The following is a 56,775-nucleotide window of genomic DNA, read 5'->3' as shown; positions in this document are numbered from 1 at the left end:
TCGCCGCCGCCCGCGCCGCCGGGCTGCGCAGCCTCCCGCACGCCGGCGAGATGACCGGGCCGGAGACGATCTGGGAGGCCGTCGACGGGCTCGGCGCCGAGCGCATCGGGCACGGCACCAGCTGCCTGGACGACCCGCGCCTGGTCGCGCGCCTGCGCGAGACGCAGCTGCCCCTCGAAGTGTGCCCGACGTCCAACGTGTGCACCGGCCAGGTCGCCGACCTGGCCTCCCACCCCCTGCCGCGGATGCTGGAGGCGGGCCTGTTCGTCACGCTGAACAGCGACGACCCGCCGATGTTCGACACGACGCTGACCGGCGAGTACCGGGTGGCCGCCGAGGTGTTCGGGCTGGGCCGCGAGGAGCTGGCGGCACTGGCCCGCAACGCCGTGACCGCCTCGTCCCTGGACGAGCCGGGCCGCACGGCGATCATCGCCGACATCGACGCCCTGCTGTGACCGCCGGGCGCTAGCCCCAGGCCATCCGCCGCCACGGGCTGTCCGGGTCCTCGGCGAGGATGCGGTGGGCGGCGAGGGAGCGCTCGTACCACTCACCGAACGCGCCCTCGTCGAACCGCAGCATCCGGCCGAGGACGTACCCGGCGGAGAACGCGCCCCACGACGTGTACACCCGGCCGGCGCGGTACCCGGCCGTGAGCACGCACTTCTCGGCCTCCTCGGCGTCGCAGTACCCGGCCCCGAGGCCCCAGCGGGCCATGTTCACCGCGCGGCCGAAGTCGTAGCCGTAGACGCTCTCGATCCGCCCGTCGGGCGGGAGCAGGCCGTCCGCCCGGAACCGCGCCTCGTACCGCAGGATCGTCCCCGGCAGCTCGGCGACCTCGCGGACGGCGTCCTCCGCGATGTCGCGCTCGCGGCACCAGGCGCCGACCGCGGCGCGCCACTCCCGCTCCCCGGCGCCCCGCTCGCGCCGGTCGAGCACCATCTGGATCGCCGGGTCGCTGTTGCGCGCGTCGAGCAGCGCGTCCGCCTGCTCCCGCCATCCCGCCGCGTCGGTGACGCCCCAGTCCCGCTCCAGCAGCTCCCTGTCGCCGGAACCGCCGGCGAGGGCGTTCCAGGCGACCCCGTTCCCGACGGCCAGCGGGGCGCCGACCGCGAGCGCCGCCGCGAGCCGCCCCCACGCGGCGCTGCCCGGGTCGGTGACGAGGACGTTGTGGTCGCGGTCCGGCCGCCGCTCCGCACCGGCCAGCAGCTTCGCGACCTGCCGGTGGTCGTCGCCGCCCGGCGGCATCTGCGCCAGCAGTTCGCGCAGCGGGCGCAGCGCCTTCCGCGCCCCCGCGTCCTTCAGGATCAGCCGCGCCGCGTGCACACCGGCGGCGCCCGACCGCTCGGGGTCGTGCAGCGCCCCGAAGGCGGACATGGCGGCCCAGGCGCGCCGCGCCGCCTCGCCGGTCCGCCCGGCCGCGGCCAGAACGTGCGCCGCCTGCGCGTCCAGCCCGGCCCGCACCTCGGCCGGCAGCGACGCGGCGCCCCGGTCGAGCGTGTCGAGGACCCGCTGCGCCTCGCCCACCTCCCCGGCGGCCGCGAGGGCCCGCGCGTACCGGGCCCGCACCGCGACCGCGCCCGTCCAGTCCCCGCGCGCCTCCAAGGCCCGGCCTGCCCCGGCGAACGCGGCCGCCGCCTCCGCGGCCCGCCCCTGCCGCTCGTACCTGCGCGCCCGCTCCAGCAGAGCGTCGGCGTCCCCCTGAACCGTCATCAACCCCTCCGCCGCAAACCGTACCGGTCCCGGTGATCTCGGTGAGACCGGTCGGTGACGGGCTCGACAGAAGACTGTCGGCGGCCGTGACTAAGGTTGCGGGGGGCAGTTCAGCCGAGACGAGTGGGGGAGGTCCGATGGCGGACGAGGACGCGATGGAGATCGAGTTCCGCAGCGACGTGGTGGTAGAGCTGATCAAGGCCGCGGCGTCCGACGCCGACGTGCTCTGGGCGGCGCGCGTTTCCACCAAGGGGGAGAACTCGCTGGCCGAAGTGGAGGCCGATCCCGAGCGATCGAAGGGCCTCATCAACTACCTGATGCGGGACCGGCACGGCACCCCCTTCGAGCATTCGTCGATGACCTTCTACGTGCGGGCGCCGATCTTCGTGTTCCGGGAGCAGATGCGGCACCGGACGTTCTCCTTCAACGAGGAGAGCGGCCGCTACCGCAGGCTGGAACCCGTCTTCTACGTGCCCGGACCGGACCGGAAGCTGGTCCAGGAGGGCAAGCCGGGCAAGTACGTGTTCGTCGACGGCACCCCGGAACAGCACAAGATCGTCACAGAGGTCACGAAGGAGAGCTACCGGCAGGCGTACCGCGCCTACACGGAGATGCTGGACGCGGGCATCGCGCGCGAGGTGGCGAGGAGCGTCCTACCGGTCGGGCTCTACTCTTCGATGTACGTGACCTGCAACGCGCGCGCCCTGATGAACTTCCTGTCCCTGCGCATCAAGCGTGAGGACGCTATGTTCCCGTCGTTCCCGCAGCGCGAGATCGAGATGGTCGCCGAGTTGATGGAGGAGGAGTGGGCGAAGCTGATGCCGCTGACCCACGCCGCCTTCGAGGCCAACGGCCGCGTCTGCCCATAGCGCCACTGCGACGCACAGCGCGCCCGCCCACGTCCCGAGCGTCGGCGGGCGCGTTCTGTCAGTGCCCCGTGATTGATTGTCACCACAGCGGCACTGACGGTCACGGGGGTGGCGATGGCGGACGGCTATGACGACCGGACGGACGTGTTGACGGCGAGCGGCTGGAAGCCGTGGCCGCTGGTGGACGGGGCCGAGACGTTCGCGACCGTCGATCCGTTCTCTGGTGCGCTGCGATACCAGGCGGCGACCGGCATCTTTCACCGCGAGTTCTGCGGTCCGACGTACAGGGTGAGATCGGAACAGATCGACCTGCTGGTCGGTGTGGACCAGGACCTGTGGATTCAACGGGTCGATACACGTGCGGCACGGCGGGGAGAGCAGCCGTTCACGTTCGAGGCGCCGGGCGCCCTCCTGCACAAGCGTGTCCGCTACGAGTGCGCGTGATGTGGGTTCCAGGAATATTCGGGCGGAGTCCACTCGGTAGCCGTACCGGGCGGGTTGCTCGTGGTGCGGCGGAACGGCAAGGCCGTCATTTCGAGGGCGGCCCGGGTTGCGAGTTGCCGAAGCAATGAGCGAGATCACACGTAGACGCTGAGTTCGATGAGGTTGTGGTCGGGGTCGCGGATGTAGACGCTTCGGATGGGGCCGGTGGCGCCGGTGCGGGACACCGGGCCCTCCTCGATGGGGACGCCGTGGTGCCTCCAGGTCGGCGATGATCTCGTCGAGCGGGTTCGCGGTGATCAGGCAGAGGTCGGCGCTGCCCGGGACCGGGCGCGCCGCCTTCGGCTCGAACTCCCGCCCGGCCTCGTGCAGGTTGATCTTGCTGGTGCCGAAGGCCAGGGCGCGGCGGCCCGCGCCGAAGGTCACCGCCTCCATGCCGAGGACGCGCGTGTAGAAGCCGATCGCCGCGTCGATGTCGGCGACGGTGAGGACGAGGTGGTCGAGGCGGTCGATGCGCATGCGGTCACGGTAGACCCGCCCGCGCCGGGGGCTAGGCGCGCGGTGGGTGGCTGGGCGATTATTGGACGCTATGTCCGACATAACGATTCCCGCGGGTGCGCGGGAGCTGCCGGGGTACCTCGCCGTTCCGGAGGGGGAGGGGCCCTGGCCGGGCGTCGTCGTCCTCTTCGAGGCGTTCGGTTCCAACGCCGACATGCGCGCCCAGGCCGACCGGTTCGCCGCCCAGGGGTACCTCGCCGTCCTGCCGGACCTCTACGGCGGGGCGCCGTGGGTGCGGTGCGTCACCAAGGCGATGCGCGACATGCGCGCCCGGCGCGGGCCCACCTACGACCACATCGAGGCCGCGCGCGCGTGGCTCGCGGGGCGGGACGACTGCACCGGCGACGTGGGCGTGTGCGGGTTCTGCATGGGCGGCGGGTTCGCGCTGGTCGCGGCGGCGAAGTACGACTTCAAGGCCGCCGCCGCGAACTACGGGATCCTGCCCCGGCGGCCGGAGGAGTCGCTGCGCGGCGCGTGCCCGATCGTCGCCAGCTACGGGGCCGCCGACCCGACGCTGCGGGGCGCGGCGGGGAGGCTGGAGCGCGCTCTCACGATCGCCGATGTCACGCACGATGTGAGGGAGTACCCGGGGACCGGGCACGGCTTCCTCACGGGCTTCACCCCGCCGGCGCCGCTGGGCCCGGTCGCGAAGATCGTCTTCGGGCTGGGCCGGGGACGGGAGAACGCCGCCGGCGGCTGGGAGCGGATCTTCGCCTTCTTCGGCGAGCACCTCGCTAAAAAATCTACAACGTAAAGGCGCCGGGCCGGGCGTCACGCGCGCAGGACGGCCTGGGTCTGGGTCACCTGGGCCACGCGGCGGCCGGTGTCGCCGTAGAGGTCGGTCTGGACGACGATCGACGTGCGGCCGGTGTGGAGCGGGCGGGCGACTCCCGTGACGCAGCCCTCCCTGACCCCCCGGAAGAAGTTCGTCTTGGACTCCAGCGTCGTCGTGGACGTGTCCGGCGGAAGGTTGAGGAACGCGCAGGCGGCGCCGAGGGTGTCGGCGAGCGCCATGAGGGCGCCGCCGTGCATGACCCCGCCGGCGGTGCAGCGGTCCGGGGCCCAGTCCAGCCGGCCGGTGACCTCGTCCGGCCCGGCGGTGTCGATGCGCACGCCGAGCGCTCGGGCGAACGGCATCGCGTCGGTCAGCTGGTCGGGGGTGAGCCCGGCGGTCATGGAGCCTCCTCGGTGGACGTCCCGGCCCACTCTGGCGGCCGGGCCCTCGCGGCGTCCATTACCTCCGACGTCATCGCAGGCGTGACCGGCGGGCCGGTAGCGTCCGGAGGGTGACGACGGCGTTGAGCGATGTGCGGCCCATCGGGGAGCAGCTGCGGGCCTGGCGGCAGCTGCGCAGGCTGAGCCAGCTGGAGCTGGCGTCGGAGGCGGACGTGTCGACCCGGCACCTCAGCTTCGTGGAGACGGGGCGGTCCGCGCCGAGCCGGGAGATGGTGCTGCGGCTCGCCGAGCACCTGGACGTGCCGCTGCGCGACCGCAACCTGCTGCTGGTGGCGGCCGGGTACGCGCCGGTGTTCGACGAGACGCCGATCGAGGAGCCGAGGATGGACGCGGTCCGCGCGGCGCTGAAGCAGGTGCTGGCCGGCCACGAGCCGTATCCGGCCGTGGTGGTGGACCGGTTCTGGAACCTCGTCGACGCCAACGGCGCCGCGGCGCTCTTCCTGGAGGGCGCGCCGCCGGAGCTGCTGGAGCCGCCGCTCAACGTGCTGCGGCTGAGCATGCACCCCGACGGGATGGCGAGGAACATCCTGAACCTGGCCGAGTGGCGGGCCCACATGATCGACCGGGTGCGCCGGCACGTGGCGCTGACCGCGGACGCCTCGCTCACCCAGCTCTACCGGGAGCTGCGCGGCTTCCCGGGGGACGTGGGGGAGGCGATCGCGCCGCCCGCGGGCCACGACGTCTTCGTCCCGCTGCGGATGCGGGTGGACGGCCGGGAGCTGTCGTTCTTCAGCACGATCGCGACGTTCGGCACGCCGGTCGACATCACGGTCGCGGAACTGGCGATCGAGTCGTTCTACCCGGCGGACGAGGCGACGACGCGGTTCCTCCGGGAGCGCGCGGGCTGGTGACCGGGTCGTCGGCCGCGAGCAGGTCGTGGTGGATGCGCTGCAGCGGCACGCCGAGCCGCTGCAGCGCGGTGACGGTGCCCCGGACCAGCGGGGCGGGCCCGGCGACGCAGGCGGTGAGGTCGCGGACGTCGTCCAGCAGGCCGGGCAGGACGTCCGGCACGCGGCCGCTGAGCGCGCCGCCGCCCGGCGACCGCGACAGGACGGGGACGACCCGGAGCCGGGGGCAGGCCGACTCCAGCAGCCGCAGGCCGGGCAGGTCGTAGAGGCCGTCCGCGGTGCGCGCCGCGACCACGAGGCGGATGCCGCGGCCGGAGCCGGCGGCCGCCTCGGCCAGGGCCTTCATGGGGGACAGGCCGGTGCCGCCGCCGATCAGCAGCAGGTCGCGGCGGGAGTCGGGGGCGAGCGTCATCGCGCCCTCCGCCGGCCCGAGCAGCACGGTGTCGCCGGGGGCGGTGCCGCGGACGAGCGCGCCGCTCACCCAGCCGCCGGGGCGGGCCCGGACGTGCAGGCTCAGCGTCCCGTCCGGCCGGGGCGCGTTCGCGATCGAGTAGGGCCGCCACATCCGCGGCCAGCGGGCGCTCTGCACGGTCACGTGCTGCCCGGCGGAGTACGGGAGCGGCCGCTCGGGCCGGAGCGTGAGCACGGCGAGGTCGGCGGCGCGGCGGTCGTGCCCGGTGACCTCGGCGGCCCACCACGCCGGGGCGTGCTCGGCGTCCCGCTCGGCGGCGGCGATCATGGTGTCGGCGGCGTGCCGGTAGGCGGCCGTCCAGGCGTCCTCGGCGGCGGGGCCCCACAGGTCGGCGGCGTAGACGCGCAGCGTGGCGGTCAGCGCGGCGCCGACGGCGGCGTAGTGCTCGCGCAGCACCCCGTACTTGCGGTGGCCGCGGCCGAGCCGGCCGAGGTGCCCGGCGAGTTCGCCCGGGTTGTCCTGGCTCCACGCGATCCGCAGGAGCGCGTGGAAGAAGCGGTCGTGCTGGTGCCCCATCGCGGGCGGGAACAGGGCGCGCAGCTGCGGCTCGGCCGCGAAGAGGCGCCCGTAGAAGTAGCGCATCGCCCCCGCCGGGTCGGCCTCCAGCCGGGCGAAGCACTCCTTGATCGTGCGGGGTTCCGGTGCCATGTGCCGGCTCACTCCCTGGACCTGGTGGGCCTGGCACCGGCGGTCGCGGCAGGTCGGGTGCCCGGCTTTGTGAGATTCTCGCGCCCGATCGGCGGCGGCTCAAGCGGGACGGCGCGGACGGTCGCCCGTCGCTGCGGTGCGTGACCGGATGTTGCTTCGGAGTCACCGTTGAGGGGCCGGAAAGAGCACGGATACTGATCAGTATCGAAGGCGGGTGCCGGGCCGGGCGCGGGAGAAACGGACCCGGACGTGGAGGAGGAAACCACTCCCGAGTGGAAGATTTTCGGATTCTTCGCCCGGTTCCGGGACGGGACGTGCTGCCCGGCGGGGGTGCGCCCGCCCGCGCGGGCCCGATCCTGCCGCTTCGGACTGCGAAGATCCGTCACGTACGGCAAGCTGGCCGGGAGAACGGCCGGGGGCGGGACGGCGCAGGGGGGCGGGTGAGGCACGATGAGGTGCGGCCGAAACCGGCAGATCACCCATGTCGCGCGCGGTCCCGTGGCCAATGCTCAGCATGAGGGGGAGACACGCACATGTCAGAGTCCGTCCGCGGGGCTCCGGGCCCCGCCGCCGGGGCCGGCGCGCCGCCGCTCATCGGCATCACCACCTACCAGGAGCCGGCCCGCTGGGGGGTCTGGGTGCGCGAGGCCGCGCTCCTGCCGGCGCCGTACGCGCGCTCGGTCGAGCGCGCCGGGGGCGTCCCGGTGCTGCTGCCCCCGGCCGCGACCCTGCGCGGGGTGGACGCGCTGGTCGAGCGGCTGGACGGCATCGTCCTCGCCGGCGGCGGCGACCTCGACCCCGACCTGTACGGCGCCGCCCGGCACCACGAGACCGGCCCGCCGCAGCCGCAGCGCGACCGGTTCGAGCTGGCGCTCGTCCGCGCGATCGTCGCGGCGGACCTGCCGTTCCTCGCGATCTGCCGGGGCATGCAGGCGCTGAACGTCGCGCGCGGCGGCGCCCTCATCCAGCACCTGCCGGAGGCCGTCGGCCACAAGGGGCACGCGCCCGAGACCGGGATCGTCGGCTCGCACCCGGTGCGGATCAGCCCGACCAGCCTGGTCGGCAAGATCCTCGGCGAGCGCGCCGACGTCCCGACCTACCACCACCAGGCGGTCGCGCGGCTCGGCAAGGGCCTGTCGGCCGTGGCCTGGGCCGAGGACCAGGTGGTGGAGGCCGTCGAGCTGCAGGGCCACCGGTTCGGCCTCGCCGTGCAGTGGCATCCGGAGGAGGGCGGCGACATGCGCCTGTTCCAGGCACTGGTCGCCGCGGCCGCCGGCCGCTGACCGGGGATTGGCCGGCCGGTCGCGGGGAAGCGATCCGGTAGTGACCGTCGCCCGCCCCGGAGGCCGCCGCATGCCCGTCCACCCGCAGACCGTGAGCTTCCTGGAGCTGCTCGCCTCCTGGACGGCCCCGCCGCCGGACGCCGGGGCGGCCGAGCCCACGATCGCGCAGATGCGGGAGCGGATCGGCGCGGCGTTCCCGGTCGTGCGGCGGGAGCTCCCGCACGTCCGCGACCTGGTGGTGCGCGGCCCGGACGCCCCGGTGCCGGTGCGGCTGTACCGTCCGGAGCCGCCCGGCCGGGGGCCGCTGCCCGCGGTCGTCTACCTGCACGGTGGCGGCTGGGTGCTCGGCGGTGTCGACAACGTGGACGCCGCGTGCCGCGACCTCGCCGCGGCCGCGGGATGCGCCGTCCTGAACGTCGGGTACCGGCTGGCGCCCGAGCACCCGTTCCCCGCCGCCGTGGACGACGCCTGGGCCGTCCTGGCGTCCGCGGTGCGGGAGCCGGACCGCTACGGCATCGTCCCCGGCGCCGTGGCGGTGGCCGGGGACAGCGCCGGCGGGAACCTCGCCGCCGCCGTCGCGCTGCTGGCCCGCGACCGGGGGCTGCCGCTCGCCCACCAGCTGCTGGTCTACCCGGTGACCGACACGGCGATGGACACCCCGAGCTGGCGCGAGTACGGGACCGGCTACGCGCTGGACGCGCGGACGCTCGCCCGGTTCATGGACCTGTACCGGGGCGGCGCGGACCCGGCCGACGCCCGGCTGGCCCCGCTGCGCGCCCCCGACCTCTCCGGCGCCGCGCCCGCGACCGTCATCACCGCCGAGTGCGACATCCTGCGCGACGAGGCCGAGGCCTACGCGCACCGGCTCGCGGCGGCCGGGGTGCCGGTCGAGCTGCGCCGCTACGACGGCGTCGTGCACTCGTTCTTCCTGCTGCCCGAGATCTTCGACGCCGGGGCCGCGGCGATGGAGTTCGCCGCGCGGCGGCTGCGCGCGGCCCTCGGCGGTCAGCCGAACCGCTTCGCCAGGGCGCCGAGGCCGGTCGCGTAGATGCCCTGCGCGAGGGTCTTGGTCATCGCCTCCTCGTCGCCGGCGTCCGCGGAGAACTCGCCCCACCACTCGACGAACGCCTGCCCGGTCGCGGTGACCGGCAGGACGCGCAGGTGCCCGCGGGCGGCGCGGACCGGCAGCGGGCACTCCAGGATCTCGTACCAGTAGCCGCGGCCGGCGTCGTCCAGCCCGGCGAGGCGCTCGCGGAACACCGAGTCGCCGGGGCCGATCAGCCGCCGGACGCAGCCGACGCGGTCGCCGGGGCCGCCGTCCTCGATGACGCCCGTCTCCACGCCCGGCATCCACTCGGCGAGGTTCCCGAAGTCCCGCACGTAGGACCACACGTCGTCGGCGGCGGCGTTGAGGACGATGCTGGCGTACGAGCGGGGCATGGACGCTCCTGGGGGTGGGGGGAACCCTCATGCTGGCCTGGGCAGTGTGATCCGGGCAACAGGTTGACCGTCCCGAATCCGATTCGGAATGATCGGCGCATGCTGCTCGGTGACCTCGCCCACCGCGGCGCCGCGCTCTGGCCGGACCGCACGGCCTTCGCCTGGGACGGGCGGCGCCGGAGCCACGGGGAGCTGCACGGGCGCGTCCGGCGCTGGGCCGGCCTCCTGGCCGCCGGGGGAGTGCGGCCCGGCGGCCGCGTCGCGGTGCTGACCGTCACCGTGCCCGAGGCGGTCGAGGCCGCGTTCGGCGCGTCGCTGATCGGTGCCGTGGTCGTCCCGCTGAACGTGCGGCTGAGCCCGGCCGAGATCCGCCACCAGGTCGCGGACGCGGCGGCGCGGCACGCGGTCGTCCACCCGGCGCTGGACGCCCTGGCCCGCGAGTCCGGGCTGCTCGACCTCGCGCACTGGACGACGGGCCCGGGCCTCGACGCCGCGCTGGACGGCGCGCCGCCGCACGGCCTGCCCCGCCCCGATCCGGGCGCGCCGGTCATGCAGCTCTACACCTCGGGCACCACCGGCCGCCCGAAGGGCTGCCTGCTGACGAACCGCGGCTGGGTCGCCGCCGCGGCCAACGCCGTGCAGGCGTTCGGCCTCACCGCCGCCGACCGGCTGCTCGGCGCGCTGCCCCTGTTCCACGTGGCCGGCTACGGCGCCGTGCTGGGGCAGCTGGCCGCCGGCGGGACGGTCGTGCTGCCGTCCGGCGCGTCCCCCGGGACGCTGTGGCCGCTGATCGCCGAGGAGGGCGTCACCGTCGCGGTCTTCCCGACGGGGACCGGGCGCGCGCTGCGCCATCCCGCCGCCGCCCCGGAGACGCTCCGGCTGGTCTTCGGCATGGCCGCCACCGAGCGTCCCGCGACCCTGGAGCGGCTGCGCGAGCTGGGCATCGGCTACCGCGGGGTCTACGGGTCGACCGAGGCGGGCAACTTCGTGACCGTGTCCACGCTGGAGGACGAGCTGGCCCACCCGGGCACGGTCGGCCGCCCGCTGCCGTCCTTCGACCCGGCCCTGGACGGTGCCGGCGGCCTCGGCGAGGTGGGGGAGCTGCTGCTGCGCGGCGCCAGCCTGATGGCCGGGTACGCCGGGCACCCGGACCCGCTGAGCGACGGGCGGCTGCGCACCGGCGACCTCATGCGGTTCGACGCGGACGGGCGGCTCTTCTTCGTCGACCGCGCCAAGGACATGGTCAAGACCGGCGGCGAGAACGTCTACTGCGCCGAGGTCGAGCGCGTCCTCGCCGAGCACCCGGCGGTCCGGGACGCCGCGGTGTTCGGCGTCCCGGACCGGCGCTGGGGCGAGGCGGTCAAGGCCCTCGTCGCGGCCCGCGCCGGCACCCCGCCCGGCGGGCTGCCCGCCGAACTGGACGCGCACTGCCGCGCCCGGCTCGGCGCGTTCAAGCGCCCCCGCTGGTACGAGGTGGTCGAGGCGATCCCGCGCAACCACTCGGGCAAGGTGCCCAAGCGCGAGCTGCGCGCCGCGCACGACCCGGCCACGGCCGTCCGGCTCCCCGAGACCGGGGACCGGGGCTAGCCGGGCCGGGGGCCAGTACGGCTCCGCGGCCAGTGCGACTCCGGGCCAGTGCGACTCCGGGCCAGTACGGCTCCGCGGCTAGTAGGACTTGGGCAGGCCCAGCTCGTGCTGCGCGATGTGCGCGAGGACGAGCTCCTCCGCGACCGGGATGTTCTTGGCGATGCGGGCGTCGCGGAACATCCGGGCGATCGGGTACTCCATGGAGTACGCCATGCCGCCGTAGGTCTGGAAGGCGCGGTCGGCCGCCTGCCAGGCCGCGTCCGCCGCGGTGAGCTTGGCGATGTTGGCCTCCGAGCCGCAGGGGCGGCCCCGGTCCCACAGCCAGGCGGCCTTGTAGGTCATCAGCCGGGCCAGCTCCAGCTGCGCCTTGGCCTTGGCGAGCGGGAACGCGACGGCCTGGTTCGACCCGATCGGCTTGCCGAACGGCGCCCGGTCTCCCGCGTACGCGCAGGCGAGCCTCAGCACGAGCCCGCCGGAGCCGACGCCGCCCGCCGCGGCCAGGATCCGCTCGGGGTTCAGGATGTCCCACAGCACGAGGAAACCCTGGTCGACCTCGCCGAGGACGCGGTCCGCCGGGACGCGCACGTCGTCCAGGAAGACCGTGCTGGACGCGACGGTGTTGGTGCCGAGCTTCGGGATCGGCTGGAACGTCAGCGTGCCCTCGGCGACGGCCTCCTTGACGTCCACCAGCAGCACGGTGAAGCCGGAGGTGCGGGGGCGCGCCTCGGCCGCCGGGACCGTCCGGGTGACCAGGACCATGTGGTCGGCGCGCTCGACGCCGGAGATCCAGATCTTCTGGCCGCTGACCAGGAAGTGGTCGCCGTCGCGGCGCGCGTGGGTGGAGATGTTGATGGCGTTGCTGCCGGCGTCCGGCTCGGTGATCGCGAAGCAGGTCTCGATCTCCCCGGAGGCGATCTTCGGCAGGAACGCGCGCTTCTGCGCCTCGGTCCCGTGCCGGCTGATCGTGAGGCCGCCGAACGCGGGCGTCAGCAGGTACATGAAGGACGCGGCGCCGCCCGCGCCGCCCTCGGCGAGGGCCTCCAGCGCGACCGCCAGCTCCAGCAGCCCCTGGCCGCCGCCGCCGTACTCCTCCGGGATCGCGAGGGCGTGCCACCCGCCCTGGACCAGCTCCCGCCAGACCTCCTCCGGCCAGCGCTTCTCGGCGTCGCACCGGCCCCAGTAGTCCTGGTCGTACTTCCCGGCGACCGCCAGCACGCCCTCGCGCACCGCCGCCGCACTCTCCGGCAGGTCGAAGTCCACCGCGCCTCCCTCGATTCGCGTGGCACCACGGTAGCCGATTCCAGTAAGTGGTCACTGACGCGGGGGTGCGGTCATTGAAGGCCGCCTTACCGGGTAGGCGATCGGACGGACGTTCGACACGGGAGGGGGAGGCCATGCGGCCCCGCGACAGGTGGATGCTGGCCGGCGGACGGTGGAGCCAGGGCACCGGGGAGGACGTGTTCTCGGTGGACGACCCGGCGACCGGCGAACCGCTGGGGGTGGTCGCGGTGTCCACGCCGGCGGACGTGGACACCGCGATGGGCGCGGCCTGCGACGCCGCGCCGGGCTGGGCGGCCACCCCCGCCGCCGAGCGGGGCGCGGCCCTGCGCGCCGCCGCGCGGGCGGTCGAGGAGCGCATGGACGAGCTGGCCGCGCTGGTCACCGCCGAGATGGGCAAGCCGTCCGGTGACGCGCTCGGCGGCGTGGAGGCCGGGATCGGGACGCTGCGGCAGTACGCCGAGCTCGGGCCCCTGCACGGCGGCCGGAGCCTGCTCGGCGGCTGGGACGCCGCCGACTTCATGGTCCGCGAGCCGCGCGGCGTCGTCGCCGTGATCACGCCGTGGAACGACCCGGTCGCCATCGCCTGCGGCCTCATCGGCGCCGCCGTCGCCACCGGCAACACCGTCGTGCACAAGCCGTCCGAGCGGACCCCGCACACCGGCGCGATGCTCGCCGAGCTGATCGCCGGAAGCCTGCCCGACGGCGTCCTGAACATGGTCGTCGGCGACGGCGAGGCGGGCGAGGCCCTCGCCGGCCACCCGGACGCGGACGTCGTCGCCCACGTCGGCTCGACCGCCGCCGGGTACCGCATCTCCGAACTGGCGCTCCGCACCGGCGCCAAGACCCTGCTGGAGAACGGCGGCTCGGACCCGCTGATCGTGGACGCCGGCGTCGACCCGTCCTGGGCCGCCGGGCAGGCCGCGATCGGGTGCTTCGCCAACGCCGGGCAGATCTGCACCTCCGTCGAGCGCGTCTACGTCCACGAGGACGTGTCCGAGGCGTTCCTCGGCGCGCTCGCCGAGCGCGCCCGGACCATGCGGATGGGGCCGGGCGCCGACGTGTCCACCGAACTCGGGCCGCTCGTCGACGAGCGCCACCGCACGCACGTCCACCAGCACGTCGAGAAGGCGATCGCGGACGGCGCGCGCCCCCTCGCCGGTGCGGAGATCCCGCCCGGACCCGGCGCGTTCTACCCGGCGACCGTCCTCGCCGGATGCACCGACCACATGCCGATCATGGCCGAGGAGGTCTTCGGGCCGGTCGCGCCCGTCCGCACCGTGGCCTCGTTCGACCAGGCGCTGGACGCCGCCCGCCGCTCCCGCTACGGCCTCGCCGCCACCGTCCTCACCCGCGACATGGCGCACGCGCAGGCCGCCTGGCGCACCCTGAACGCCGGCACGGTGAAGGTCAACGCGGTGTTCGGCGGCGCCCCCGGCGGCGCCGCCACCCCGCGCCGCGCCAGCGGCCACGGCTTCGGCTACGGTCCCGAGCTCCTGGACGAGATGACGGTCGTGAAGGCCGTCCACGTCCAGACCGTCATCCCTTGACCGTCAGCAGGGGCCGCAGCTCCGCGACGGGCGTCGCCACGCCCCCGCCCAGCAGGCTCGACACGACGGGCCCGATGTCCTTGTAGGCCCACGGCGCCTCCTGCTTCAGGTCCCGCCGCCACGCCGCCATCACGTCCGAACGCCGCGCCACGACCGGGTCGCGGTGGTCCAGCGGCGTCACCACCCGGAACTCGCGCAGGAACGCGTCGAGCTCGGCGTCCCCGCCCCGCGCGGACGCCCCGCGCGGGATCCGGCGGCCGGCGCCGTGGCAGGCGCTGCCCAGCGTGCGCGGGTTCCCGTGCCCGCGCAGCACGAAGCTGGACGCCCCCATCGAGCCGGGCACGATCACCGGTTCGCCCCACATCGCGTAGGGGCCGCCGGCCATCTCGGCGTGCCCGCCGGCCGGGGTGGCGCCCTTGCGGTGCACGACCCGGTCGCCGTCCCGCCAGAACAGGTTGTGCGGCGCGTCGTACAGCAGCCGCGCGCCCGGGTCGCCGCACTCGGCCGCGAGGCCCGCCCGCATCGCCAGCGACAGGAAGTACCGGTTGCCGGCCGCGAAGTTGGCGGCGTTGCCGAACGCGTCCAGGTAGCGGCGGCGGGCGGGCTCCGACCGCTCGTCCAGCAGGAACGGCAGGACGCCGTTGCGCGGGCGGGGGAGCCCGGCCGGCCAGGTCGCGCGGAGCCGGTCCAGGGCGGTCGCGTTCGCCTGGTGGCCCAGCGACAGCGAGCCGCTGTGCACCATCGTGACGACCGTGCCGGGTGCCAGGCCCCACGCGTGCGCGGCGGCCGGATCGTGCACGTCCGCCACGTACTGGAGTTCGGCGAAGTGGTTGCCCCCGCCGATCCCGCCGATGACGCTGTCATGGGTGGCGGCGCCGCGGTCGGCGCCGCCGGCGCTGCCGATCCAGTCGGCGAACGCGCCGCCCGTCGCCGCCGGGTATCCGGAGGCGTGCACGCGGTCCACGGAGTCGTCGGCGTCCTCGGCCGCGGCGCCCTGCCAGGACGCCGGGCCCGCGAGCAGCAGGCCGGGGAGGCCGTCCCGCAGCAGGGCCTCGCGCTGGACGGGGGTGAGCGCGATGCGGCGGCCGCCCTCGAAGAACAAGTGGCGCAGCCGCCGCTCCAGGGCGTCCAGCCGGTCCCGGACGCGGCCGGCGCGCAGTGCGGTCACCTCCAGCCGCATGCCGCAGTTGACGTCGCTGCCGACCGCCTGCGGCAGCAGCGCGTGCTCAGTCTCCAGGACGGTGCCGATCGGTATGCCGGCGCCCTTGTGGAAGTCGGGGGTGAGGGCGGCGCGGGTGATGCGCGGGGCGGGCCCGCCGTAGCCGGGCGTCGCCTCGGCGAGCCGTTCGAGCGTCTCGGCGGTCTCCAGGAGGGTGAGCGCCTCGGTGACGGCCGCGGGCTCCAGCGGCACGTCGCCGCCGGCGCAGATCTCGACGGGGACGCCCTGCGGGTTGGGGAGGGTGAGCCAGTGCTCGCCCGTGCGGGCGAGCCGGTGGTCTTGGCGTGCGGACACGGTGTGGAATCCTTCGGGGCTGCCGGAAGAGCGCGCATCGGAGCGCGCAGGGAGAAGAGCCGTCCGCGCGGAGGGCGCGACGGCGGGGGAGCGGGCAGGGGCCCGCTCGGTCCTCGGGTTCAGCAGCCGCGAGGTGTCCCGGAGGTTAGCGCCCGGTCAGGCGTGCGGGCGAGTGGTTTTCGCGGGGACGGACAGGTAGCGGGTCACCAGGCGCGCCACGAAGTGCGCGAACGTCTCCGGGGGGCCGGAGGGCAGCATGAGGTGGCTCATCGTCAGCCGCACCGCCGCGTCGGCGACCTCGGTGAGCGCGTCGCGGTCCAGGTGCGGCCACTGCCGCAGCGCGTGCTCGGCGATGCGGGCGCTGGCGGCGAACAGCACGGGCTCGGCCTGCGTGGTGAGCAGCGGCAGCATCTCGTCGCCGCCCGCGCCGGTCAGCACCGCCTTCTTCAGCTGGTCGTCCGCCGACGTCTCCAGCGTGTAGGTCACCGCGGCGACGACCGCCGCGTAGACGTCGTCGTGCTCGGACAGCACCGCGTCGATGCCGTCGAGGTAGCGCTCGTTGTCGCGGACCACGACCGCCTGCGCCAGGCCCCACTTGTCGCCGAACTCGTTGTAGACGGTCTGCCGGCTCACCCCGGCGGCCTCCGCGACGTCCCGCATGCGGACGGCCCGGTAGCCGCGCTCCACGAGCAGGTCCGCCGCGGCGTCCAGCAGGGACTCGCGCACGGGACGTCCGGCGGTGCCCATGTGTCGTCGTTCCTCCGGAAGCTCGTCGGGCCCCCATTATCGCCCCCCGGCGCGGCGGCGGGCCATCACGGGCCCGGGACGCCCCCGCTGTCGAGGAGGTGGGCGAGCGGGAGGGTGGCGGCGCCGACGGCGACCGCCTCCGGGCCGAGGTGGCACGGCTCGATCACGGTCTGCGCGAACGGCTGCCGCAGCGCGTACGCGGCGGTCGCCTCGACGACCCGGTCCAGCATCCGGCCGCCGATCAGCAGTCCCGCCCAGCCGCCGATGATGATCTTCTCGGGGCTGAACAGGTTGACCAGGTCGGCGATGCCCGCGCCGAGGTACTCGGCGATGTCGTCGCGCAGCTCCGCGGCGGTCGCGGACGGGTCGGCGAGCAGCGCGGCGAGGGCGCCCTCCTCGTCGGCCCCGGCCGGGCCGCCCGCGGCCCGGTAGCGCTCCAGCAGGGCGGTGGCGCCGACGTAGGACTCCAGGCAGCCGCGCGACCCGCACCGGCACCGCGCGCCGCCGACCCGCACCGTCGTGTGCCCCCACTCGCCCGCGCTGCCGGCCGCGCCCCGGTACGGGGAGCCGTCGATCATGACGGCGGCGCCGACGCCGGAGCCGATGAGGGCGACGACGGCGTTGCGGTGCCCGCGGCCCGCGCCGAACCACATCTCGGCCTGCCCCAGCGAGGTGGCGCCGTTGTCGATGAACAGCGGCAGGCCGGTGCCCGCGCGCAGCATCCGCTCCAGCGGCACGGCCTCCCAGCCGATGGTCTGGCAGTGCACGACCGCCTCCGGGCCGTGCTCGATCACGCTGTACTCGACGACGCCGGGAACGCCCACCCCGACGCCGATGATGGACGCCGGGTCGACCGAGGCGCCCTCGATGACGGCGGGCAGGCCGTCCAGGATGTGGCGGACGACGGCGCGCTCGTCGTGGCCGCCGTCCCCGAGCGGGAAGTCGGCCTTGGCGAGCTGGGTCAGCTCCAGGTCGAACAGCTCGACCATCACCCGCGTCTCGCCGACGTCGATGCCGACGAGGTGGCCGTAACCGGCCGCCGTCTTCAGCAGCACGCGCGGGCGGCCCCCGTCGGACTCGACGCTGCCGGCCTCGGCGACGAGGCCGGCCTCGATCAGCTCGGTGACGACGTTGCTGACCGAGGCGGGGCTGAGGCCGGTCTCCCTGGCCAGGTCCTGGCGGCTGAGCGGCCCGTCGAAGTACAGCCGCCGCAGCAGCACCGACCGGTTGGTGCGGCGCAGGTCGCGCACGGTCCTCCGGCGCCGTTCCGGCATCGGGCCCCCTTCTCCCGCGGCCGCCGCGCGGCCGCGTCCCCCGCGGTTCTCAGGTCTTGACCCGGCTATTATGTCACTGCTTAGATCACGTCGTGAAATAAGGTGTGATCTAACTCTCCCCGCGCATCCCACCCCCTCAGGATCGGAAGGCCGAGCCGATGCGTCATACCACGTTCGCAGGACGGGCCGCAGCCGTCCTCAGGGCAGGACTGCTGGCCGCCGCCACGGCGGCGTGCGGCGGCGGCACCGCCTCCGGCGGCGGGAACGGCGACCCGAAGACGCTGACCTACTGGGCCAGCAACCAGGGCACCGACATCGCCGCCGACCAGAAGGTGCTGAACCCCGAGCTGGCCAAGTTCGAGAAGCAGACCGGCATCAAGGTCGAGCTGGAGGTCGTCCCCTGGACCGACCTGCTCAACCGCATCCTCGCCGCCACCACCTCCGGCCAGGGCCCGGACGTCCTCAACATCGGCAACACGTGGTCGGCGTCGCTGCAGGCCACCGGCGGGCTGCTGCCGTTCGACGGCGCCGCCATGGCGAAGGTCGGCGGCGCCGACCGGTTCGTGCCCGCCGCGCTCGCCTCCGCCGGCGCGAAGGGCAAGCCCCCGGCGGCCGTGCCGCTGTACTCGCTCGCCTACGGGCTCTACTACAACAAGACGATGTTCGCGGACGCGAACCTGGAGTCGCCCGAGACCTGGCAGGAGATGGTCGACGCCGGCCGCAAGCTCACCAAGGACGGCAAGTACGGCATCGCCGTCGAGGGCGCCAGCATCCCCGAGAACGTCCACGCGGCCTTCAACATCGGCCAGATGTACGGGGCCGACTTCTTCACCGCCGACGGCAGGCCGCAGTTCGCCACCCCGCAGGCGGTGAAGGCGGTCAAGTCCTACGTCGACCTGATCGCCCGGGAGAAGATCGCCGCGCCGGGCAACGCCGAGTACTCGGCCAACCAGTCGCTGAACGACTTCGCCACCGGCAAGGCCGCCATGCTCATGTGGCAGGCCACCACCAGCGGGCTGACCAACCTCGGCATGAAGCCGGGCGACTGGGGGGTCGTCCCGCTGCCGAAGCCGTCGCCGGCCCCGCCCGGAGGGCGCGACGTCACCTCGATGGTCGCCGGGATCAACATCGCCGTGTTCAAGAACACCGACAACCGCGACGGCGCGCTGGACTTCGTGAAGTTCATGACGAGCGACGGCGAGCAGAAGATCCTCAACAAGGCGTACGGGTCGCTGCCCGCCGTCACCTCCGCGCAGAACGACCCCGCGTTCGACACCCCGGACCTGCGGGTCTTCAAGGACATCCTCGCCACGAGCGCGGCGCCGCTGCCGCAGGTCCCCGAGGAGAGCCAGTTCGAGACGGCGGTCGGCACGGCGATGAAGGACCTGTTCGCCGACGCCGCCGCCGGGAAGCCGGTCACCGAAGAACGGGTACGCCAGGTGCTCGCCGCCGCCCAGGAACAGATGGGCGAGTAGCCGGATGACGACTGCGGACGTCTCGACCGCCCGCACCGGCGGCACCGGGAGGCCCCGCCTTGGGCCTCCCGGTGCCCGGCCGGGGAGGCGGCGGCCGCGGCTGCCGCCGAAGGCGCTGCCCTACCTGCTGCTGGCGCCGGCGGTCATCGCGGAACTGATCGTGCACGTGGTCCCGATCGCGGTCGGGGTCTGGATGAGCTTCAGGGAGCTGACGCTCTTCTACGTCAGGGAATGGTCGAAGGCCCCCGGCAACGGGTTCGACAACTACCGGGTCGCGGTGGACGTCGACGGCGCGATCGGGGCCGGCCTGCTCCGCTCGTTCCTCGTCACCGTCGCCGTCACGGTGCTGGCGGTCGGGCTGTCGTGGCTGCTCGGCACCGCCGCCGCGGTCCTGATGCAGGAGCGGTTCCGGGGACGCGGGCCGCTGCGCGCGATCTTCCTCGTCCCGTACGCGCTGCCGGTCTACACGGCGGTGATGACGTGGGCGTTCATGTTCCAGCGCGACACCGGCATGGTCAACCACGTCCTCGCCGACCAGCTGCACCTCACCGGCGGCGGCCGGCCGTTCTGGCTGATCGGCGACAACAGCTTCTGGGCGCTGGTCACCGTCATCGTGTGGCGGTCGTGGCCGTTCGCGTTCCTGGTCCTGATGGCGGGGCTGCAGAACATCTCCCGCGACCTGTACGAGGCGTCCGCGCTGGACGGCGCCGGGACGTGGCGGCAGATCCGGCACATCACGCTGCCGACGCTGCGGCCCGTCAACCAGGTGCTGGTGCTCGTGCTGTTCCTGTGGACGTTCAACGACTTCAACACGCCGTTCGTCCTGTTCGGCAAGGCCGCGCCCGACGGCGGCGACCTGATCTCGGTGCACATCTACCACGCCTCGTTCGTCACCTGGAACTTCGGGACGGGCGCGGCGATGTCGGTGCTGCTCCTGCTGTTCCTGCTCCTGGTCACGGCGGCGTACCTGCTCGCCACGTCGAGGCGGAGGCCCGCGCATGGCTGACACCCGCACGTCCCGGCGCGGTGCCGCGCGCAGGAGGCCGACCGACCCGCCGATGTCGTTCGTGTGGACGCGGCGGATCGTGCTCACGCTGCTCGCCGTGTTCACCCTGCTGCCCGTCTACGCGATGGCCAGCTCGTCGCTGAAACCGCTGCAGGACGTCCAGGGCGCGTTCCGGTGGATCCCGTCGCGGCCGACGATCCGCCCCTACATCGACATGTGGTCGACCGTCCCGCTGGCCCGCTACTTCGCGAACAGCGTGATCGTGGCGGGCGGCGCGACGCTCGCGTCCGTCGCGATCGCGATCGGCGCGGCGTACGCGGTGAGCCGCTACCGGTTCGCCGGGCGCCGCGTCTTCACGGTGACCGTGCTGTCCACGCAGATGTTCCCGGGGATCCTGTTCCTGCTCCCGCTGTTCCTGATCTTCGTGAACGCGGGCAACGCGACCGGCCTCGCCCTGTACGGCAGCCGCGGCGCCCTGATCCTGACGTACCTGACGTTCTCGCTCCCGTTCTCGATCTGGATGCTCGCCGGCTACTTCGAGTCGATCCCGCGCGAGCTGGACGAGGCGGCCCGCGTGGACGGCTGCGGCCCGGTCGGCGCGCTGCTGCGGGTGATCGTCCCGGCGTCCCTGCCCGGCATCGTCGCGGTGACCGTCTACGCGTTCATGACCGCGTGGGGCGAGGTGCTGTTCGCCTCCGTCATGACCAACGAGCAGACCCGGACCCTGGCCATCGGGCTGCAGGGCTACTCCACCCAGCACGAGGTCTACTGGAACCAGGTGATGGCCGCCTCCCTCGTGGTGAGCGTCCCCGTCGTCGCCGGGTTCCTGCTGCTCCAGCGCTTCCTGGTGGCCGGCCTGACCGCCGGCTCCGTCAAATGAGCCCTGTCAAACGAGCTCCGTCACATGACCCGTCTCGACGACCCAGAGGGAGACCCGTGCCCATCGACGACGACCTGACCGCGTTCGGACCCGGTTTCGCCTGGGGGGCGGCGACGTCCGCCTACCAGGTCGAGGGCGCGGCCGCGGAGGACGGCCGCGCGCCCTCCATCTGGGACGCGTTCTGCCGCGTCCCGGGCGCGGTCGCCGGGGGCGACACCGGCGACGTCGCCTGCGACCACTACCACCGCTGGCCCGAGGACGTCGCGCTGATGAAGGCGCTCGGCCTGCGCGCGTACCGGTTCTCGATCGCGTGGCCGCGGGTCCTGCCCGCCGGCGGCGGCCCGGTCAACCCCGCCGGGCTCGCGTTCTACGACCGGCTCGTGGACGCGCTGCTGGAGGCCGGCATCGAACCGCACGCGACCCTCTACCACTGGGACCTGCCGCAGGCGCTGCAGGACCGCGGGGGCTGGCCGTCCCGCGACACCGCCGAGCGGTTCGCCGAGTACGCGTCGGTCGCCGCCGGGGCGCTCGGCGACCGCGTCGCGTCGTGGGCGACGCTGAACGAGCCGATCTGCGCCGCGTGGATCGGCCACCTGCAGGGCGACATGGCGCCCGGCATCGCCGACATCCGGGCCGCCGTCCCCGCCTCCTACCACCTGCTGCTCGCCCACGGGCTCGGGACGCAGGCCGTCCGCGCCGCCGCGCCGGGCGCCCGCGTCGGCATCGTCCACCTGCTCACCGACTGCGAGCCGGGCGGCGACCGGGAGGAGGACGCCGCGGCGGCGCGCCGCGAGGACGGCCACCACAACCGCTGGTGGCTCGACCCGGTCTTCGGCCGCGGCCTGCCCGCCGACATGATCGAGGAGTACGGGGTGGAGCCGCCGGTCCGGCCCGGCGACCTGGAGGCCGTCGCCGCCCCGCTCGACTGGCTCGGCGTCAACTACTACCGCCGGTCGGTGACCGTCGCCGACCCCGCTGGCCCGCCCCCGCGCACCCGCCAGATCACCCCGGCCGGGACGCCGCGCACCGGGATGGACTGGGAGATCCACCCCGACCGGCTGGCGAAGATCCTCCTCCGGGTGGCGCGGGAGTACGGGCCGCGCAGCATCATGGTCACCGAGAACGGCTCCGCCTACGCCGACACCGTGACGCCGGACGGCCGCGTCCACGACGCCGAGCGCACCGCCTACCTGGAGGCGCACCTGGCGGCCTGCGCGTCCGCGATCCGCGCCGGCGTCCCGCTGGACGGCTACTTCGCCTGGTCGCTGCTGGACAACTTCGAGTGGGCGTACGGGTACGCGCAGCGGTTCGGGCTCGTCCACGTCGACTTCGCCACCCAGAAGCGCGTCGTCAAGGACAGCGGGCACCGCTACGCCGAGATCATCCGCGCGCACCGCGACCTCGCCACGGGCGCGGTCGCGGCGGGCGGGTAGGCCGGGGCGCCCGCCCGTCCGCCCGGCTCTCTAGAGTGTCGGCCAGGCGAGGTGAGGAGGGCCGGGTGGGCGGGATCCTGGTGGCCAACCGCGGCGAGATCGCGCTGCGGATCGTGCGGGCCGCGGCCGAGCTGGGGCTGCGGACGGTCGCCGTCCGCACCCGCGACGACGCCGCCTCGGCGCACACCCGCCGCGCCGACGAGGTCCGCGCGCTGCCCGGCGAGGGCGTCGCCGGCTACCTCGACGCGGACGCGCTGCTCGCCGCCGCGAAGGACGCCGGGGCCGCCGCCGTCCACCCCGGCTACGGCTTCCTGAGCGAGAACGCCGCGTTCGCCGCGCGCTGCGCCGCCGCCGGGCTGGCGTTCACCGGCCCGCGCCCCGACCTGCTGGAGCTGTTCGGCGACAAGGCGCGGTCGCGGGAACTGGCGCGCGAGGCGGGCGTGCCGGTGACGCCCGGCACGGCCGGGGCGGTGAGCCTCGCCGGCGCCGAGGCGTTCGCGCGCGAGCACGGGCCGGTGGTGCTCAAGGCGCTCGCGGGCGGCGGCGGTCGCGGCATGCGCGTCGTCGCCGACCCGGAGGAGATGGCCGCCGCGTACGAGCGGTGCCGGTCGGAGGCGCTCGCCTCGTTCGGCGGCGGCGGCCTGTACGCCGAGAAGTACGTGCCGCACGCCCGCCACATCGAGGTCCAGGTCGCCGGGGACGGGACGGGCGCGGTCACCCACCTGTGGGAGCGCGACTGCAGCGTCCAGCGGCGCCACCAGAAGCTCATCGAGATCGCGCCCGCGCCCGCGCTGCCGGGCCGGGTCCGGGACGCGCTGCTGGACGCGGCGCTCCGCATGGCCGCCCGCGTCCGCTACGACAGCCTCGGCACGTTCGAGTTCCTCGTCGCGGGCGAGGAGTTCTGGTTCCTGGAGGCCAACCCCCGCCTCCAGGTCGAGCACACGGTCACCGAGGAGATCACCGGGGTCGACCTGGTGAAGGCCCAGATCAGGCTCGCGCTGGGGGAGGACCTCGCCGGAGTCGGGCTGGGCGCGCCGCCGGCCGCGTCCGGCTGCGCCGTCCAGGTGCGCGTCAACACCGAGACGATCGACGCCGACGGTACGCCCCGGCCCCGCGCCGGGACGCTGACCGCCTTCGCGCCGCCGTCCGGCCCGGGGGTCCGCGTCGACACCTATGGCTACGCCGGCTACCGCACGAGTCTGCGCTACGACCCGCTGCTCGCCAAGGTGATCGCCCGCGCGGAGGACCTGCCGGCCGCCGCCGCGCGGGCGCACGGCGCGCTCGGCGAGTTCGAGATCGCCGGCGTGGCGACGAGCATCCCGCTGCTCCAGGGCGTCCTGCGGCACCCCGCGTTCACGGCCGGCGGCGTGGACACGTCCTTCGTCGCCGACCATCTGCCCGACCTGCTGGACAGCGAGCACCTCCGCTACTACCCCGAGACGGCCGCGCACGAGGCCGAACCGGAGGCCGCCGCCGTGCCGGACGCGCCGCCCGGCACGGTCGCCGTCCCCGCGCCCATGCAGGGCACGGTCGTGGGCGTCGAGGTGGCCGAGGGCGACCCGGTGCGGGCCGGGGCCCCGGTGCTGATCCTCGAGGCGATGAAGATGGAGCACGTCGTCCGCGCCGGGCAGGCGGGCATCATCCGGGCCCTGGCCGCCGCGTCCGGCGACACCGTCGCCGAGGGCGCGCCGCTGCTGTTCATCGAACCCGCCGAGGTGGACGGCGGCCACGCCGCCGAGGAGGACGAGGCCGACCTCGACGCGATCCGCGCCGACCTCGCCGAGACGCTGCGGCGGCACGCGATCGGGCTCGACGCATCCCGTCCCGAGGCGGTCGCCAAGCGGCACGCGCGCGGCCACCGCACCGCCCGCGAGAACATCGCCGACCTGTGCGACCCCGGCACGTTCGCCGAGTACGGCGCCCTCGCGATCGCGGCGCAGCGGCAGCGGCGGTCCCTGGACGACCTCATCGAGCGCACCCCGGCCGACGGCATGGTCTGCGGCATCGGGGACGTGAACGGCGAGAAGGCCGTCGTCATGTCCTACGACTACATGGTCCTGGCCGGGACGCAGGGCCACCAGAACCACCGCAAGACCGACCGGATGCTCGACATCGCCCACCGCCGCCGCCTGCCGCTCGTGCTGTTCGCCGAGGGCGGCGGGGGGCGGCCCGGCGACACCGACACCTCCTCGGTGTCCGGGCTGGACGTGACGACCTTCCACGCCATGGGACGGCTCAGCGGCGTCGTCCCGTCCGTCGGGATCGCGTCCGGGCGCTGCTTCGCCGGGAACGCGGCCCTGCTCGGCTGCTGCGACGCCATCATCGCCACCCGCGACGCCAACATCGGCATGGGCGGGCCCGCCATGATCGAGGGCGGCGGGCTCGGCGTGTTCGCGCCCGAGGAGATCGGCCCGATCGGCGACCAGGAGCCCAACGGCGTCGTCGACATCGCCGTGGACGACGAGGCGGCGGCCGTCGACGCCGCCCGCCGCTACCTGTCCTACTTCCAGGGCCCGCGGGAGGAGTGGGCGTGCGACGACCAGCGCGTCCTGCGGCACGTCGTCCCCGAGAACCGGATGCGCGCCTACGACGTCCGCCGCGCCGTCGCCCACCTCGCCGACACCGGCTCGGTGCTGGAGCTGCGCCGCGCGTTCGGCATCGGGATCATCACCGCGCTGGTGCGGATCGAGGGCCGCCCGATGGGCCTCATCGCCAGCAACCCCGCCCATCTCGGCGGCGCTATCGACCGCGACGCCGCCGACAAGGCCGCCCGGTTCCTGCAGCTGTGCGACGCGCACGGCCTGCCCGTCGTGTCCCTGTGCGACACGCCCGGCTTCATGGTCGGCCCGGCCGCCGAGCGGACCGCGACCGTCCGGCACTTCAGCCGCCTGTTCGTCATCGGCGCGAACCTCCGCGTCCCCGTCGTCACGATCGTGCTGCGCAAGGGCTACGGGCTCGGCGCGCAGGCCATGGCGGGCGGCGGGTTCAAGGCGCCGCTCGCGACCCTCGCCTGGCCCACCGGCGAGATCGGCGGGATGGGGCTGGAGGGCGCCGTCCGCCTCGGGTTCCGCAAGGAGCTCGCCGCCGCCGAGGACCCGGAGGCCCTGTTCGAGCAGATGGTCGCCGCCGCCTACGAGTACGGCAAGGCGCTGCACGCGGCCACCGTGTTCGAGCTGGACGACGTCATCGACCCCGCCGACACGCGCCGCTGGATCACGACGGTGCTCGCTGGAGCCCCGCCCGCCGAGGAGCGTCCCCGGCGGTGGATCGACACGTGGTGACGGCCCGGTAGGCGTCCCGCACCCGGGGGTCGGCGCGGACCTCCGCGGGCGCGCCGGCCGCGATCACCCGGCCGCCGTCCAGGACGTGCAGGACGTCGCAGACGCCGAGCACCGGCTCCAGCTCCCGCTCGGCCACCAGCACCGCAAGGCCCTCGGCGGCCAGGTCGCGCAGCAGGACCTCCAGGGCGCGCGCGTGCCGCGCCGGCATGCCCGCCCACGGCTCGTCCAGCAGCAGCACGGACGGCTCGGCGGTGAGGGCCCGCGCCAGGGCGGTCAGCAGCGCCACGCCGGGCGGCGCCGCCCGCGCGCACCGCTCGGCGTACTCGGCGATGCCGACGCGGGCGAGGATCGCGTCGGCGCGCGGCCCCGCGTCCCGCCGGGCGTCCAGGCGGCGCCGCCACCGGTCCCGCGCCGTCCGGCCCGGGTACTCCCGCGTCAGCGCGTGCCGCGCGGCGGCCGCCCGCACGGTCTCCCGGACGGTGCGCGCCCCCGCGGGCCCCGGGGACGTGCGCGCGATGCCGCGCCGGGCCCGCTCGCGCGCCGCGCTGCCGGTCAGGTCGGCGTCGCCGAGGCGGACGGTGCCGGCCGCCGGGCGGCGCAGCCCGGCGATCACGTCGCACAGCGTCGTCTTGCCCGCGCCGTCCGGGCCGACCAGCCCGGTCACCGTGCCGGGCGGCGCGGTGAGCCCGGCACCGTCCACGGCGGTCAGCCCGCCGAACCGGACCGTCACGCCGCTGACCTGAAGCCCTGCTGGAGCAGCCATCCGCACCTCGCGGCTCACTGTGATGTGGATCACTCGCGGATGCACACCCTACTGACGCGCGGGGGAGGCGGCAACGGCCGCCGTTCAGGGCGCCGGCGGCTCCAGCCGGTCGCGGGTCCACTCCTTGACCCCGGCGATGAACGCGTCGACGTCGGCGGCCTTGCCGGACGCCATCTCGTCGAACCAGCCCGGCACGTACTGCTCGAACTTCCCGCCGTCCAGGGCGGCCAGGACGGCGTCGGCGACCTGCTGCGGCGGCAGCGCGTCGGACACGTCGCTCAGCGGCGGCTCGTTGCCGGGCAGCGTGAACAGCTCGGTGCCCGCGATGAGCGCGGGCTGGATCACGTGGACCCGCACGCCCGTGCCGTCGAGGTCGACCGTCATGCTCTCCCAGAACGCGGTCAGCGCCGCCTTGGACGCCCCGTAGGCGCCCTCGTGCGGCGGGCCGAGCCGCGCCGCGACCGACCCGACCGCCACCAGGTGCCCGCGCCCGCGCGCGATCATGCCGGGCAGCAGCGCCAGCGTCAGCCGCACGGGGGAGGAGTAGTTCAGCCGCATCACGTCCTCGGCCTCGGCGGGGGACAGGTCCTGGACGCGGCGCCGCTTCGGCATCCCCGCGTTGTTCACCAGCACGTCCACGCCGCCGAACGCGCGCTCCACCGCCTCCGCCAGCTCCGCGATCCCGTCGAGGTCGCCGAGGTCGGCCGTCCACATGGCCGAGTCGGGGGAGTGCTCGCGGCACCGGGCGAGGACCTGCTCCAGCCTGTCCTTGCGCCGCGCCACCAGCCCCACGCGGGCGCCCGCCGCGGCGAGCGCCTCGGCGACGACCGCCCCGATGCCGGACGAGGCTCCCGTGACCAACGCCGACCGTCCCGTCAAAGACACCATGCCGCCCAACGTCACACACCCCGGCCCGGCCGGGCAAGGCGAAGCGCCGCCGGGCCCGCGCATCGCCCGGTAAGGTAGTGGGTTTCGCCCACCCCCGCCCGCCCTCTCGTCCGCCGGAGGTCTGCCCGCATGCCCGCCGAAACCGCCGGCGCCGCCGCCGCCGAACCGGAGGTCCTCGCCGCCGAACGCGCCCACCTGGCCGAGTCCCGCGCCGCGCTGCGCAGGATGCGCGAGCACGCCGAGGGGCTGTCCGCCGGCGCCGCCGCCGACTGGGTCTCCAAGCAGTTCCTGGAGTCGCTGCTCGACCAGCGGATCGCCGCCCTCGCCGACCACCCCGACACCCCGCTGTTCTTCGGCCGGATGGACCGCGACGGCGCCGCCGCCTCCGACCTCCCCGCCGTCATGTACGTCGGGCGCCGGCACGTGCACGACGGCGACGAGGGCCGCCCGCTCGTGCTGGACTGGCGCGCCCCCGTCTCCCGCGCCTTCTACCAGGCCGGGCCCGCCGACCCGATGGGCTGGCGGCTGCGCCGCCGCTTCGGGTTCCGCGCCGGCGAGCTGACCGCGTTCGAGGACGAGCCCCTCGACGGCGCGGACCTCGGGCCGTCCAGGATCCTGACCGAGGAGATCGAGCGGCCCCGCACCGGGCCGATGCGCGACATCGTCGCCACCATCCAGCCCGAGCAGGACGTGATCGTCCGCGCCGACCTGCCCCGCACGGTGTGCGTGCAGGGCGCGCCCGGCACCGGCAAGACGGCCGTCGGCCTGCACCGGGCCGCCTACCTGCTGTTCACCCACCGGGAGCGGCTGTCGCGGTCCGGCGTCCTCATCGTCGGACCGAACCGGGCGTTCCTGGCCTACATCTCGGCGGTGCTGCCCGCGCTCGGCGAGGTCAGGGTCGAGCAGGCCACGATCGACGACCTGCTCGGGGCGCCGCTGGGGGACGAGCCGGCCGGGGTGTCCGCGGCCAAGGGCGACGCGCGGATGGCGGACGTCCTGCGCAGGGCGCTGTGGCTGCACGTCCGCAAGCCCGAGGAGGGCCTCGTCGTCGCCCGCGGCGCGGCCCGCTACCGGCTCGCCGACCACGAGGTCCGCGAGATCGCCGCGGGCCTGCGCGGCACCACCCGCTACGGCGCCGGGCGCGCCGCGTTCGCGCAGCGGCTCGCCCACCGGATCCTCGTGCTGATGGAGCGGCGCGGCGAGGCGCCCGACGACCGCGTCCAGGACCAGGTCGCGCGGAGCCGGCCGGTCAGGCAGGTCCTCGACGCGGTGTGGCCGAAGGTGACCGCCGAGCAGGTCCTGCACCGGCTGCTGTCGGACGCCGAGTTCCTGCGGAAGGCGGCGAGGAGCGTCCTCGACGAGGAGGAGCAGGCCGCGATCCTGTGGGCCGCGCCCCCGCGCTCGCACCGCTCGGCCACGTGGACCGCGGCCGACCGCGCCCTGCTCGACGAGCTGCACGACCTCATCGAGCGGACCGCCTCGCTCGGGCACCTCGTGGTCGACGAGGCGCAGGACCTGTCCGCGATGCAGCTCCGGGCGCTCGGCCGCCGCTGCGGGACGGGCTCGGCGACCGTCCTCGGCGACCTCGCCCAGGGCACCACCGCATGGTCGGCCCGGTCCTGGAAGGAGGTGCTCACCCACCTCGGCCAGGACGGGGAGGTCACCGAGCTGACCCTCGGCTTCCGCGTCCCGGGCACCGTCCTCGACTACGCCGCCCGGCTGCTCCCGCACGTCGCGCCCGGACTGGAGCGGCCGCGCTCGCTGCGGCCCGGCGCCGGCGCGCTGGAGGTGCGCCGCGTCCCCGACGTGCGCTCGGCCGCCGCCGGCGCCGCCCGCGAGGCCCTGGCCCGCCCCGGATCGGTCGGCCTGATCGTGCCGGACGCCGACGCGGACGCGCACGCGGAGGCCCTGGCCGCGGCCGGGCTGGAGCATGAGGTCCTCGGACCGGAGTCCGACGGCACCGCGCGGCTGCTGGTCGTCCCCGCGACGCTCGCCAAGGGCCTGGAGTACGACCACGTGATCGTCGCCGAGCCCGCCGCCATCGCCGCCGCCGAGGCGCGCGGCCTCGCGCGCCTCTACGTCGTGCTGACCCGCGCCGTCACGTCGCTGACCGTCCTCCACCGGGACGACCTCCCCGCCGAACTGGTGATGTCGTAGCCGGTGGGTAATGTGCGCGCGTGTTCACCGCGACCGCCGACCTGCCCGCCGCGCCGCCGTTCGACTTCGGCCCGTCCCTGCGGTTCGTGCGCGGGTTCCCGCCGACGTCCGGGGAGCAGGAGGTCGGCGGCGGGGCGCTGACCGAGGCCCTGCGCGCCCGCGGCCGGACGGTCGTCGCCCGGGTCGTCCAGGCGGGCGGCGGCGTCCGCGCCACCCTGCACGCGGCCGACCCGATCGGCCCGGACGTCCTGCGCACGGGCCCCTACGACGAGGTGAAGGGCTTCCTGCTCGGCCTGCCCGGCGTCGGCCCGTGGTCGACGAACTTCGTCCTGATCCGGGGCCTCGGCAGGATGGACGAGGCGCCGGTCGAGAAGGCGCTGCTCCGCGCCGCGTCCCGCGCCTACGGCCGCGCGCTCACCGAGGCCCGGGTGCGCGAGCTCGCCGAGCGGTACGGGCCGTGGCAGGGGTACTGGGCCCACTACCTGCGCGCGGGCGCCTGACCGGGGCACGGGCGCAGGCCGTCGAAGGCGATGCGCAGGACGCCCTCGCGGGCCCCGGCGCGCCCGGCGGCGTAGGAGATGCCGGCCAGCAGCGCCATGACCTGGCCCGCCCCGACGTCGCGCCGCACCGCCCCGGCCTCCTGCGCCCGTTCGAGCAGGACGCCGAGCGCCGCCCGCAGGCCGGGCCCGGCGGCCCCGGTGGCCTGCCGCGCGTCGACGCCGGCCTTGGCCAGCGCCTCGGCGACGGCCTGCTTCGTGGCCGCCCGGGAGACCACCCGGGTGAAGAACCCGAAGAACGCCGCGCCCGGATCGGCGGCCGACCGCAGCTCCTCGGCCTCCGCGGCGAGCCGCTCCAGCAGAGCGACGAGCACGGCCTCCAGCAGCGACTCCTTGGTCGGGAAGTGCCGGAACACCGTGCCGATCCCGACCCCCGCCTTCCGCGCGACCTCCTCGGTGGAGGCGGAGGTCCCCTGGACGGCGAAGACCTCCTCCGCCGCGGCGAGGACCTTGGCGCGGTTGCGCAGGGCGTCGGCGCGCAGCGGCCTGCCGGACGCGGGTGAGGTCATCGCGGCCTTCCGTTGACAAGTGGAGTCCAGACTCCATATTTTCTCATACGGAGCAGGGACTCCGATTGTAGGGGAGTGTGTCATGTCCGAGTTCGCCAGCCCCCGGGCCGTCCTCCAGCGGCTCCTCGACGGGGTGACCGCGCGGCGGCCCGAGATGCTGCCGCGGCTGTACGCGGAGGACGCGGTGGTGGTGCACCCGTTCGCCGACCCCGCCCTGCGCCTGGAGGGCCGCGCGGCGGTGCGCGAGCACTTCGCCCGGCTGGAGACGCTCCCGATGGAGATGAAGGCGCGCAACGTCGTCGTCCACGAGACCGCCGACCCGGAGGTCATCATCGCCGAGTTCGAGTACGAGGGGCGCAACACCGAGACCGGCCGGCCGTTCGTCGTCCCGAACGTCTTCGTGCTGCGCGTCCGCGACGGCCACATCGTGGAGTCCCGCGACTACCACGACCACCGGGGGCTGGCCCGGGCGCTCGGCGGCGGCTGACCGGCCGGGGCCGGCCGCGCCGCGGTTGACTCGGCGTCCCGGGGGTTCCTAGGCTGGGCGGACCATACCGACCGGTTGGTATGTTCGTTGCGGGCGGCCGGCCGCCGCCCGCCGCCCCGCGCGGAGGTTCGCCCTGTGAGCACAGCACCGCCCGACGCCGACGAGCTGAGCAGGCGGGTCGGCGAGTTCCTCGCCGGCCACGACCCGTCGGCCATGGAGCCCCTGGAGTTCCTGCGCGCCCGGTTCGACGCCGGCCTCGCCTGGGTCCACTACCCCGAGGGCCTCGGCGGGCTCGGCGCCCCCCGCCACCTGCAGCCCGCCGTCGACCGGGCGTTCGCCGAGGCCGGCGCGCCGACCAACCACCCCGAGCGCAACGGCATCGGGCTCGGCATGGCCGCGCCGACCGTCCTCGCGTTCGGCACCGAGGAGCAGAAGCGCCGCTTCCTGCGCCCGCTGTGGACCGGCGAGGAGGTGTGGTGCCAGCTGTTCAGCGAGCCCGGCGCCGGCTCCGACCTCGCCGCGCTCGCCACCCGCGCCGTCCGCGACGGCGACGCCTGGACGGTCAACGGCCAGAAGGTCTGGACGTCCATGGCCCACGAGGCCCGCTGGGCGATCCTCGTCACCCGCACCGACCCCGGCGTCCCCAAGCACCGCGGCATGACCTACTTCGTGTGCGACATGACCGCGCCCGGCGTCGAGGTCAGGCCGCTGCGGCAGATCACCGGCGAGGCCGAGTTCAACGAGGTGTTCCTCACCGACGTCCGGATCCCCGACGAGCACCGGCTCGGCGAGGTCGGGCAGGGCTGGCAGGTGTCCACCACCACGCTGATGAACGAGCGGGTCGCGATCGGCGGCAACGCCGCCCCGCGCGAGAGCGGCATGATCGGCGTGGTCGCGGCGCTCTGGCGGGACCGCCCCGAGCTGCGCACCCCCGGCCTGCACGACGCGCTGCTGCGCGCGTGGGTGGAGACCGAGGCGGCCCGGCTCACCGGGGCGCGGCTGCGCCAGCAGCTCACCGCCGGGCAGCCCGGCCCCGAGGGGTCGGGCGCCAAGCTCGCCTTCGCCAAGCTCAACCAGGAGGTCTCCGGCCTGGAACTGGAGATGCTCGGCGAGGACGGCCTGCGCTACGACGACTGGACGATGCGCCGCCCCGCCGAGGTCGACTTCACCCGCCGCTCGCCCGGCTACCGCTACCTGCGCGCCAAGGGCAACTCCATCGAGGGCGGCACCTCGGAGATCCTGCGCAACATCATCGCCGAGCGCGTCCTCGGCCTGCCCGGCGAGATCCGCGTCGACAAGGACGTGGCATGGAAGGACCTGCCCCGGTGAGCGACCTGCTGTACTCCGAGATCGAGAACGACCTGCGGGCCGGCGTCCGCGGACTGCTCGACGACAAGGCGCCGTGGGCGTCCGTCCTCGCCGGCACCGAGAAGGACGAGCCGTACGACGCGGCGCTGTGGCGGGCGGTCGCCGGCCGGCTCGGCTGCGCGGGGCTGCCCGTCCCCGAGGACCTCGGCGGCGCCGGCGCCACCTGGCGGGAGACCGCCGTCGTCATGGAGGAACTGGGCCGGTCCGCCGCCCCCGTCCCGTTCCTGACCAGCGCGGTCATCGCGACGGCCGCGCTGCTGGCCGCCGGGGAGCGCGACCTGCTCGGCGGGCTGGCCGCCGGGGAGAAGATCGCGGTGCTGGCCGTCCCGTTCAGCGCCGGCCCCGGACACGCGGCCCCGACCGTGCAGGCCGCCGGCGGCGCCCTGACCGGCGAGGTGACCAGCGTCGCCGACGGCATGGCCGCGGACGTGCTCCTCGTCCCGGCCTCCGGGGCCCTGTACGCCGTGGACGCCGCCGACGCCCGGCGCACCGCCGTGACCTCGCTCGACATGACCCGGCGGCTCGCCGACATCGCCTTCTCCGGCGCGCCGGCCCGGCGGGTCGCCGAGGGGGACGGCGCCGTCCGCGCCGCCCTGCGGACGGGCGCCGCGATGCTGGCGTCCGAGCAGCTCGGGCTCGCCGAGCGCTGCCTGGACGACACCGTCGCCTACGTGAAGACCCGCTACCAGTTCGGCCGGCCGGTCGGCTCCTACCAGGGCCTCAAGCACCGCCTCGCCGACCTGTGGACGTCCATCACGCAGGCCCGCGCCGTCGCCCGGCACGCGGCGTCGTGCGTCGCCGCCGGCGACGACGACACGCCGATCGCCGTCGCGGTCGCGCAGGCGCACTGCTCGGCCGTCGCGCTCAAGGCCGCCGAGGAGTGCGTCCAGATGCACGGCGGCATCGGCTTCACCTGGGAGCACCCGGCCCACCTGTTCCTGAAGCGGGCCAAGGCCGACTCCATCGCCCTCGGCACGCCCGACCACCACCGCGCCGCGCTCGCGGACATGGTCGGCCTGCCCCCGGCCTGACACGGCCGCGGACGGCCCCGGGCGCGACGGGGCCGTCCGGTCAGCCGGTGACGACGGCCAGGATCCGCGTGCCGGGCGGGAAGGCGCCCCGCTCGGCCGAGGCGAGGACGCCGAACATCATCTTCGCCGTGTAGATCCGGTCGAGGACGACGCCGTGCCGGGCGGCGAAATCGTCGATGAAGGCGTCCAGTTCGGGGGTGCGCTTGGCGTAGCCGCCGAAATGGAAGCCGTTGTCGACGCGCCAGTCCCCCCGGCGTCCGCCGTAGGTCTCGCGCTGGAGCCGCTCCACCTCGCGGTCCATGAAGCCGCCCTTGAGCACGGAGAAACCGAGGGCCCGCTGACCGGCGGCCAGGCCCGCCGCCAGACCGGCGAGCGTCCCGCCCGTCCCGCAGGGGACGCACACCACGTCGAAGCCCGGCACCTCCGCGCCGAGTTCCGCGCATCCCTTCACGGCGAGCGCGTTGCTGCCGCCCTCCGGCAGCAGATGGAAGTCGCCCCATTCTCCGCGCAGGGCCTCGATCACGTCGGGCTCGTGCTTGCGCCGGTAGACGCTGCGGTCCAGGTAGGCGAGCCGCATGCCCATCCGCTCCGCGTAGGCCAGCGAATCGTTCAGCGGCCGGTGCTCCTCGCCCCTGATCACGCCGATCGTCGCGAACCCGAAGATCCTCCCGGCCGCCGCGGTCGCGCGGACGTGGTTGGAGTAGGCGCCGCCGAACGTCAGGACCGTCCCGTGCGCGCGGGCCGGACCGAGGTTGTGCCTGAGCTTGCGCCACTTGTTGCCGGGCAGCTCCGGGTGGATCAGGTCGTCCCGCTTCAGGAACAGCCGCAGGCCGCGGCGCGCGGCGCGGTCGTCGGCCAGCTCCACCACGGGCGAGGGCGCCGCGGGCGGGGTCATCCCGGCATCGGCAGCCGCAGCCGCTCCCGCAGCGTCCGCTGGACCTCGTCGATGCCCGGCCGGGCGTCCACGGTGACCACGTACTCCTTGCGGCCGAACAGCTCCAGGATGGGGTCGGTCTTCGCGTGGTACTGGCGCAGCCGCTCGGCGAGGGCCTCCTCGGTGTCGTCCTCCCGGGTCACCAGCTCGCCCCCGCACACGTCGCAGCGCCCCTCCTGCGTGGGGCGGTCGGCGATCAGGTTGTAGTCCATCCCGCAGCGGGCGCACAGCCGCCGGCCCAGCACCCGGCGGCGGACCTCCGCGTCGGGCAGGTCGAGGTGGATCACGCCGTCGATGTCGTAGCTCTCCAGGAAGAACTCGGTCTGCCGCCGGCTGCGCGGGAACCCGTCGATGACGAACCCGTAGTTCCAGTCGTGCTGCTCCAGGCGCTCCCGGACGACGTTCTCCGCGAGGTCGTCGCCGACCAGCTCACCGGCCGCCATGGTCCGCCGCACCTGCGCGCCGAGCTTGGTGTGGTTCGTGACGTGCCAGCGGAAGATGTCCCCGACGCTGATGTGCACGATGTCCAGATCCCGCGCGAGCAGGCCCGACTGCGTCCCCTTGCCGCTGCCGATGGCGCCGATGATCACGTACTTGCGCATGGGGCCAGCCTATGCGCGGGCGCGCGGTCAGAGCGGGAGCCGCAGCCGCCGCCCCAGCCTGCGGAAGCGCGAGTCCGGGGCGTGCTCGGGCGACGCGTCCCGGACGGCGAGGCCCTCCATCAGCGTCTCGAACGAGGGCTGCCGGACGCACACCAGCGTCGCGCGGGCCCGCCGGGCGCAGTGCAGCCGCACCGACGGCCGCAGCAGCCGGGAGAACGGGCCGCGCGTGCCGTGCCCGACGACCAGGATGTCGTCGTCGCCCGCGAGCCGCACCAGCGCCGCGCCCGGCTCGCCGACCAGCGCCAGCGCGGTCAGCTCCACGCCCTCGGGCGGGCCGCCGGACACCTCGGCGAGCAGCCGCGCGATCAGCTCGGCGCCGGAGGCGCGCAGCGCCTCGGTGATGCCGCAGCCGAGCTGCCCGGCCGCCGACACGTGCGGCGGCAGCGGCGCCGCGTGCGCGACCAGCAGCGGCAGCCGGCGCAGCCGCGCCGCGCCGATCGCCCAGGAGAGCGCGCAGCGGGCGCCCGCGGAGTCGTCCACCCCCACCACCACGCGGGGGCCGCCCTCCGGTCTCGCGATCACGATCCCTCCTGTGCGCCGGGTGCCAGGTAGTTTAGGCATACCCGTTCCGCGAGGGGAGTGCCACGTTTGGGAAACCCCGGTTTCCGATAAGGGCGTGGCCCCTGGACCGGCCGCCGCCCGGCGCGGCACACTGCCGGTATGGGAGCACCGCACGAGACCGACCCGTCCTGCGCCATCGCGCACGGCGACGCCCCGCCCGCCGCGGAGGAGCGCACGCTGGTCGCGGTGTTCGCCGGCGCGGTCGCCGACCACCTGCTGCGCTACGGCGCCGACCTCGGCTACCGGACGTTCCTCGTCGACCCCGACAAGGACCGCGACGGGATGACCGACCTGCCCGCCCTCGACGGCACCGCCGACGTCATCGTCACCGACCACCACCGCGCCGAGCTCGGGCCCGTCCTGCGCGACGTGCTGACGCAGCCGGTCCGCTGGGTCGGCGTCATGGGCAACCCGCGGCATCCCGCCCCGCACATCCCGGCGCTCACCGAGCTCGGCGTGCCCGCGGCCGACATCGCCCGGGTGCACCGCCCCATCGGCCTGAACATCGGGTCCAAGTCCCCGGCGGAGATCGCCATCGCCACCCTCGCCGGGCTGATCGCCGACCGCAACGGCCGCCCGGGCGGCTTCGAGTTCTAGTGCGCGCGGTCGCCTACGACGCCTTCGCGGCGCCGCCGTCCGTGCGCGAGCTGCCCGACCCGCCGGTCCCGGCGGGCGGCGCGGTGATCCGCGTCGAGGCCACCGGCGTCTGCCGCAGCGACTGGCACGGCTGGCGGGGCCACGACCCCGACATCCGCGCCTTCCCGCACGTCCCCGGCCACGAACTGGCCGGCACGGTCGCCGAGACCGGCGCGGGCGTCGCCCGGTACCGGCCCGGCGACCGCGTCACCGTCCCGTTCGTCTGCGCCTGCGGCCGCTGCCCGTCCTGCGCGTCGGGCGACCAGCAGGTGTGCGAGTCCCAGACCCAGCCCGGCTTCACCCACTGGGGGTCGTTCGCGCACTACGTCGCGATCGAGAACGCCGATGTGAACCTCGTCGGCCTCCCCGACGAGATGTCGTACACCACCGCCGCCGGGCTCGGCTGCCGGTTCGCGACCGCGTTCCGGGCGGTCACGGCGCGGGGCGGCGTCACCGCGGGCCAGTGGGTCGCCGTGCACGGCTGCGGCGGCGTGGGCCTGTCCGCCGTCATGATCGCCGCCGCGGCCGGCGCCCGCGTCGTCGCGGTCGACGTCGCCCCGCAGGCCCTGGAGCTGGCGCGCCGCTGCGGGGCCGCGGCCGTCGTCGACGCGTCCGGCCACGACGACGTCGCCGCGGCCGTCCGCGACACCGCCGGCGGCGGCGCGCACGTCTCCCTCGACGCGCTCGGCAGCCCGGCGACCGCCCGCGCCTCGATCGAGTCGCTGCGCCGCCGCGGCCGGCACGTCCAGGTCGGCCTGCTGCCGCCCGGCGCGGGCCGCGCCGACCTCCCGATGGAGCGGGTCATCGCCTGGGAACTGGAGATCGCCGGCAGCCACGGGATGGCCGCGCACGCCTACGCCCCGATGATGGAGCTGGTCCGCGCTGGCGCGCTGCGGCCCGAGCTCCTGGTCGGCCGCGTCCTGCCCCTCGACGACGGCCCCGCGGCCCTCACGGAGATGACCGGCCCCGGCATCACCATGCTCGAACCTCACCGGCAGGGCGGCGCGAACGGGGTGGACGGCACGTAGCGCCGCCATTCGCGCCCGGTGATCGGGGTGCCCGCGGTGGCGCAGATGTGCGCTGCCACCTCGTCGGGGTCCAGGTCCCACAGCCTGACCTCGCGTCCGACGCCCGCGGTGACGAGAAGGGGCCGGGTGGGGACGGCGACGTCGATGTAGAGGGCCTCGGCGGAGGCCGCCAGGGTCGCGAGGGCGCGCGGTTCGGACGGGTCCGACGTGTCCCACAGCCAGACGGTCCCGTCGCCGCCGGTCGCCGCGAGCACGCCGTCCGGGCCGTAGGCGAGGGAGTAGATGTAGTTGGCGGGCCCGGTCAGGCGGCGGGGGAGCGGACGCGGGTGCGCCCGGTCGCGGACGTCCCAGAGGATCACCGTGTTGTCCCCGCCCGCGGTGGCCAGCGTCCTCCCGTCCGCGCTGAACGCCGCGGCGAACACGTAGCCGCCGTGGCCGGTGAGCGCCGGGCCGAGCCGGACCGGATGCCGGGGGTCGGCGACGTCCCAGAGGAGGACGGTCCTGTCGGCGGTGCCGTAGGCGAGCGTCCGGCCGTCCGGGCTGAACGCGGCCTGGTAGGTGTAGTTGGTCGCGCCGGTGAGCTCGGCGGCCCGCGCCGGATGGTACGGGTCGCTCACGTCCCACAGCCAGACCTTCTTGTCGTTGCCCGCGACGGTGAGGAGACGGCCGTCGGGTCTGAACATGAGCCCCTGGACCACGTCGCCGGGACCGGTGAGCCGGGCGGGGACCGCCACGGGACGGCCGGGGGAGCGGACGTCCCACAGCTGCGTCGCCCCGCCGGTCGTGCCGATCGCGAGCGTCGCCGCGTCCGGGCTCAGCGCGGCGGCCCCCGACGCCGTGCCGGGGCCCGCCGCCCGCTCGATCACCGGGCCGAGCGGGGCCGGGCGGCGCGGGTCGGCCACCGACCACAGCCGCGCGGTGCCGCCGGCGCCCGCGAGGGCGAGGACCCGGCCGTCCCGGCTCAGCCCGGCGGCGAAGATCCCGCCGTCCGGGCCCTGGATGACCGGGCCGGGCACGTCCCAGATCCGGGCCGCGCCGTCGGCGGCGGCGGTCGCGAGCGTGCCCGGCCCCGGGAACGCCACGGCCGTCACCGGGCCCGGATGCGGCAGGGACGCGACGAGCGCGCGCGTCCGGGCGTCCCAGACCCGGACCGTGCCGTCGGAGCTCGCCGCCGCGACCGATGCGCCGCCGGGCGAGAACGCGACCCCGTTCACCCAGCTCTTCGACCCGCTGAGGGGCTTGCCGGCGGGCGACCCGCCCGGCATCCGCAGGAGCCGGACGCCTCCGTCGGCGCTGCCCGCGGCGAGCGTCCGCCCGTCGGGGCTGAACGCCAGCGCGTAGACGGTCCGCTTCCCGGCCGCGAGGCGGCGCCCCGCGCGCTCGGGACGGGCCGTGTCCACGAGGTGGACCGTTCCGTCGGCGAAGCCCGCGGCGAGCGTCGAGCCGTCGGGGCTGAACGCCGCGCTCTGCGCCGGCACGGGGCCCGTGGCCAGCACCCGGCCGCCCGGCCGCGGCGAGGGGGTGTCCCATGAGCGGACGGTGCCGTCCGCGCTCGCGGCGGCGAGCGTCCGGCCGTCCGGGCTGAACGCCACCGCGTACACGGTGCTCCTCGGCCCGGTCAGCGCGCGCGGGGTGCCGCCCGGCGACCACATCAGCACCGTGCCGCCGCCGCTCCCGGCGGCCAGCGTCCGGCCGTCCGGGCTGAACGCCACGCCGTACACGGTGTCGGGGAACCCGCGCACCGGATCGCCGGCCGGCACCGGGCGGCCGCGGTCGGCGATGCTCCAGAGCCGCACGGCCCGGTCGGCGCCGCCGGTCGCCAGCGTGCGGCCGTCCGCGCTCACGGCGACGGCCTGCAGGACGCCGCCGGCGCTCACGATGCGGGTCGCCGCCGGGCCGGAGTAGGACTCCAGCAGGCTCGACCGCGCCTCCGGGGTGCGCGCCACCCGGTAGGCGGCCAGCGCGGTCTGCCCCGCGAGCGCGACGTCCTTGGCCCGCAGCCTCCCCGACCCGATCGCGACCTGCCGCGACACCGCGATGTCGCGCTCCGCGTCGGCGGTGTGCCGCTGGCGCAGCGTGACCGCCGCCAGCCCGAGCGCCAGCAGGGACACCGCCGACAGCACGGCGATCAGCCGCCGGGCGCGCCGGACCAGCCGCCGCGCCGCCCGCGCCTCGGCGTCCCGCTGGAGCACCGACGCCTCCAGGAACCGCCGCTCCCGCTCGTTCAGGGCGGCGCCGCGCCGCGCGTCGGCGGCCAGGTCCTCGGCCTCGGCGAGCCACGCCCCGCGCAGCAGGGTGCCGGGGTCACGGCCCGACTCCTCCCACGCCTCGGCGCCCGCCGTGAGCCTGCGGTGGGTGCGCAGCCCCGCCCGGTCGGCGTCCAGCCAGGCGCGCAGCCGCGGCCAGGCGAACAGCAGCGCCTCGTGCGCGATCTCCACGCCGTCGGCGCGGGCGGTGACGAGGCGCTGCCCGACGAACAGGCCGAGGACGGCCCGCGCCTCGTCCCCGAGCTCCCGCTCGGCCACCCGGCGCCGGGTCACCCCCGTGTCGTCGGCGATGTGCACGAGCCGCCCGAACAGCCGCCGCGCGGCGAGGCGCTCCTCCTCGTCCAGCCCGAGGTAGACCTCCTCGGCCGTCGCGGCGACCGCGCCCTCGATCCCGCCGCCGTCGCGGTAGCCGGCGATGGTGAGCACGCCCTGCCGCCGGCGCTCCCACGTCGACAGCAGCGCGTGCGACAGCAGCGGCAGCGTGCCGGTCTCGTGGGCGGCGCCGGGCCGCGCGCCGGGCGGCGGGCTCACCTCGCGCAGCAGCAGGTCGGCCAGGCCGGGCTCCAGCTCCAGCCCGGCCCGCTGCGCGGGCGCGATGATCGCACGGCGCAGCTCGTCCTCGTTCATGGGGGTGACCACGACCTGGCCCGTCTGCAGCACCGCGGCCAGGTCCGGATGCCGCAGCGCCCGCCCGTAGAAGTCGGCGCGCAGGGCGAGCACCACGGCGGCCGGCAGGCCCAGCAGCGCGGCGATGAGGTCCTCGGCGTCCTGCTCGGAGCGGCCCGTGAAGACCTCCTCGAACTGGTCGACGATCACGACCGCGGGGCCCGTCCCGCAGAGCCCGGCGGCCTCGGCGGCCTGGAGCCCGCCCGCCGTGCGGAGCACGACCTCGGCCTCCCCCTGCAGCGCCGGGACGAGGCCGGCGCGCAGCAGCGACGACTTGCCCGCCCCGGACGGCCCCGCCACCACCAGCGCGCCCCGGCCCCGCAGGGCCCGCACGCGGGCGGCCAGCGCCGCGGTGAGGCCCTCCCGGCCGAAGTACCAGGCGGCGTCCTCCCGCTCGAAGCGGGCGAGGCCCCGGTAGGGGACGACCGCCGGGCGGCGCCCGGGGCTCCGGCGGACGCGGCGGAGCGCGTCCAGCCACAGCCCGACCGCCGCCGGGTCGGTGACCCCGCACGCGCGCAGCAGCTCCGGCAGCCGCGGCGGCCGCAGCGGCGGCAGGTGACGGCCGGAGAAGTACCCGCCGGCGCTCGCGTCGGGCATCCCCGCCCGCCGCGCGACCTGCCGGACGGTCAGGCCCGCGGTGTCCCGCAGCAGCGTCAGCTCCCGCGCGAAGTCCTGCCGGGTGACGATCCGGCGCGGGTCCGGCGTCTCCGCGCCGCCACCGGACGGGGCGTTCGGCGCCATCTGCACCTCCACGGCGGGACCGGGCCTCCGACAGTTCGAGTCAGGCACGGGGCGGCGGCGCGGAAAAGGTCAGATGACATATATGTGGCTGTTCGCACCAATTGCCGGGTTTTCCCGGAGTCGCTCACCGTCCGTCAGGGGGCCGCGCCGCAGCGGGACCGAGCGGGCGTACGGCCTTGTACGGGCATTGGCCGCGACGTTGCCCCCGCCCCGGACGGGAGGTCTGCTGGGAGGGACCCCGATCATGTCAGTGGTGAAGGCGGCACCCGGCCATGACGAGAGACGACGCATTCGACCCCGACGCGTTCGGCGGCGGCGGGCGCGGCGGCCCCGCGGGGATCGCCCGGCGCCGGCACGTCCCGGCGGACCGGGCGGCGGCCCACTTCCACGAGTCCGTGCACGCCGACGGCGACATCGTCGCCGGAGACAAGATCGTCCACCAGGCGGCGGCCCGGACCGCGCCGCCCGTCCGGCAGCTGCCCGCCGCGCCCCGCGACTTCGTCGGGCGGGAGCGGGAGCTCGCGGCGATGGACGAGGCGCTCGCCGCGGCGGGCGGCCGCGGCTCGGCGACCGTGGTGCAGATCCACGGCATGGCCGGCGTCGGCAAGACGTCGCTGGTCCTGCACTGGGCGCACCGGAACGCCGCCCGCTTCGACGCGCACATCTTCCTCGACCTGCACGGCCTGTCGAGGCGGACCGCGGCGACGCCCGCGCGGGCCCTGTTCCGGCTGCTCGGCGACCTCGGGCTCGCCGCCCGCGACATCCCGGCGGACGAGGCCCGCCGGGCCGCGCTGTTCCGCTCGCTGGTGGCCGAGCGCCGCGTCCTCGTGGTGCTCGACAACGCGGCGGACGCGGACCAGATCGTCCCGCTGGTCCCGGGCGGGCCCGGCTGCCTGGTCGTGGTGACCGGCCGCGCCCGGCTGGAGGGCCTGGCCGCGCGGTTCGGCGCGGTCTCGGTCCCGGTCGACCCGCTCAGCACCGACGAGTCGTGCGAACTGGTCGCGCGGCTGCTCGGCGGCGACCGCGGCGAGCGGGAGCCGCAGGCGGTCGCCGACCTCGCCGACTCCTGCGCCCGGCTGCCGCTCGCCATCCGCATCGCGACGGTCGGGCTCGCCGCCGGGCCGTTCGACTCGGTGGCCGCCGTGGTGGACGAGCTGACCTGCGGCGGCCGGCTCGACGTGCTCGCCCTCGACGGCGACGCGGGCCTCGCCATCCGGCCCGCCTTCGACCTGTCCTACGACGCGCTGACCCCGCGCGAGCAGGGCGTCTTCCGGATGCTCGGGCTGCTGCACGGCTACGACTTCGGGGCGGGCGGCCTCGCCGCGCTGCTCGCCGTGCCCGTCCCGGAGGCCCGCCGGCTGCTGCGCGGGCTCGTCCGCCGGCACCTCGTCGAACCCGGGACCGTCGGCCGGTTCCGCCTCCACGAGCTGCTCAGCGAGTACGCCGCCGAGCGGCTCGCCCGCGAGGACGGCGCGGCGGCCGACGCCGCGGCCCGGCGGCTGCTCGACTGGTACCTCGGCCGGGTGCGCGAGGCCGCGGCGGCGATCGGGCCGGCGGCGACCGGTCCCGCCGGCGGGACCGCCCCGCTCTCCCCGGCCGCCGCCGGGCAGGCGCTCGGCTGGTTCGAGGCGGAGCGGGCCGCCGTGGTCGCCATGGCGCGGCAGGCCGCCGAGCGCGGCGAGCCCGCGCTGGCCTGGCGGTTCGCCGACGCCCTGTTCCACCTGCTCCGGCGGGACAAGCACGGCGCCGACAACCTGGAGGTCCACCGGCTCGGCCTCGCCGCCGCGCGCGCCGCCGGCGACCGGCACAGCGAGGCGCTGATGCTCGACCAGCTCGCCGTCGTGCACTGCGACCGCGGCAACCACGCCGAGGCCGCGGCGGACGCGCGGGCGGCGTACGAGATCTTCACCGAGCTCGGCGACCACCGCCGGGCGGGCTGGGCGCTCAACACGCGCTCGCGGGTGGAGCGGCTGTGCTGCCGCTACCAGGAGGCCCTCGGCTACGGGGAGCACGCCCTGCAGATCCTCACCCGGGAGTGCGACCGGCACGGCGCCGGGCGGGCGCTGGAGCAGATCGCGCAGGTGCACTGGCGCCTCGCGCACTACCGCACCGCGCTGCGCCACGCGCGCGAGGCGCTGCGCGTGCACCGGGAGCTGGGGAGCGGCGCGGGGGAGGCCGACGCGCTGGAGATGATCGCCCGGATCCTGCGCCGCCTCGGCCACGTCGACCGGGCCCTGCACTACGCCGGGCGGGCGCTCGCCGTCCGGGAGCGGCTCGGCGACCGGCGCGGCCAGGGCGAGGTCCTGGACGGCATGTCCCGCACGCTGCGCCGCGCCGGCCGGCTCGACGAGGCGCTCGGCCGGGCCGGCGCCGCGCTGCGCATCCGCGAGGACATCGGCGACCTCGCCGGCGTCGCCACCAGCCTGATCAGCCGGGCGCGCGTGCTGGAGAACCTGGGCGACTGCCCGGCGGCCTTCGACGACGCCACCCGTGCGCTGCGGATCTGCCGGGAGTTCGGCGACCCGTACCGGGAGGCGGAGGCGCGCTGCACCATCGCCCAGTTCCACCACGACTCCGGCCAGTACGAGCTCGCCATCCGGCACGCGCGGCTCGCGCTCGGCATCCGGGAGCGGATCGGGGACGAGCACGGCGTGGCGTCGGCGCTGAACCTCATCGCCCTGGTGGAGCGGCGGCTCGGCCGGCACGCCGGCGCCCGCCGCGACGTCGAGCGGGCCCTCGCCCTGCAGCGCAGGATGAAGGCCGGGTACGGCCTCGGCCGGACGCTGACCAACCTGGCCGAGATCGAGCGCAGCGCCGGCCGGTACGGCGAGGCCCTCGGCCACGCCCTCGCCGCCCTCGCCAGCCACACCCGGGCCGGCGCCGGCGGCGCCGAGCGCATCGCCCAGGGCGCGAGCCTCGCGACCGTCGCCCGGATCCAGTGCCGGATGGGCGACCACGCGGCGGCCCTGCGGCACGCCGGCGAGGCGCTGCGCGTCCAGCTGGAGACCGGCGACCGCCCCGGCCAGGGCGTGACCCTGGACGTCCTCGCCCGGGTCGGCCTCCGCACGGGCCGCTACTGGGAGGCGGCCGGCCACGCCGAGGAGTCGCTGCGGATCCGCCGGGAGATCGGCGACCGCCGCGGGGCCGCCGAGAGCATCGTCAAGATCGCGCTCGTCCGCTGGCACCAGAGCCGCTACGACGAGGCGCTGTCGCGGGCCCGGGAGGCGCTCGCGGTCCAGCGGGAGATCGGCGACCTCGCCGGGGCGAGCGGCGCCCTGTACGTCCTCGCGCGCATCCACGCCCGGACCGCCCGCTACGCGCGGGCCCGCGAATGCGCGCTCGAGTCCCTGGAGATCTGCCGCCGCACCGGGGACCGGCACGGCGAGACCGACGACCTGCTCACGCTCGCGCACCTGGACCGCCGGCAGGCCCGCTACGGCCGGGCGCTGCGCACGGCCCTCGGCGTCCTGGAGGCCAAGCGGGAGATGGACGACCGGACGGGCGAGGCCGAGGCGCTCACGCTGATCGGGCGGCTGCAGGGCGAGCTCGGCCGGCACGACGCGGCGCTCGCGCACCTGGCCGAGGCCATCCGGCTGCAGCGGGCGACCGGAGACCGGTACGGGGAGGCCGAGACGCTGGAGGCGATCGGGCGCGTCCGCCGCCGGCTGGCGCAGTACCCGGCGGCCCGGCGCGCCCTGAAGGACGCGCTGCGCATCGAGCGGGAGATCGGCGACCTCGCCGCCGAGGGCCGGACCCGGACGCTGCTCGCCGAGGTGTGCCGCCACCAGGCCGCGTTCCGCGCCGCCGTCCGGCACTCCCGCAGGGCCATCGCGATCCTGCGGGAGATCGGCGACCTCGACGGCGAGAGCGCGGCCCGCGACGGCCTCGCGCGGATCTGCTACTACATGGCCCGCTACCGCAAGGCGCTCCGGCACGCCGGGGAGGCGCTGCGGATCCGCACCGAGACCGACGACCGCCAGGGCCAGGCCGAGAGCCTGGACACCCTGTCGCGCAACCACCGCAGGCTCGGCCGCAACGAGGTCGCCGTCGGCCTCGCCGAGCGGGCGCTGGCCCTGCACCGGGAGATCGGCGACCGGCACGGCGAGGCCGAGAGCCTCGGCACCCTCGCGCACGCGCGGTGGCGGCTCGGCGACGAGCGGGCCGCGCTCGCGGCGGGGATCGAGGCGCTGCGGATCCACCGGGAGACCGCCGACCGGTACGGGGAGGGCGAGGTCCTCGACCTGCTCGCCCGCATCCACCGCAACGCGGGGCGCTGCGACGAGGCGCTCGCGCTCGTCACGCGGGCGCTCGCGCTGCGCCGCGAGATCGGCGACCGGCGCGGCGAGGGCGACAGCCTGAACACGCTGTCGCGCCTCATGCGGCGGCGCGGCGAGACGGCGGCGGCGCTCGACCACGGCCACCGGGCCCTGGTCATCCGGCACGAGATCGACGACCGCCGCGGCACGGCCGACACGCTCGACAACATCGCCCGCGCCCACGCCGGCGCCGGCGACCGCCGGCAGGCCCTCCGGCACGCGCTCGACGCGCTGGAGATCCAGGCCGGCATCGGCGACCGGTGGGGACGCGGCCGGAGCCTGCTGCTGGTCGGGGAGATCCAGCTCGGACTCGGCCGGCCGGACGAGGCGCGCGCCTCCCTGGCGCGGGCGGTGCGCGTCTGCGTGAAGACCGGCGACCGCGAGTCCGCGGAGACCGCCCGCGGCCTGCTGGCGTCCCTGGTGGAGTGAGGACGGGACGGGCGGGCGGCCCGGCGCGTAGGATCCGGAGTGCGCGCGTTCTGTCGGTGGGGCCTCCTACGGTCGGAGGCGACGGGGCCCGCCGGCGCGCCGCCCGGGCTATGCCGCCGACCGAAGGTGACCACCACCATGGCGAACAGCACCATAGATACAGACCGTGACTTCCAGGAGCTCGCCGATCCGTACCGGCGGGAGCTGCTGGCCCACTGCTACCGGATGCTCGGCTCGATCCACGACGCCGAGGACCTGGTGCAGGAGACCTTCCTGCGGGCCTGGCGCTCGTACGGCGACTTCGAGGGCCGGTCCTCGCTGCGGACGTGGCTGTACCGGATCGCCACGAACGCCTGCCTCACCGCGATCGACCAGCGCGGCCGGCGGCCGATGCCGTCGGGCCTCGGGGCGCCGAGCGACGAGCCGGAGCGGCCCGTGGTGGCCTCGCCCGAGGTGCCGTGGCTGGAGCCGGCGCCCGACGCCGTCCTCGGCGCGGACGCCGCCGACCCCGCCACGATCGTCGCGGCCCGGGAGAGCACCCGGCTGGCGTTCGTCGCGGCGCTGCAGCACCTGCCCGCCAAGCAGCGGGTCGTGCTGATCCTGCGGGACGTGCTGAAGTGGCGGGCCGCCGAGGTCGCCGAGCTGCTCGGCACCACCACGGCGGCGGTCAACAGCGCGCTGCAGCGGGCGCGGGCGCAGCTGGAGCAGGACGCGCCGATGCGCGACGAGCTGGTCGAGCCGACCGACCCGGCCCAGCGCGACCTCCTGGAACGCTACGCGAAGGCCTTCGAGGACGCCGACATCACCGGGCTCATCGAGCTGTTCAAGAAGGACGTCGTCTGGGAGATGCCGCCGTTCCCCGAGTGGTTCGTCGGCGCCGAGACCGTCGTGCGGCTCATCCTCGCCCAGTGCGGGCCCGCGCCGGGCGACATCCGGATGGTCCCCGCCGCGGCCAACGGGCAGCCGGCGTTCGGCCTCTACATGCGCGACGACGAGGGCGTGCACCGCGCGTACCAGCTGCAGGTGCTGAGCGTCACCGGGGACGGCGTCGCGCACGTCTCGGTGTTCTTCGACACCAGCCTGTTTCCGCTGTTCGGGCTGGGAGACCACCTCTGAGAAGGAGCCCGGGTTTCCACTGGGCGGAAGCCCCGTTCGATCCGCCCGGCGCGGGCTGCCAGGGTGGTGGCGGGTCGTCCACGTGGGAACGCAGAAGGGAAGGGCGCATGGCGCATCCTCCGTACCTGTACCCGGGCTACAAGAGCACCGTGCTCAGAGCCCCGTCGCAGGAGCTGGTCATGCCGAAGCTCGGCCCGGACAGCGTCGAGCTGACCTCGCCGGTCTTCGGGCACCAGGAGCTCGGCCGGCTGGACGAGGACCTCACCGTCCAGCACTCCGGCGAGCCGCAGGGGCAGCGGATCATCGTGACCGGGCGGGTGCTCGACGGGGGCGGCCGCCCGGTGCGGGGCGCGCTGGTGGAGGTCTGGCAGGCGAACGCGGCCGGCCGGTACCACCACCTCGGCGACATCCACCCCGCGCCGCTCGACCCCAACTTCACCGGCGCGGGCCGCTGCCTCACCGACGGCGACGGCCGCTACCGGTTCATCACGATCAAGCCGGGCGCCTACCCGTGGGGCAACCACCACAACGCCTGGCGGCCCGCGCACATCCACTTCTCGGTGTTCGGCACCGCGTTCACCCAGCGGCTCGTCACCCAGATGTACTTCCCCGACGACCCGCTGTTCGCGTTCGACCCGATCTTCCAGTCGATCCCGGACGAGAAGGACCGGCAGAAGCTGATCTCCCGGTTCGACATGGACACCACCAAGCCGGAATGGGCGCTCGGCTACCAGTGGGACATCGTTCTCGGCGACACCCCGATGGAGACCTGATGAGCACTTCCCCAGCCACCTCCTCAGCGGCGACGCCGTCCCAGACGGTCGGCCCCTTCTTCGGCTACGCGCTGCCCTACGCGGCCGGCCCGGAGGTCGTGCCGCCGTGGCGGCCGGACGCGATCCAGGTGCGCGGGCGGGTTCTCGACGGGGCCGGTGAGCCGGTGCCCGACGCGCTGCTGGAGATCTGGCAGCCCGACGGGGACGGCGCGATCCCGCGGCGCCCCGGCGGCCTGGTCCGGGACGGGCACGGGTTCTCCGGCTTCGGCCGGTGCGGCACCGACGCGGCCGGCGGCTACTGGTTCAGCACGGTCAAGCCCGGCGCGTCCGGCGGCGGCGCCCCCTACATCGCCGTCCTCGTCTTCGCCCGCGGCCTGCTCAAGCCCGTGTTCACCCGGCTCTACTTCCCCGAGGACGAGGCCGCCCGCGCCGGCGACCCGCTGCTCGCGGAGGTGCCCGCCGAGCGCCGCGCGACCCTGGTCGCCGAGCGCGAGGGCGAGCGGGAGTACCGCTTCGACATCCGGCTGCAGGGGGAAGGGGAGACGGTCTTCCTTGCCTTCTGACGATCACGGGCCAGTGCCCGCCGCGGCGCCGGACGCGGGCCTGCTGTCCCCCGTCCGGGCGGGGACGGAGGCGGAGGCCGCCACCAGCGACCTGGCCTACCTGACCGCGATGCTGGACGCCGAGGCGGCGCTCGCCCGCGCGCAGGCCCGCCTCGGGATCATCCCGGCGGCGGCGGCCGAGGCGATCACGGCCGCCGCCGACGCGGGCCGGTTCGACCTCGTCGCGGTGGCCCGCCGCGCCCGCGGCTCCGGCAACCCCGTCGTGCCGCTGGTCGCCGACCTGCGCCGCCTCGCCGGGGACGCCGGCGAGCACGTGCACAAGGGCGCCACCAGCCAGGACATCGCCGACACCGGCGCCATGCTCGTCGCGGCCCGGACCAGGCGCGCCGCCCTCGCCCACCTCGACCGGGCACTGGACGCGCTGGCCGGGCTCGCGGCGCGGTACCGCGACACGCCGATGCCGGCCCGCACGCTCGGCCGGCAGGCGCTGCCGACGACGTTCGGCGCCAAGGCCGCGAACTGGCTGATGGGCTGCCTGGACGCCCGCGAGGGCCTCGCGGCCGTGCCGCTGCCCGTCCAGCTCGGCGGCCCCGCCGGCACCCTGGACGCCTTCGGCGAGCGGGCCTTCGACCTGGTCGCCGCCTACGCCGAGGAGACGGGGCTCGCGTGTCCGGTCCTGCCCTGGCACACCCGCCGCGCGCCCGTCGCCGGTCTCGCGGCGGCGCTGGCGGTGGCCGCCGGCGCGCTCGGCAAGATCGCCACCGACGTGTGGCTGCTGTCGCAGAGCGAGGTCGGCGAGGCCGCCGAGGCCGCGGGCGCCGGCCGGGGCGGCTCGTCGTCGATGCCGCACAAGCGCAACCCGGCGCTGTCGGCCCTGATCCGCTCGGCCGCGCTGCAGGTGCCGGCGCAGGTGCAGGTGGTCCTCGCCGCGCAGGCCGCGCCGCACGAGCGGCCGGCGGGGGAGTGGCACGCCGAGTGGCAGCCGCTGCGCGAGTGCCTGCGCCTCACCGGCGGCGCCGCCGAGACGGCCGCCGAGCTGCTGGAGGGCCTGGAGGTGTCCACCGAGCGGATGCGGGCCGACCTCGACGACCTGCTCGGCGTGCTCGGCGCCGACCCGGGGCCCGGCAGCGCCGCCGCCCTGGTCGACCGGGCCCTCGACGCGTATCGGAGAAGCCGCCGATGATCAAGCTGCGGTACCGCCTGGACGGCCCGGAGGACGCACCGGTCGTCGTCCTCGGCCCGTCCCTCGGCACGTCCATGGACCTGTGGCTGCCGCAACTGCCCGCCCTGACCAGCCGCTGGCGCGTCCTGCGCTACGACCTGCCGGGCCACGGCGGCACGCCCGCTCCGGACGGCCCCTTCACCGTCGACGACCTCGCCGGCGGGGTCGCCGCCCTGCTGGACGGCGTCGGCGCCGGGCGCGCCGCCTACGCCGGAGTGTCGCTCGGCGGCGCCGTCGGCACCGCGCTCGCCCTGCGCGACCCCGGCCGCGTCGCCAGCCTGATCCTGTGCTGCACGTCCCCCCGCTTCGGCGACCCGGGGCCCTGGCGGGACCGGGCCGCCCTCGTCCGCCGCGAGGGGGTCGGCCCGGTGGCCGACTCGGCGGCGGGTCGCTGGTTCACCCCCGCCTTCACCCGGGCGGAGACGTACACCGCGATGCTCCGCGCGACCGACCCCGAGGGCTACGCGGCCTGCTGCGACGCCCTGGCGGAGTTCGACGCGACCGGACGGCTCGGCGCGATCTCCGCGCCGACCCTGGTGATCGCCGGGGCGCAGGACGGCCCGACGCCTCCGCGCGGCCACGCCGACCGGCTGGCCGAGGGCGTCCCCGGCGCCCGGCTGGTCGTCATCGAGGGCGCCGGCCATCTGGCCGGCGCCGAACGCCCCGACGCGGTCACCGAGGAGATCACCGCGCACCTGGACCGCACCTGGAAGGGACTCGACACATGAGCCGGGAGCGCCCCGCCGGCGGCGGCACGGCACGCGGCGGCACGACGGACGGCGCCCGCACGGGAGGCGGCACAGGAGGCGGCATGACGGACGGCGAGCGGCACGCGCGGGGCATGAAGACCCGCCGCGAGGTGCTCGGCGACGCGCACGTCGACCGCGCCGAGGCCCGCAAGGACGGCTTCACCGCCGACTTCCAGGACATGATCACCCGGTACGCGTGGGGCGAGATCTGGAGCCGGCCCGGCCTCGACCGCAAGACCCGCAGCTGCATCACGCTCACCGCCATGGTCGCCGGCGGGCACCTGGAGGAGCTGGCGATGCACGTGCGGGCCGCCGTCCGCAACGGGCTGACGCACGAGGAGATCAAGGAGGTGCTCCTGCAGACGGCGATCTATTGTGGAGTGCCCGCCGCGAACTCGGCGTTCGCCGTCGCCCAGCGGGTACTCGCCGAGCGGGAGTGACGGGCGCGAGCCCGGGCGGAGGGCCACGTGGCAGCTGACAGGGCGCGGGACGCCCGCCCGGTGAGCGTGGCGGGCAAGGTGATGGCGATCCTGAACGCCTTCGCGCAGGGCGGCGTCCGCCTGAACCTCAGCGAGATCTGCCGCCGCGCGGGGCTGCCGCTCGCGACCGGGCACCGGCTCGTCGGCGAGCTGGCGGCCGGCGGGTTCCTGGAGCGCGTCCCGGACGGCACCTACCGCATCGGCACCCGGCTGTGGCGGATCGGCAGCCAGGCGCCCGCCGTGACCGGGCTGCGCGAGCTGGCGCTGCCGCACATGGAGGACCTGTACGAGGCCACCCACGACAACGTGCAGCTCGGGGTGCTGCGCGAGGACCGCGTGCTGATCGTCGAGCGGCTGCGGGGGACCCGCTCGGTGCCGGTCGTCACGCAGGTCGGCGCGATGCTGCCGCTGCACACCACCGGCGTCGGGAAGGTGCTGCTGGCGTACGCGCCGCCGGAGGTGCGGGAGGGCATCATCTCCGCCGGGCTGGCCCGGCACGCGGTGCGGACCATCACCGACCCGGCGAAGCTGCGGCGCGACCTGGAGCGGGTCCGCCGCTCCGGCTACTCGCTCACCCGGGACGAGATGACGCTCGGCGCCTCGTCCATCGGCGCCCCGGTGCGGGACGCGGCGGGCGAGGTGGTCGCGGCGCTGTCGCTGGTGGCGGGCACGCGCGGCGCCGACCTGCGGCGGCTGCTGCCGCCGCTCACCACGGCGGTGCGCGCGCTGTCGCGCGACGTGGCCGCGCACTGGAGCGGCGATCCCGACGCGTTTTCCGGTGAGCGGAAAACCGGGGCCTGAACCTGCGGCGATGCAGGCCAGCATCGCCGAGTGTAACGATGACGAGGAGGCTCGATGCGTACCCAGGTCGCGATCATCGGCGGAGGCCCCGCCGGACTGCTGCTGTCCCACCTGCTGCACCTGCAGGGGATCGACTCGGTGGTGCTGGAGCGCCGGGACCGCGACTACGTCGAGCACCGGCAGCGGGCCGGGATGCTGGAGCAGGGCACGACCGACGTGCTGCGCGAGACCGGCGTGGGGGAGCGGCTCGACCGCGAGGGCCTCGTCCACCACGGGCTGGAGCTGCGGTTCGGCGGCGCCGGGCACCGCGTCCCGCTGACCGATCTGACCGGCCGGACGGTCACCGTCTACGCGCAGACCGAGATCGTCAAGGACCTTGTCGCGCGGCGGCTGGCGGACGGCGGCGACGTGCGGTTCGAGACCGAGGTCGTGGGCCTGGACGCGTCCGCGCCGAGCGTCACGTTCCGCAGCGGCGGCGAGACGCGGACCCTCCACTGCGACTACATCGCGGGCTGCGACGGGTTCCACGGCGTCAGCCGCCCGGCGGTGCCGGGGGTGCGGACGTTCGAGCGGGAGTACCCGTTCGCCTGGCTCGGCATCCTCGCCGACGTCGCGCCGTCCACCGAGGAGCTCATCTACGCCAACCACGACCGCGGCTTCGCGCTGCACAGCCTGCGGTCGCCGCAGGTCAGCCGGCTGTACCTGCAGGTGTCGCCGGACGAGGACCTCGCGGAGTGGTCCGACGCCCGGATCTGGGACGAGCTGGCGACCCGGTTCGCCACCGACGACGGCTGGAAGCTGCACGAGGGCCCGATCACCGGCAGGTCGATCACGCCGATGCGCAGCTTCGTGGCCGAGCCGCTGCGGCACGACCGGCTGTTCCTGGCCGGGGACGCCGGGCACATCGTCCCGCCGACCGGGGCCAAGGGCCTCAACCTGGCGGTGTCGGACGTGATCGTGCTGGCGCGGGCGCTCACCGAGCGGTACGCCTCGGGATCGGAGACGCTGCTCGACGGCTACTCCGACGCGTGCCTGCGGCGGGTCTGGCGGGCCGAGCACTTCTCCTACTGGATGACGACGCTGCTGCACGTCGATCCGGCCGCGAGCGATTTCGAGCGGCGGCTCCAGCGCTCCCACCTGGACTACGTGGCCTCGTCGGAGGCGGCGAAGACGTCGCTGGCGGAGAACTACGCCGGCCTCCCGATCTTCTAGGGGCCCCGGCCCCCGGCGGCGGAGTGAGATGCACGTCACGCAGTTTGGCAGTGCCTGAAATTTTGCCGCTTGGGCAAGTTCGGTTTAGTGTGGACGGGTCACGGGTGAGATGTCCGCGCTTCCAGGACCGACTTGGGGGACCTTTTGGCGACGCTCCTGTACCGGCTGGGCCGGTTCTCGTTCCGCCGGCGCGGGCTGGTGGCGCTGCTGTGGGCGGCGCTCCTGGTCCTCGCCGGGGCGGGGGCGGCCACGCTGAAGGGCCCGACGTCCGACGACTTCTCGATCCCCGGCACCGAGTCCCAGCAGGCGCTCGACGTGCTCAAGGACGAGATGCCGCAGATGTCGGCGGACGGCGCCACCGCCCGGGTCGTCTTCGCCGCCCCCGCCGGGTCCACGGTCACCGGCGCGTCCGGCAGGGCGGCCGTCGAGCAGGTCGTCGGCAGGCTGAAGACCGCGCCCCAGGTCGCCTCCGTCGCCGACCCCTACCGGGCCGGCGCCGTGTCGGCGGACGGCCGGATCGCCTACGCCCAGGTCACCTACAAGGTCACGCCGATCGACGTGAGCGACGAGGCGCGGGACGCGCTCGCCGCCGCGGCCGAGGCCGGCCGGGGCGCCGGGCTCCAGGTCGAGATGGGCGGCACCGCCACCCAGGCCATGCCCGAGCAGAGCGCCACCGAGGTCATCGGCGTCGCGATCGCCGCCGTCGTGCTGATCATCACGTTCGGGTCGCTGGTCGCCGCCGGGCTGCCGCTGCTGAACGCGATCCTCGGCGTCGGCATCGCGATGGCGGCGATCACCGCGGCCACCGGGCTGTTCGAGATGAGCTCGATGACCTCGACGCTCGCGCTGATGCTGGGGCTCGCCGTCGCGATCGACTACGCGCTGTTCATCGTCTCCCGCTACCGCCACGAGCTGGAGGAGGGGCGCTCCGGCGAGGAGGCCGCCGGACGGGCCATCGGCACCGCCGGGTCCGCGGTCGTGTTCGCCGGGCTGACCGTCGTCATCGCGCTCGCCGGCCTCGCCGTCGTCGGCATCCCGCTGCTCACCGAGATGGGGGTCGCCGCCGCGTTCGCCGTGGTCGTCGCCGTCCTCATCGCCTTGAGCCTGCTGCCCGCGCTGCTCGGGTTCGCCGGCCGCCGGGTGCTCGGCGGTCGGATCCCCGGCCTCGGCGGCGGCCGGCCGCGGCACGGGCGGCCCCCCGCGGGGGAGCGGTGGGCCCGGTTCGTCGTGCGCCGCCCGCTGCCGGTGCTGCTCGCCGCGACCGCCGGCCTCGGGATCATCGCCGCGCCCGCCCTCGACCTGCGGCTCGGGCTGCCCGGCGACGAGATCGCCGCGTCCGACACCACCCAGCGCAAGGCCTACGACCTGCTGTCGGACGGCTTCGGCCCCGGCTTCAACGGGCCGCTGACGGTCGTCGTCACGGGGGACGCGGGCCAGGCAGCCGCCACCGCCCGGCGGTTCGCCGGCGAGGTGAAGGGCATGGCGGACGTCGCCGCGGTGACCCCGCCGGTGCCGAACGCGTCCGGGGACACCGCCGTGCTCGGCGTGGTGCCGAAGAGCGGGCCCAGCACCGAGCAGACCGAGGACCTCGTCGCCGAGATCCGCGACCGCGGCGCGGCGACCGGGGCCGGCGCCATGGTGACCGGGCAGACCGCCATGGCGATCGACGTGTCCGCCAAGCTCGGCCAGGCGCTCGCGCCCTACCTCGCCGTCGTCGTCGGGCTCGCGTTCGTCCTGCTCCTGCTGGTGTTCCGGTCGCTGCTCGTCCCGCTGAAGGCGACGCTCGGGTTCCTGCTCACCGTCGCGGCCACCTTCGGCGCGGTCGTCGCCGTGTTCCAGTGGGGCTGGCTCGGCGGGCTGCTCGGCGTCGGCGAGACCGGCCCGATCATGAGCATGATGCCGATCTTCCTGATCGGCGTGGTGTTCGGACTCGCCATGGACTACCAGGTCTTCCTCGTCACCCGGATGCGCGAGGAGCACGTGCACGGCGCGCCGCCCACCGAGGCCGTCGTCACCGGGTTCCGGCACGGCGCCCGGGTCGTCGGCGCCGCCGCCGTCATCATGATCGCGGTGTTCGCCGGGTTCGTCGCCTCGTCCGAGTCGATGATCAAGATGATGGGGTTCGCGCTGGCCGCCGGGGTCGCCTTCGACGCCTTCGTGGTCCGGATGACGATCGTCCCCGCGGTCATGGCGCTGTCCGGCCGCGCCGCGTGGTGGCTGCCGGACCGGCTCGCGCGCGTGCTGCCGAACGTGGACGTGGAGGGGGAGCGGCTCCGCCACCTGCTCGACGACGACACCGGCGAGCCCGCCGCCGCCCGGGAGCCCGCACACGCCCGGACCTGACCCGCCCCACCCGACCCCCCGCCCCGGAGCCGAAGGACGGCGCTGTGAGCCTTCTCCATGGACCGTCCCGGCCCGCCGGCGCGCTGGCGCGGCTGCGCCGCCCCGCGCACCGGCCCGCCTCGGGGGAGCCGCCCGGCGGCGGACGGCCCGGCGGGCGGCCCCGGGCGGTCCGCGAGCTGCTGCTGGTCACCGCGCTGTTCCTGGTCTACAAGCTCGGGCGGCTGCTGGCGAGCGGGCGGGTCGCGGAGGCGTTCGACAACGCCCACCGCGTCTGGCGCCTGGAGCGCGTCCTGGACCTGCCGAGCGAGGCCGGCGTCCAGCAGGAGCTGCTGCAGAGCCCGTTCCTGGTGCACGCGGCCAACTGCTACTACGCCTACGTGCACTTCCCGGCGGCGATCGCGTTCCTGCTGTGGATCTACCTGCGGCGGCCGGTCCACTACCGGTGGGTCCGCCGGGTCATGGCGGCGCTGACCGGCATCGCGCTCGTCCTGCACCTGCTCGTGCCGCTGGCCCCGCCGCGCATGCTGCCGCACACCGGGCTGATCGACACCGCCGCGCGGTTCGGCCCGGCCGTGTACGGGCCGCCGCAGGCCGACACGGTCGCCAACCAGTACGCGGCCATGCCGTCGCTGCACATCGGATGGGCGGCGGTCATCGCGCTCGGCCTGATCATCACCTCCCGGACGCGCTGGCGCTGGCTGTGGCTGCTGCACCCGGTCCTGACGATCGCGGTCGTGGTGAGCACCGCCAACCACTACTGGCTGGACGGGATCGTCGTGCTCGCCCTGCTGGCGGTGAGCGTCCTGCTGCTGCGCCCGCCCGCCGCGGACCGGCCGGCCGGGGTGCCGGGCTAGCCGGCCGGCTCCGCGCCCAGCGTCTCCAGCAGCTCGGTCACCGGCTGCAGCTTCTCGTACAGCAGCAGGACGGGCTCGCCGGGCGCGGCGAGGTCCAGCGCCGACGTCAGCGCCCCCTTCAGGTCCCCGGCCGGGTGGTGGGACGCCTCCGGGCGGCCCTCCCGCAGCCCCTGGACGATCAGCCGGGTCATCTCGCCCGACCGGCGGCCGCGCAGGTCCTCGTCCTCGTAGACGACGACCCGGCCGAACGTCGCGGCGAGCGCCCGCGCCGTCTCGCCGACCAGCTCGTCGGACCGGTCGCCCGGCAGCGTCACCGCGGCGACGCCCCCGGCGCCCCAGCGCCGCTCGACGAACGCGCCGACCGCCGCGACCGCGGCCGGGTTGTGCGCGTAGTCGACCAGGACCGGGTTGTCGCCGACCTGGTACACGCAGCCCCGGCCCGGGTTGCGGGTGTGCGGGTCGAACGAGCGCAGCGCCCGCGCCACCACGTCCACCGGGACGCCGAGGGCGCGGGCGGCGGCGCACGCGGCCAGCGCGTTCGCGACGACGTGCCCGGCGTGCCCGCCGAACGCGCCCGCCACCTCCCCGGCCGGCAGGATGCGGGTGCGGCGGTCGCCGCGCGCCTCGGTCAGCCAGCCGTCGGCCAGGTAGTAGCCGAGGCCGCCGCCGCGCAGGTGCGCCGCGAGGACGGGCGCGTCCGGCGACAGCGAGAAGAAGCGCAGCACGGGGTCGCGGCGCCGCACGGCGGGGCGCTCGGCGAGGCTCGCCGACGGCTCGTCCTCGGCGTTCAGCACCACGTGCCCGCCGCGCCGGATCTCCTCGGCGACCAGCGCCTTGATGTCGAGCAGGTCGTCCAGCGACTCGGTGTCGTCCATGCCGAGGTGGTCGCGGGTGACGTTGGTGACGACCGCGACGTCGGCGCGCTCGTAGCCGAGGCCGCGCCGGACGATCCCGCCCCGCGCGGTCTCCAGGACGGCGGCCTCCACCGACCGGTCGCCGAGCACCATCTCCGCCGAGCGGGGCCCGGACGCGTCCGACAGGTGGACGAGCCGCCCGCCCGCGTGCACGCCCTCGGTGCTGGTCATGCCGGTCCGCCGGCCGTCCAGCTCCAGCATGTGCGCGATCATCCGGACG

At 75.6% G+C, this 56,775-nt stretch carries 47 protein-coding genes and 2 pseudogenes (2 of these 49 running past the window's edge); 32 read left to right on the top strand and 17 right to left on the bottom strand.

Features of this window, described 5'->3' with window-relative positions; genetic code table 11:
* Positions 1-455 carry the 3' end of an adenosine deaminase gene (add, locus tag ABFX46_RS20935; protein WP_346044395.1) on the top strand. 571 nt of this gene lie to the left of the window's left edge, so the window shows 455 of its 1,026 coding nt (coding positions 572-1,026); its start codon lies off the left edge, out of view; its stop codon occupies positions 453-455.
* Positions 456-465: 10 nt separating this feature from the next.
* Here the strand turns inward: add and ABFX46_RS20930 are convergent, their stop codons facing one another.
* Positions 466-1,710, bottom strand: coding sequence for a DUF1266 domain-containing protein (locus ABFX46_RS20930; RefSeq protein ID WP_346044394.1), 1,245 nt, complete (start codon positions 1,708-1,710; stop codon positions 466-468).
* A gap of 137 nt (positions 1,711-1,847) precedes the next feature.
* Here ABFX46_RS20930 and thyX point away from each other — a divergent pair, with 137 nt between their 5' ends.
* A complete protein-coding gene (thyX, locus tag ABFX46_RS20925) occupies positions 1,848-2,579 on the top strand; it encodes an FAD-dependent thymidylate synthase (protein ID WP_131940087.1) in 732 nt (243 codons plus the stop codon).
* Positions 2,580-2,687: 108 nt separating this feature from the next.
* Complete coding sequence (locus ABFX46_RS20920) at positions 2,688-3,023, top strand: hypothetical protein (protein ID WP_346044654.1); 336 nt, start codon at positions 2,688-2,690, stop codon at positions 3,021-3,023.
* 393 nt (positions 3,024-3,416) lie between these two features.
* Here the strand turns inward: ABFX46_RS20920 and ABFX46_RS43555 are convergent.
* A pseudogene (locus tag ABFX46_RS43555) lies at positions 3,417-3,539 on the bottom strand (VOC family protein); the annotation flags it as partial.
* Between the two features lie 70 nt (positions 3,540-3,609).
* On the opposite strand from ABFX46_RS43555, the gene ABFX46_RS20910 reads away from it, so the two are divergent.
* Entirely contained in the window at positions 3,610-4,332 is a 723-nt protein-coding gene (locus tag ABFX46_RS20910) for a dienelactone hydrolase family protein (protein ID WP_346044393.1), read from the top strand.
* Between the two features lie 17 nt (positions 4,333-4,349).
* Here the strand turns inward: ABFX46_RS20910 and ABFX46_RS20905 are convergent, their stop codons facing one another.
* On the bottom strand, positions 4,350-4,754 hold the full coding sequence (locus tag ABFX46_RS20905; RefSeq protein WP_346044391.1) for a PaaI family thioesterase: 405 nt from the start codon (positions 4,752-4,754) through the stop codon (positions 4,350-4,352).
* Positions 4,755-4,864: 110 nt separating this feature from the next.
* On the opposite strand from ABFX46_RS20905, the gene ABFX46_RS20900 reads away from it, so the two are divergent.
* Positions 4,865-5,665 carry a helix-turn-helix domain-containing protein gene (locus ABFX46_RS20900; RefSeq protein ID WP_346044390.1) on the top strand — a complete coding sequence of 267 codons (801 nt, stop codon included), beginning with the start codon at positions 4,865-4,867 and terminating at the stop codon, positions 5,663-5,665.
* On the opposite strand, the gene ABFX46_RS20895 is transcribed toward ABFX46_RS20900, so the two are convergent.
* Complete coding sequence (locus ABFX46_RS20895; protein ID WP_346044388.1) at positions 5,580-6,782, bottom strand: globin domain-containing protein; 1,203 nt, start codon at positions 6,780-6,782, stop codon at positions 5,580-5,582. The genes ABFX46_RS20900 and ABFX46_RS20895 overlap by 86 nt on opposite strands.
* A 533-nt stretch (positions 6,783-7,315) precedes the next feature.
* Here ABFX46_RS20895 and ABFX46_RS20890 point away from each other — a divergent pair.
* Together ABFX46_RS20890 and ABFX46_RS20885 are read left to right on the top strand one after the other, a co-directional pair.
* Positions 7,316-8,065 carry a gamma-glutamyl-gamma-aminobutyrate hydrolase family protein gene (locus ABFX46_RS20890; RefSeq protein WP_346044386.1) on the top strand — a complete coding sequence of 250 codons (750 nt, stop codon included), beginning with the start codon at positions 7,316-7,318 and terminating at the stop codon, positions 8,063-8,065.
* Positions 8,066-8,135: 70 nt separating this feature from the next.
* Positions 8,136-9,113 carry an alpha/beta hydrolase gene (locus ABFX46_RS20885; RefSeq protein WP_346044384.1) on the top strand — a complete coding sequence of 326 codons (978 nt, stop codon included), beginning with the start codon at positions 8,136-8,138 and terminating at the stop codon, positions 9,111-9,113.
* Here ABFX46_RS20885 and ABFX46_RS20880 read toward each other — a convergent pair.
* The gene (locus tag ABFX46_RS20880; protein ID WP_346044382.1) at positions 9,071-9,505 is read right to left on the bottom strand and encodes an SRPBCC family protein; all 435 of its coding nucleotides are present in this window, start codon (positions 9,503-9,505) and stop codon (positions 9,071-9,073) included. The genes ABFX46_RS20885 and ABFX46_RS20880 overlap by 43 nt on opposite strands.
* Before the next feature lie 99 nt (positions 9,506-9,604).
* Here ABFX46_RS20880 and ABFX46_RS20875 point away from each other — a divergent pair, with 99 nt between their 5' ends.
* Entirely contained in the window at positions 9,605-11,092 is a 1,488-nt protein-coding gene (locus ABFX46_RS20875; protein ID WP_346044380.1) for a class I adenylate-forming enzyme family protein, read from the top strand.
* Positions 11,093-11,170: 78 nt separating this feature from the next.
* Here the strand turns inward: ABFX46_RS20875 and ABFX46_RS20870 are convergent, their stop codons facing one another.
* Positions 11,171-12,352: an acyl-CoA dehydrogenase family protein gene (locus tag ABFX46_RS20870; protein ID WP_346044378.1), complete on the bottom strand. Its 1,182-nt coding sequence runs from the start codon at positions 12,350-12,352 to the stop codon at positions 11,171-11,173.
* A gap of 134 nt (positions 12,353-12,486) precedes the next feature.
* Here ABFX46_RS20870 and ABFX46_RS20865 point away from each other — a divergent pair, with 134 nt between their 5' ends.
* A complete protein-coding gene (locus ABFX46_RS20865; protein WP_346044376.1) occupies positions 12,487-13,920 on the top strand; it encodes an aldehyde dehydrogenase family protein in 1,434 nt (477 codons plus the stop codon).
* Here the strand turns inward: ABFX46_RS20865 and ABFX46_RS20860 are convergent.
* The 3 genes from ABFX46_RS20860 to ABFX46_RS20850 all read right to left on the bottom strand — a co-directional run bounded on the left by ABFX46_RS20860 (position 13,910) and on the right by ABFX46_RS20850 (position 17,454).
* Positions 13,910-15,433: an RtcB family protein gene (locus ABFX46_RS20860; protein WP_346044374.1), complete on the bottom strand. Its 1,524-nt coding sequence runs from the start codon at positions 15,431-15,433 to the stop codon at positions 13,910-13,912. The two genes, ABFX46_RS20865 and ABFX46_RS20860, sit on opposite strands and share 11 nt — an antisense overlap.
* Before the next feature lie 156 nt (positions 15,434-15,589).
* Complete coding sequence (locus ABFX46_RS20855) at positions 15,590-16,180, bottom strand: TetR/AcrR family transcriptional regulator (RefSeq protein WP_346044372.1); 591 nt, start codon at positions 16,178-16,180, stop codon at positions 15,590-15,592.
* A gap of 65 nt (positions 16,181-16,245) precedes the next feature.
* Complete coding sequence (locus ABFX46_RS20850; protein ID WP_346044370.1) at positions 16,246-17,454, bottom strand: ROK family transcriptional regulator; 1,209 nt, start codon at positions 17,452-17,454, stop codon at positions 16,246-16,248.
* A 158-nt stretch (positions 17,455-17,612) separates the two neighbouring features.
* Here ABFX46_RS20850 and ABFX46_RS20845 point away from each other — a divergent pair, with 158 nt between their 5' ends.
* The 5 genes from ABFX46_RS20845 (at position 17,613) to ABFX46_RS20825 (ending at position 25,529) form a co-directional block, all read left to right on the top strand.
* A complete protein-coding gene (locus tag ABFX46_RS20845; RefSeq protein ID WP_346044368.1) occupies positions 17,613-18,929 on the top strand; it encodes an ABC transporter substrate-binding protein in 1,317 nt (438 codons plus the stop codon).
* Positions 18,930-18,933: 4 nt separating this feature from the next.
* A complete protein-coding gene (locus ABFX46_RS20840) occupies positions 18,934-19,935 on the top strand; it encodes a carbohydrate ABC transporter permease (protein ID WP_346044366.1) in 1,002 nt (333 codons plus the stop codon).
* The gene (locus ABFX46_RS20835; protein ID WP_346044365.1) at positions 19,928-20,815 is read left to right on the top strand and encodes a carbohydrate ABC transporter permease; all 888 of its coding nucleotides are present in this window, start codon (positions 19,928-19,930) and stop codon (positions 20,813-20,815) included. Before ABFX46_RS20840 ends, ABFX46_RS20835 begins: the two co-directional genes overlap by 8 nt.
* A 56-nt stretch (positions 20,816-20,871) precedes the next feature.
* On the top strand, positions 20,872-22,248 hold the full coding sequence (locus ABFX46_RS20830; RefSeq protein ID WP_346044363.1) for a GH1 family beta-glucosidase: 1,377 nt from the start codon (positions 20,872-20,874) through the stop codon (positions 22,246-22,248).
* 65 nt (positions 22,249-22,313) lie between these two features.
* Positions 22,314-25,529: an acetyl-CoA carboxylase family protein gene (locus tag ABFX46_RS20825; RefSeq protein WP_346044361.1), complete on the top strand. Its 3,216-nt coding sequence runs from the start codon at positions 22,314-22,316 to the stop codon at positions 25,527-25,529.
* Here the strand turns inward: ABFX46_RS20825 and ABFX46_RS20820 are convergent.
* Positions 25,462-26,292 (bottom strand): ATP-binding cassette domain-containing protein, encoded by an 831-nt coding sequence (locus ABFX46_RS20820; protein ID WP_346044360.1) that lies wholly within the window; start codon positions 26,290-26,292, stop codon positions 25,462-25,464. The genes ABFX46_RS20825 and ABFX46_RS20820 overlap by 68 nt on opposite strands.
* Before the next feature lie 84 nt (positions 26,293-26,376).
* Positions 26,377-27,180: an SDR family NAD(P)-dependent oxidoreductase gene (locus ABFX46_RS20815; protein ID WP_346044358.1), complete on the bottom strand. Its 804-nt coding sequence runs from the start codon at positions 27,178-27,180 to the stop codon at positions 26,377-26,379.
* Positions 27,181-27,309: 129 nt separating this feature from the next.
* Here ABFX46_RS20815 and ABFX46_RS20810 point away from each other — a divergent pair, with 129 nt between their 5' ends.
* Both ABFX46_RS20810 and ABFX46_RS20805 read left to right on the top strand, forming a co-directional pair.
* Complete coding sequence (locus ABFX46_RS20810; protein WP_346044356.1) at positions 27,310-29,337, top strand: HelD family protein; 2,028 nt, start codon at positions 27,310-27,312, stop codon at positions 29,335-29,337.
* A gap of 20 nt (positions 29,338-29,357) precedes the next feature.
* Positions 29,358-29,837: a DNA glycosylase family protein gene (locus tag ABFX46_RS20805; RefSeq protein WP_346044354.1), complete on the top strand. Its 480-nt coding sequence runs from the start codon at positions 29,358-29,360 to the stop codon at positions 29,835-29,837.
* On the opposite strand, the gene ABFX46_RS20800 is transcribed toward ABFX46_RS20805, so the two are convergent.
* Complete coding sequence (locus tag ABFX46_RS20800; RefSeq protein ID WP_346044352.1) at positions 29,816-30,403, bottom strand: TetR/AcrR family transcriptional regulator; 588 nt, start codon at positions 30,401-30,403, stop codon at positions 29,816-29,818. The two genes, ABFX46_RS20805 and ABFX46_RS20800, sit on opposite strands and share 22 nt — an antisense overlap.
* Before the next feature lie 82 nt (positions 30,404-30,485).
* Here ABFX46_RS20800 and ABFX46_RS20795 point away from each other — a divergent pair, with 82 nt between their 5' ends.
* From ABFX46_RS20795 to ABFX46_RS20785, 3 genes are all read left to right on the top strand, one after another.
* Positions 30,486-30,890 (top strand): nuclear transport factor 2 family protein, encoded by a 405-nt coding sequence (locus ABFX46_RS20795; RefSeq protein ID WP_346044351.1) that lies wholly within the window; start codon positions 30,486-30,488, stop codon positions 30,888-30,890.
* A gap of 135 nt (positions 30,891-31,025) precedes the next feature.
* On the top strand, positions 31,026-32,219 hold the full coding sequence (locus tag ABFX46_RS20790) for an acyl-CoA dehydrogenase family protein (RefSeq protein WP_346044349.1): 1,194 nt from the start codon (positions 31,026-31,028) through the stop codon (positions 32,217-32,219).
* Positions 32,198-33,289: an acyl-CoA dehydrogenase family protein gene (locus ABFX46_RS20785; RefSeq protein WP_346044347.1), complete on the top strand. Its 1,092-nt coding sequence runs from the start codon at positions 32,198-32,200 to the stop codon at positions 33,287-33,289. Before ABFX46_RS20790 ends, ABFX46_RS20785 begins: the two co-directional genes overlap by 22 nt.
* Positions 33,290-33,329: 40 nt before the next feature.
* Here ABFX46_RS20785 and ABFX46_RS20780 read toward each other — a convergent pair whose 3' ends face one another.
* From ABFX46_RS20780 to ABFX46_RS20770, 3 genes are read right to left on the bottom strand one after another with little or no spacing between them, the layout of a single operon-like run.
* Positions 33,330-34,184, bottom strand: coding sequence for a 1-aminocyclopropane-1-carboxylate deaminase/D-cysteine desulfhydrase (locus ABFX46_RS20780; RefSeq protein WP_346044345.1), 855 nt, complete (start codon positions 34,182-34,184; stop codon positions 33,330-33,332).
* Positions 34,181-34,825, bottom strand: a complete 645-nt coding sequence (locus ABFX46_RS20775; RefSeq protein ID WP_346044343.1) for an adenylate kinase family protein — start codon at positions 34,823-34,825, stop codon at positions 34,181-34,183. The genes ABFX46_RS20780 and ABFX46_RS20775 overlap by 4 nt, the downstream gene beginning before the upstream one ends.
* Positions 34,826-34,852: 27 nt before the next feature.
* Entirely contained in the window at positions 34,853-35,407 is a 555-nt protein-coding gene (locus ABFX46_RS20770) for a universal stress protein (RefSeq protein WP_346044341.1), read from the bottom strand.
* 138 nt (positions 35,408-35,545) lie between these two features.
* Here ABFX46_RS20770 and ABFX46_RS20765 point away from each other — a divergent pair, with 138 nt between their 5' ends.
* A complete protein-coding gene (locus tag ABFX46_RS20765; RefSeq protein ID WP_346044339.1) occupies positions 35,546-36,043 on the top strand; it encodes an XdhC family protein in 498 nt (165 codons plus the stop codon).
* On the top strand, positions 36,043-37,110 hold the full coding sequence (locus ABFX46_RS20760) for a zinc-dependent alcohol dehydrogenase family protein (protein ID WP_346044337.1): 1,068 nt from the start codon (positions 36,043-36,045) through the stop codon (positions 37,108-37,110). The genes ABFX46_RS20765 and ABFX46_RS20760 overlap by 1 nt, the downstream gene beginning before the upstream one ends.
* Here ABFX46_RS20760 and ABFX46_RS20755 read toward each other — a convergent pair.
* Positions 37,071-40,784, bottom strand: coding sequence for an nSTAND1 domain-containing NTPase (locus ABFX46_RS20755; RefSeq protein WP_346044336.1), 3,714 nt, complete (start codon positions 40,782-40,784; stop codon positions 37,071-37,073). The genes ABFX46_RS20760 and ABFX46_RS20755 overlap by 40 nt on opposite strands.
* Positions 40,785-41,056: 272 nt before the next feature.
* Here ABFX46_RS20755 and ABFX46_RS20750 point away from each other — a divergent pair, with 272 nt between their 5' ends.
* The 11 genes and pseudogenes from ABFX46_RS20750 to ABFX46_RS20700 all read left to right on the top strand — a co-directional run bounded on the left by ABFX46_RS20750 (position 41,057) and on the right by ABFX46_RS20700 (position 55,641).
* Positions 41,057-45,529: a tetratricopeptide repeat protein gene (locus ABFX46_RS20750; protein ID WP_346044334.1), complete on the top strand. Its 4,473-nt coding sequence runs from the start codon at positions 41,057-41,059 to the stop codon at positions 45,527-45,529.
* 138 nt (positions 45,530-45,667) lie between these two features.
* Positions 45,668-46,645 carry a sigma-70 family RNA polymerase sigma factor gene (locus ABFX46_RS20745; RefSeq protein ID WP_346044332.1) on the top strand — a complete coding sequence of 326 codons (978 nt, stop codon included), beginning with the start codon at positions 45,668-45,670 and terminating at the stop codon, positions 46,643-46,645.
* Positions 46,642-47,418, top strand: coding sequence for a protocatechuate 3,4-dioxygenase subunit beta (pcaH, locus tag ABFX46_RS20740; protein ID WP_346044644.1), 777 nt, complete (start codon positions 46,642-46,644; stop codon positions 47,416-47,418). Before ABFX46_RS20745 ends, pcaH begins: the two co-directional genes overlap by 4 nt.
* The gene (gene pcaG / locus ABFX46_RS20735; RefSeq protein ID WP_346044330.1) at positions 47,418-47,981 is read left to right on the top strand and encodes a protocatechuate 3,4-dioxygenase subunit alpha; all 564 of its coding nucleotides are present in this window, start codon (positions 47,418-47,420) and stop codon (positions 47,979-47,981) included. Before pcaH ends, pcaG begins: the two co-directional genes overlap by 1 nt.
* Positions 47,971-49,164, top strand: a complete 1,194-nt coding sequence (pcaB, locus tag ABFX46_RS20730; RefSeq protein WP_346044328.1) for a 3-carboxy-cis,cis-muconate cycloisomerase — start codon at positions 47,971-47,973, stop codon at positions 49,162-49,164. Before pcaG ends, pcaB begins: the two co-directional genes overlap by 11 nt.
* On the top strand, positions 49,161-49,931 hold the full coding sequence (gene pcaD, locus ABFX46_RS20725) for a 3-oxoadipate enol-lactonase (protein WP_346044326.1): 771 nt from the start codon (positions 49,161-49,163) through the stop codon (positions 49,929-49,931). Before pcaB ends, pcaD begins: the two co-directional genes overlap by 4 nt.
* Positions 49,932-50,029: 98 nt before the next feature.
* A pseudogene (pcaC, locus tag ABFX46_RS20720) lies at positions 50,030-50,392 on the top strand (4-carboxymuconolactone decarboxylase); the annotation flags it as partial.
* 27 nt (positions 50,393-50,419) lie between these two features.
* Positions 50,420-51,232, top strand: a complete 813-nt coding sequence (locus tag ABFX46_RS20715) for an IclR family transcriptional regulator (protein ID WP_346044323.1) — start codon at positions 50,420-50,422, stop codon at positions 51,230-51,232.
* Between the two features lie 54 nt (positions 51,233-51,286).
* Positions 51,287-52,444, top strand: coding sequence for a 4-hydroxybenzoate 3-monooxygenase (locus tag ABFX46_RS20710; RefSeq protein WP_346044321.1), 1,158 nt, complete (start codon positions 51,287-51,289; stop codon positions 52,442-52,444).
* Between the two features lie 132 nt (positions 52,445-52,576).
* Entirely contained in the window at positions 52,577-54,787 is a 2,211-nt protein-coding gene (locus tag ABFX46_RS20705; protein WP_346044319.1) for an MMPL family transporter, read from the top strand.
* A gap of 44 nt (positions 54,788-54,831) precedes the next feature.
* Positions 54,832-55,641, top strand: a complete 810-nt coding sequence (locus tag ABFX46_RS20700; RefSeq protein ID WP_346044317.1) for a phosphatase PAP2 family protein — start codon at positions 54,832-54,834, stop codon at positions 55,639-55,641.
* On the opposite strand, the gene cphA is transcribed toward ABFX46_RS20700, so the two are convergent.
* Positions 55,638-56,775, bottom strand: partial view of a cyanophycin synthetase gene (gene cphA / locus ABFX46_RS20695; protein WP_346044315.1) — the final stretch only. 1,502 nt of this gene lie beyond the right edge of the window; the window shows 1,138 of its 2,640 coding nt (coding positions 1,503-2,640); the start codon falls outside the window, past its right edge — the gene reads right to left on this strand; the stop codon is at positions 55,638-55,640. The genes ABFX46_RS20700 and cphA overlap by 4 nt on opposite strands.

Source organism: Actinomadura chokoriensis (assembly GCF_039529475.1).
In the GTDB taxonomy this organism is placed as follows: domain Bacteria; phylum Actinomycetota; class Actinomycetes; order Streptosporangiales; family Streptosporangiaceae; genus Spirillospora; species Spirillospora bangladeshensis.
This window is presented reverse-complemented; position numbering and strand designations above follow the sequence as displayed.

Coding starts and splice junctions, on each gene's coding strand:
- ABFX46_RS20880 (WP_346044382.1), bottom strand. CDS start 9,505: ATGCCCCGCTCGTACGCCAGCATCGTCCTCAACGCCGCCGCCGACGAC.
- ABFX46_RS20875 (WP_346044380.1), top strand. CDS start 9,605: ATGCTGCTCGGTGACCTCGCCCACCGCGGCGCCGCGCTCTGGCCGGAC.
- ABFX46_RS20780 (WP_346044345.1), bottom strand. CDS start 34,184: ATGACCCCGCCCGCGGCGCCCTCGCCCGTGGTGGAGCTGGCCGACGAC.
- pcaG (WP_346044330.1), top strand. CDS start 47,418: ATGAGCACTTCCCCAGCCACCTCCTCAGCGGCGACGCCGTCCCAGACG.
- ABFX46_RS20905 (WP_346044391.1), bottom strand. CDS start 4,754: ATGACCGCCGGGCTCACCCCCGACCAGCTGACCGACGCGATGCCGTTC.
- ABFX46_RS20885 (WP_346044384.1), top strand. CDS start 8,136: ATGCCCGTCCACCCGCAGACCGTGAGCTTCCTGGAGCTGCTCGCCTCC.
- ABFX46_RS20895 (WP_346044388.1), bottom strand. CDS start 6,782: ATGGCACCGGAACCCCGCACGATCAAGGAGTGCTTCGCCCGGCTGGAG.
- ABFX46_RS20745 (WP_346044332.1), top strand. CDS start 45,668: ATGGCGAACAGCACCATAGATACAGACCGTGACTTCCAGGAGCTCGCC.
- ABFX46_RS20750 (WP_346044334.1), top strand. CDS start 41,057: ATGACGAGAGACGACGCATTCGACCCCGACGCGTTCGGCGGCGGCGGG.
- ABFX46_RS20835 (WP_346044365.1), top strand. CDS start 19,928: ATGGCTGACACCCGCACGTCCCGGCGCGGTGCCGCGCGCAGGAGGCCG.
- ABFX46_RS20755 (WP_346044336.1), bottom strand. CDS start 40,784: ATGGCGCCGAACGCCCCGTCCGGTGGCGGCGCGGAGACGCCGGACCCG.
- ABFX46_RS20820 (WP_346044360.1), bottom strand. CDS start 26,292: ATGGCTGCTCCAGCAGGGCTTCAGGTCAGCGGCGTGACGGTCCGGTTC.
- ABFX46_RS20800 (WP_346044352.1), bottom strand. CDS start 30,403: ATGACCTCACCCGCGTCCGGCAGGCCGCTGCGCGCCGACGCCCTGCGC.
- ABFX46_RS20810 (WP_346044356.1), top strand. CDS start 27,310: ATGCCCGCCGAAACCGCCGGCGCCGCCGCCGCCGAACCGGAGGTCCTC.
- ABFX46_RS20765 (WP_346044339.1), top strand. CDS start 35,546: ATGGGAGCACCGCACGAGACCGACCCGTCCTGCGCCATCGCGCACGGC.
- ABFX46_RS20815 (WP_346044358.1), bottom strand. CDS start 27,180: ATGGTGTCTTTGACGGGACGGTCGGCGTTGGTCACGGGAGCCTCGTCC.
- ABFX46_RS20865 (WP_346044376.1), top strand. CDS start 12,487: ATGCGGCCCCGCGACAGGTGGATGCTGGCCGGCGGACGGTGGAGCCAG.
- thyX (WP_131940087.1), top strand. CDS start 1,848: ATGGCGGACGAGGACGCGATGGAGATCGAGTTCCGCAGCGACGTGGTG.
- ABFX46_RS20910 (WP_346044393.1), top strand. CDS start 3,610: ATGTCCGACATAACGATTCCCGCGGGTGCGCGGGAGCTGCCGGGGTAC.
- pcaD (WP_346044326.1), top strand. CDS start 49,161: ATGATCAAGCTGCGGTACCGCCTGGACGGCCCGGAGGACGCACCGGTC.
- ABFX46_RS20850 (WP_346044370.1), bottom strand. CDS start 17,454: ATGCCGGAACGGCGCCGGAGGACCGTGCGCGACCTGCGCCGCACCAAC.
- ABFX46_RS20710 (WP_346044321.1), top strand. CDS start 51,287: ATGCGTACCCAGGTCGCGATCATCGGCGGAGGCCCCGCCGGACTGCTG.
- ABFX46_RS20930 (WP_346044394.1), bottom strand. CDS start 1,710: ATGACGGTTCAGGGGGACGCCGACGCTCTGCTGGAGCGGGCGCGCAGG.
- ABFX46_RS20775 (WP_346044343.1), bottom strand. CDS start 34,825: ATGCGCAAGTACGTGATCATCGGCGCCATCGGCAGCGGCAAGGGGACG.
- ABFX46_RS20855 (WP_346044372.1), bottom strand. CDS start 16,180: ATGGGCACCGCCGGACGTCCCGTGCGCGAGTCCCTGCTGGACGCCGCG.
- ABFX46_RS20795 (WP_346044351.1), top strand. CDS start 30,486: ATGTCCGAGTTCGCCAGCCCCCGGGCCGTCCTCCAGCGGCTCCTCGAC.
- ABFX46_RS20785 (WP_346044347.1), top strand. CDS start 32,198: ATGGAAGGACCTGCCCCGGTGAGCGACCTGCTGTACTCCGAGATCGAG.
- ABFX46_RS20840 (WP_346044366.1), top strand. CDS start 18,934: ATGACGACTGCGGACGTCTCGACCGCCCGCACCGGCGGCACCGGGAGG.
- ABFX46_RS20890 (WP_346044386.1), top strand. CDS start 7,316: ATGTCAGAGTCCGTCCGCGGGGCTCCGGGCCCCGCCGCCGGGGCCGGC.
- ABFX46_RS20845 (WP_346044368.1), top strand. CDS start 17,613: ATGCGTCATACCACGTTCGCAGGACGGGCCGCAGCCGTCCTCAGGGCA.